Source organism: Sulfitobacter sp. CB2047 (genome assembly GCF_000735125.2).
Taxonomy (GTDB): domain Bacteria; phylum Pseudomonadota; class Alphaproteobacteria; order Rhodobacterales; family Rhodobacteraceae; genus Sulfitobacter; species Sulfitobacter pontiacus.
Window position 1 is genome coordinate 57672 of sequence record NZ_CP072615.1, and the last position, 55889, is coordinate 113560.

At 59.6% G+C, this 55889-nt stretch carries 62 protein-coding genes and 1 pseudogene (1 of these 63 only partly in view); 20 read left to right on the plus strand and 43 right to left on the minus strand.

From position 1 onward, the window contains the following. A protein-coding gene (locus IV89_RS17285) for an ABC transporter substrate-binding protein (protein WP_037941679.1) crosses the window boundary here: on the minus strand, positions 1–861 show its 5' portion. Its footprint begins 300 nt before the window's first position; the window shows 861 of its 1161 coding nt (coding positions 1–861); the start codon lies at positions 859–861; its stop codon lies beyond the left edge, outside the window. A gap of 163 nt (positions 862–1024) precedes the next feature. Here IV89_RS17285 and pedF point away from each other — a divergent pair, with 163 nt between their 5' ends. The 6 genes from pedF (at position 1025) to IV89_RS17315 (ending at position 6983) form a co-directional block, all read left to right on the plus strand. Further along, the gene (pedF, locus tag IV89_RS17290; RefSeq protein ID WP_037941681.1) at positions 1025–1729 is read left to right on the plus strand and encodes a cytochrome c-550 PedF; all 705 of its coding nucleotides are present in this window, start codon (positions 1025–1027) and stop codon (positions 1727–1729) included. A 1-nt stretch (position 1730) separates the two neighbouring features. Next, entirely contained in the window at positions 1731–2633 is a 903-nt protein-coding gene (locus IV89_RS17295; RefSeq protein ID WP_037941683.1) for a transporter substrate-binding domain-containing protein, read from the plus strand. 76 nt (positions 2634–2709) lie between these two features. Next, positions 2710–3228: a carbon monoxide dehydrogenase subunit G gene (locus tag IV89_RS17300; RefSeq protein ID WP_037941685.1), complete on the plus strand. Its 519-nt coding sequence runs from the start codon at positions 2710–2712 to the stop codon at positions 3226–3228. 34 nt (positions 3229–3262) lie between these two features. Further along, on the plus strand, positions 3263–3748 hold the full coding sequence (locus IV89_RS17305) for a (2Fe-2S)-binding protein (RefSeq protein ID WP_037941687.1): 486 nt from the start codon (positions 3263–3265) through the stop codon (positions 3746–3748). Between the two features lie 60 nt (positions 3749–3808). Continuing rightward, the gene (locus IV89_RS17310; RefSeq protein ID WP_037941689.1) at positions 3809–6181 is read left to right on the plus strand and encodes a xanthine dehydrogenase family protein molybdopterin-binding subunit; all 2373 of its coding nucleotides are present in this window, start codon (positions 3809–3811) and stop codon (positions 6179–6181) included. Between the two features lie 13 nt (positions 6182–6194). Next, the gene (locus IV89_RS17315) at positions 6195–6983 is read left to right on the plus strand and encodes a xanthine dehydrogenase family protein subunit M (protein WP_037941691.1); all 789 of its coding nucleotides are present in this window, start codon (positions 6195–6197) and stop codon (positions 6981–6983) included. A gap of 50 nt (positions 6984–7033) precedes the next feature. Here the strand turns inward: IV89_RS17315 and IV89_RS17320 are convergent, their stop codons facing one another. Together IV89_RS17320 and IV89_RS17325 are read right to left on the minus strand one after the other, a co-directional pair. Next, positions 7034–7924, minus strand: coding sequence for an FAD:protein FMN transferase (locus IV89_RS17320; protein WP_037941692.1), 891 nt, complete (start codon positions 7922–7924; stop codon positions 7034–7036). Next, positions 7921–10023 carry a 4Fe-4S binding protein gene (locus tag IV89_RS17325; protein ID WP_037941695.1) on the minus strand — a complete coding sequence of 701 codons (2103 nt, stop codon included), beginning with the start codon at positions 10021–10023 and terminating at the stop codon, positions 7921–7923. Before IV89_RS17325 ends, IV89_RS17320 begins: the two co-directional genes overlap by 4 nt. 102 nt (positions 10024–10125) lie before the next feature. Here IV89_RS17325 and IV89_RS17330 point away from each other — a divergent pair, with 102 nt between their 5' ends. Beyond that, positions 10126–10899, plus strand: coding sequence for an ABC transporter permease (locus tag IV89_RS17330; RefSeq protein ID WP_037941696.1), 774 nt, complete (start codon positions 10126–10128; stop codon positions 10897–10899). A gap of 180 nt (positions 10900–11079) precedes the next feature. On the opposite strand, the pseudogene IV89_RS17335 reads toward IV89_RS17330, so the two are convergent. Continuing rightward, positions 11080–11220, minus strand: a pseudogene (locus IV89_RS17335) (IS3 family transposase); the annotation flags it as partial. A 270-nt stretch (positions 11221–11490) separates the two neighbouring features. On the opposite strand from IV89_RS17335, the gene IV89_RS17340 reads away from it, so the two are divergent. Further along, entirely contained in the window at positions 11491–12510 is a 1020-nt protein-coding gene (locus IV89_RS17340) for an IS110 family transposase (RefSeq protein WP_037941698.1), read from the plus strand. A 476-nt stretch (positions 12511–12986) separates the two neighbouring features. On the opposite strand, the gene IV89_RS17345 is transcribed toward IV89_RS17340, so the two are convergent. From IV89_RS17345 to IV89_RS17420, 16 genes are all read right to left on the minus strand, one after another. Beyond that, the gene (locus IV89_RS17345) at positions 12987–13715 is read right to left on the minus strand and encodes an AraC family transcriptional regulator (protein ID WP_152553134.1); all 729 of its coding nucleotides are present in this window, start codon (positions 13713–13715) and stop codon (positions 12987–12989) included. Positions 13716–13762: 47 nt separating this feature from the next. Further along, a complete protein-coding gene (locus IV89_RS17350) occupies positions 13763–14842 on the minus strand; it encodes a type IV secretion system protein (protein WP_037941701.1) in 1080 nt (359 codons plus the stop codon). A gap of 6 nt (positions 14843–14848) precedes the next feature. Beyond that, a complete protein-coding gene (locus IV89_RS17355; RefSeq protein ID WP_037275539.1) occupies positions 14849–15253 on the minus strand; it encodes a hypothetical protein in 405 nt (134 codons plus the stop codon). Continuing rightward, positions 15250–15438 carry a hypothetical protein gene (locus IV89_RS17360; protein ID WP_037275536.1) on the minus strand — a complete coding sequence of 63 codons (189 nt, stop codon included), beginning with the start codon at positions 15436–15438 and terminating at the stop codon, positions 15250–15252. The genes IV89_RS17355 and IV89_RS17360 overlap by 4 nt, the downstream gene beginning before the upstream one ends. After that, positions 15435–16421, minus strand: coding sequence for an ATPase, T2SS/T4P/T4SS family (locus IV89_RS17365; RefSeq protein ID WP_037941703.1), 987 nt, complete (start codon positions 16419–16421; stop codon positions 15435–15437). Before IV89_RS17365 ends, IV89_RS17360 begins: the two co-directional genes overlap by 4 nt. A 4-nt stretch (positions 16422–16425) precedes the next feature. Then, entirely contained in the window at positions 16426–17805 is a 1380-nt protein-coding gene (locus IV89_RS17370; RefSeq protein ID WP_037941704.1) for a TrbI/VirB10 family protein, read from the minus strand. After that, on the minus strand, positions 17802–18497 hold the full coding sequence (locus IV89_RS17375) for a TrbG/VirB9 family P-type conjugative transfer protein (RefSeq protein WP_037941837.1): 696 nt from the start codon (positions 18495–18497) through the stop codon (positions 17802–17804). The genes IV89_RS17370 and IV89_RS17375 overlap by 4 nt, the downstream gene beginning before the upstream one ends. A gap of 2 nt (positions 18498–18499) precedes the next feature. Then, positions 18500–19153 (minus strand): type IV secretion system protein, encoded by a 654-nt coding sequence (locus tag IV89_RS17380; RefSeq protein WP_037941706.1) that lies wholly within the window; start codon positions 19151–19153, stop codon positions 18500–18502. A gap of 17 nt (positions 19154–19170) precedes the next feature. Next, positions 19171–19980, minus strand: a complete 810-nt coding sequence (locus tag IV89_RS17385; RefSeq protein WP_037941838.1) for a type IV secretion system protein — start codon at positions 19978–19980, stop codon at positions 19171–19173. Then, the gene (locus IV89_RS17390; RefSeq protein WP_184583065.1) at positions 19980–21134 is read right to left on the minus strand and encodes a lytic transglycosylase domain-containing protein; all 1155 of its coding nucleotides are present in this window, start codon (positions 21132–21134) and stop codon (positions 19980–19982) included. The genes IV89_RS17385 and IV89_RS17390 overlap by 1 nt, the downstream gene beginning before the upstream one ends. After that, positions 21124–21291, minus strand: a complete 168-nt coding sequence (locus tag IV89_RS17395; protein WP_162840128.1) for a hypothetical protein — start codon at positions 21289–21291, stop codon at positions 21124–21126. The genes IV89_RS17390 and IV89_RS17395 overlap by 11 nt, the downstream gene beginning before the upstream one ends. After that, positions 21288–23651 carry a type IV secretion system DNA-binding domain-containing protein gene (locus IV89_RS17400; protein ID WP_037941707.1) on the minus strand — a complete coding sequence of 788 codons (2364 nt, stop codon included), beginning with the start codon at positions 23649–23651 and terminating at the stop codon, positions 21288–21290. Before IV89_RS17400 ends, IV89_RS17395 begins: the two co-directional genes overlap by 4 nt. Next, positions 23641–23919, minus strand: coding sequence for a VirB3 family type IV secretion system protein (locus tag IV89_RS17405; RefSeq protein ID WP_008327373.1), 279 nt, complete (start codon positions 23917–23919; stop codon positions 23641–23643). The genes IV89_RS17400 and IV89_RS17405 overlap by 11 nt, the downstream gene beginning before the upstream one ends. After that, positions 23912–24196: a TrbC/VirB2 family protein gene (locus IV89_RS17410; RefSeq protein ID WP_037941840.1), complete on the minus strand. Its 285-nt coding sequence runs from the start codon at positions 24194–24196 to the stop codon at positions 23912–23914. The genes IV89_RS17405 and IV89_RS17410 overlap by 8 nt, the downstream gene beginning before the upstream one ends. 107 nt (positions 24197–24303) lie before the next feature. After that, positions 24304–24918, minus strand: a complete 615-nt coding sequence (locus IV89_RS17415) for a lytic transglycosylase domain-containing protein (protein ID WP_037941841.1) — start codon at positions 24916–24918, stop codon at positions 24304–24306. Between the two features lie 43 nt (positions 24919–24961). Further along, complete coding sequence (locus IV89_RS17420) at positions 24962–25330, minus strand: hypothetical protein (RefSeq protein WP_037941710.1); 369 nt, start codon at positions 25328–25330, stop codon at positions 24962–24964. Positions 25331–25531: 201 nt separating this feature from the next. Between IV89_RS17420 and IV89_RS17425 the strand changes: the two genes are divergently transcribed. The 3 genes from IV89_RS17425 (at position 25532) to IV89_RS17435 (ending at position 26569) form a co-directional block, all read left to right on the plus strand. Beyond that, positions 25532–25792, plus strand: a complete 261-nt coding sequence (locus IV89_RS17425; protein ID WP_037941844.1) for a hypothetical protein — start codon at positions 25532–25534, stop codon at positions 25790–25792. Positions 25793–25916: 124 nt separating this feature from the next. Further along, complete coding sequence (locus tag IV89_RS17430; protein WP_037941711.1) at positions 25917–26174, plus strand: helix-turn-helix transcriptional regulator; 258 nt, start codon at positions 25917–25919, stop codon at positions 26172–26174. 167 nt (positions 26175–26341) lie between these two features. After that, entirely contained in the window at positions 26342–26569 is a 228-nt protein-coding gene (locus tag IV89_RS17435) for a hypothetical protein (protein WP_009503808.1), read from the plus strand. Between the two features lie 119 nt (positions 26570–26688). Here the strand turns inward: IV89_RS17435 and IV89_RS17440 are convergent, their stop codons facing one another. Further along, positions 26689–27435: a hypothetical protein gene (locus IV89_RS17440; RefSeq protein ID WP_235183684.1), complete on the minus strand. Its 747-nt coding sequence runs from the start codon at positions 27433–27435 to the stop codon at positions 26689–26691. A gap of 202 nt (positions 27436–27637) precedes the next feature. Here IV89_RS17440 and IV89_RS17445 point away from each other — a divergent pair, with 202 nt between their 5' ends. The 5 genes from IV89_RS17445 (at position 27638) to IV89_RS17465 (ending at position 35475) form a co-directional block, all read left to right on the plus strand. Then, the gene (locus tag IV89_RS17445) at positions 27638–29965 is read left to right on the plus strand and encodes a heavy metal translocating P-type ATPase (protein WP_037941712.1); all 2328 of its coding nucleotides are present in this window, start codon (positions 27638–27640) and stop codon (positions 29963–29965) included. A gap of 12 nt (positions 29966–29977) precedes the next feature. Further along, positions 29978–30388, plus strand: a complete 411-nt coding sequence (locus IV89_RS17450; protein ID WP_132998294.1) for a hypothetical protein — start codon at positions 29978–29980, stop codon at positions 30386–30388. A gap of 109 nt (positions 30389–30497) precedes the next feature. Further along, a complete protein-coding gene (locus IV89_RS17455; RefSeq protein ID WP_037941715.1) occupies positions 30498–30896 on the plus strand; it encodes a FixH family protein in 399 nt (132 codons plus the stop codon). Then, positions 30893–32329 (plus strand): efflux RND transporter periplasmic adaptor subunit, encoded by a 1437-nt coding sequence (locus tag IV89_RS17460; RefSeq protein ID WP_037941717.1) that lies wholly within the window; start codon positions 30893–30895, stop codon positions 32327–32329. The genes IV89_RS17455 and IV89_RS17460 overlap by 4 nt, the downstream gene beginning before the upstream one ends. Beyond that, entirely contained in the window at positions 32326–35475 is a 3150-nt protein-coding gene (locus IV89_RS17465) for a CusA/CzcA family heavy metal efflux RND transporter (RefSeq protein WP_037941719.1), read from the plus strand. The genes IV89_RS17460 and IV89_RS17465 overlap by 4 nt, the downstream gene beginning before the upstream one ends. Before the next feature lie 49 nt (positions 35476–35524). Here IV89_RS17465 and IV89_RS17470 read toward each other — a convergent pair whose 3' ends face one another. The 10 genes from IV89_RS17470 to IV89_RS17515 all read right to left on the minus strand — a co-directional run bounded on the left by IV89_RS17470 (position 35525) and on the right by IV89_RS17515 (position 43960). Beyond that, on the minus strand, positions 35525–36832 hold the full coding sequence (locus IV89_RS17470; RefSeq protein ID WP_235183685.1) for a sialidase family protein: 1308 nt from the start codon (positions 36830–36832) through the stop codon (positions 35525–35527). A 28-nt stretch (positions 36833–36860) separates the two neighbouring features. Continuing rightward, entirely contained in the window at positions 36861–37319 is a 459-nt protein-coding gene (locus IV89_RS17475; protein ID WP_235183686.1) for a cytochrome c, read from the minus strand. Next, positions 37306–38619, minus strand: a complete 1314-nt coding sequence (locus IV89_RS17480; protein WP_037941722.1) for an ABC transporter transmembrane domain-containing protein — start codon at positions 38617–38619, stop codon at positions 37306–37308. Before IV89_RS17480 ends, IV89_RS17475 begins: the two co-directional genes overlap by 14 nt. Positions 38620–38627: 8 nt before the next feature. Beyond that, on the minus strand, positions 38628–39158 hold the full coding sequence (locus IV89_RS17485; protein WP_235183687.1) for a plastocyanin/azurin family copper-binding protein: 531 nt from the start codon (positions 39156–39158) through the stop codon (positions 38628–38630). 86 nt (positions 39159–39244) lie between these two features. Beyond that, positions 39245–39961 carry a copper-binding protein gene (locus IV89_RS17490; protein WP_037941725.1) on the minus strand — a complete coding sequence of 239 codons (717 nt, stop codon included), beginning with the start codon at positions 39959–39961 and terminating at the stop codon, positions 39245–39247. A 46-nt stretch (positions 39962–40007) separates the two neighbouring features. Beyond that, complete coding sequence (locus IV89_RS17495) at positions 40008–41366, minus strand: copper oxidase (RefSeq protein ID WP_132998290.1); 1359 nt, start codon at positions 41364–41366, stop codon at positions 40008–40010. Between the two features lie 11 nt (positions 41367–41377). Beyond that, the gene (locus IV89_RS17500) at positions 41378–42844 is read right to left on the minus strand and encodes a TolC family protein (RefSeq protein ID WP_037941726.1); all 1467 of its coding nucleotides are present in this window, start codon (positions 42842–42844) and stop codon (positions 41378–41380) included. Next, entirely contained in the window at positions 42844–43065 is a 222-nt protein-coding gene (locus IV89_RS17505) for a hypothetical protein (RefSeq protein WP_221227929.1), read from the minus strand. The genes IV89_RS17500 and IV89_RS17505 overlap by 1 nt, the downstream gene beginning before the upstream one ends. A gap of 73 nt (positions 43066–43138) precedes the next feature. Beyond that, a complete protein-coding gene (locus IV89_RS17510) occupies positions 43139–43561 on the minus strand; it encodes a hypothetical protein (RefSeq protein ID WP_081858737.1) in 423 nt (140 codons plus the stop codon). A 198-nt stretch (positions 43562–43759) separates the two neighbouring features. Beyond that, complete coding sequence (locus tag IV89_RS17515; protein WP_037941729.1) at positions 43760–43960, minus strand: heavy-metal-associated domain-containing protein; 201 nt, start codon at positions 43958–43960, stop codon at positions 43760–43762. 140 nt (positions 43961–44100) lie between these two features. Between IV89_RS17515 and IV89_RS17520 the strand changes: the two genes are divergently transcribed. The 4 genes from IV89_RS17520 (at position 44101) to IV89_RS17535 (ending at position 48838) form a co-directional block, all read left to right on the plus strand. Further along, positions 44101–46608: a heavy metal translocating P-type ATPase gene (locus IV89_RS17520; protein ID WP_037941730.1), complete on the plus strand. Its 2508-nt coding sequence runs from the start codon at positions 44101–44103 to the stop codon at positions 46606–46608. An 18-nt stretch (positions 46609–46626) separates the two neighbouring features. Beyond that, entirely contained in the window at positions 46627–47046 is a 420-nt protein-coding gene (gene cueR, locus IV89_RS17525) for a Cu(I)-responsive transcriptional regulator (RefSeq protein ID WP_037941731.1), read from the plus strand. 132 nt (positions 47047–47178) lie between these two features. Then, on the plus strand, positions 47179–48051 hold the full coding sequence (locus tag IV89_RS17530; RefSeq protein ID WP_037941732.1) for a DUF305 domain-containing protein: 873 nt from the start codon (positions 47179–47181) through the stop codon (positions 48049–48051). 22 nt (positions 48052–48073) lie between these two features. Continuing rightward, positions 48074–48838 (plus strand): glutaredoxin, encoded by a 765-nt coding sequence (locus IV89_RS17535; protein WP_184583059.1) that lies wholly within the window; start codon positions 48074–48076, stop codon positions 48836–48838. Positions 48839–48941: 103 nt separating this feature from the next. On the opposite strand, the gene IV89_RS17540 is transcribed toward IV89_RS17535, so the two are convergent. The 12 genes from IV89_RS17540 to IV89_RS17590 form a co-directional block, all read right to left on the minus strand. Further along, a complete protein-coding gene (locus IV89_RS17540; protein WP_037941734.1) occupies positions 48942–49682 on the minus strand; it encodes a cytochrome c biogenesis protein CcdA in 741 nt (246 codons plus the stop codon). Beyond that, on the minus strand, positions 49679–50170 hold the full coding sequence (locus IV89_RS17545) for a hypothetical protein (RefSeq protein ID WP_051843822.1): 492 nt from the start codon (positions 50168–50170) through the stop codon (positions 49679–49681). The genes IV89_RS17540 and IV89_RS17545 overlap by 4 nt, the downstream gene beginning before the upstream one ends. Beyond that, a complete protein-coding gene (locus IV89_RS17550) occupies positions 50167–50862 on the minus strand; it encodes an SCO family protein (RefSeq protein ID WP_235183688.1) in 696 nt (231 codons plus the stop codon). The genes IV89_RS17545 and IV89_RS17550 overlap by 4 nt, the downstream gene beginning before the upstream one ends. Positions 50863–50949: 87 nt before the next feature. Then, positions 50950–51195 carry a hypothetical protein gene (locus tag IV89_RS17555; RefSeq protein ID WP_235183689.1) on the minus strand — a complete coding sequence of 82 codons (246 nt, stop codon included), beginning with the start codon at positions 51193–51195 and terminating at the stop codon, positions 50950–50952. Positions 51196–51239: 44 nt separating this feature from the next. Next, positions 51240–51521 carry a hypothetical protein gene (locus IV89_RS17560; RefSeq protein WP_037941737.1) on the minus strand — a complete coding sequence of 94 codons (282 nt, stop codon included), beginning with the start codon at positions 51519–51521 and terminating at the stop codon, positions 51240–51242. A gap of 82 nt (positions 51522–51603) precedes the next feature. Continuing rightward, positions 51604–52116 carry a TlpA disulfide reductase family protein gene (locus IV89_RS17565; RefSeq protein WP_037941738.1) on the minus strand — a complete coding sequence of 171 codons (513 nt, stop codon included), beginning with the start codon at positions 52114–52116 and terminating at the stop codon, positions 51604–51606. Next, positions 52113–52709, minus strand: coding sequence for a DsbE family thiol:disulfide interchange protein (locus IV89_RS17570; RefSeq protein WP_037941739.1), 597 nt, complete (start codon positions 52707–52709; stop codon positions 52113–52115). Before IV89_RS17570 ends, IV89_RS17565 begins: the two co-directional genes overlap by 4 nt. Further along, on the minus strand, positions 52706–53083 hold the full coding sequence (locus tag IV89_RS17575) for a cytochrome c (RefSeq protein WP_240558221.1): 378 nt from the start codon (positions 53081–53083) through the stop codon (positions 52706–52708). The genes IV89_RS17570 and IV89_RS17575 overlap by 4 nt, the downstream gene beginning before the upstream one ends. A 202-nt stretch (positions 53084–53285) precedes the next feature. Next, entirely contained in the window at positions 53286–53420 is a 135-nt protein-coding gene (locus IV89_RS18655) for a hypothetical protein (RefSeq protein ID WP_268874242.1), read from the minus strand. Between the two features lie 66 nt (positions 53421–53486). Next, positions 53487–53942: a DUF411 domain-containing protein gene (locus IV89_RS17580; RefSeq protein WP_037941855.1), complete on the minus strand. Its 456-nt coding sequence runs from the start codon at positions 53940–53942 to the stop codon at positions 53487–53489. Positions 53943–53979: 37 nt separating this feature from the next. Then, complete coding sequence (locus IV89_RS17585; RefSeq protein ID WP_235183690.1) at positions 53980–55326, minus strand: multicopper oxidase family protein; 1347 nt, start codon at positions 55324–55326, stop codon at positions 53980–53982. Between the two features lie 183 nt (positions 55327–55509). Further along, complete coding sequence (locus IV89_RS17590) at positions 55510–55863, minus strand: hypothetical protein (RefSeq protein ID WP_037941746.1); 354 nt, start codon at positions 55861–55863, stop codon at positions 55510–55512. Between the last annotated feature and the right edge of the window lie 26 nt (positions 55864–55889).

Genomic DNA, 55889 nt, shown 5'->3' on the forward strand with positions numbered 1-55889 from the left:
GGATGCCATCGGGCGCAAGCTTTCCTCCTCGAAGCGGCTTTGCAGCTGTGCGGCGCCCCATTGCTCGATCACGCGGTCCCATGTCACTGCCGACAGCCCTTCAGAGCCGACAACAGGCCGTGCAGCCCAAGTGTTGTAGAGAACGTAGCGCCCGAAATCATGCAATTCGTCCGCAACGATCAGCGCGTCATAATCGCCCAGTTCTTGCGTAAACAGGGGCACTTCTTGCGCTGCATTGCGCCGCATGTCCGCATCAAAAAGCCATTGCTTTTCGGGCCCGGGCTTTAGCCCGAATTTGACGAGCGAGGCGCGCATTGCCGCGGCATAGGCCTCATCCTGCGGATGCCCGCCGACGATCATCGCAAGGTCCGTCCAGCGTTTTTGCACCAGTACCTGCGCCAGTGCATCGGTGCGCATTGCGACGGACGGGAGGGCATGCAGCAGGTTGGCGCGGCAGGCGTCATCACGCAGCGCCACATTGCCCGATGATATGTTGAACAGCAGCGCATCGCGCGCCTCTGGCAGATCGGCGATCTGGAGGATGATCTCCGGGGCGGCATTCAGGATCAGAAATTTCGTGTCCTGTAGCAAGATCTTTGCAGCGGCCAGCGGATCCTCCCCTTCCGCCACATGCCCGTCGATCAGCGCGTATGTCTGGCCAAGGAACCTGCCGGTCGTCGCATTGTCCGCGATCCCTGTCCGCACGCCCGCAAGGCCAAGATCGTCCGGGAGTGGATCAAGGTTGGACAGGGTAGGGGGCAAGGGCTGCTCGACGTGCAGATAGGCCACTGTCACAGCGACATCGGCCTGCGCCATTCGGGTAAGGCCGAGGGTTACCGCAATCGCAAGTCTCAAGATCATATCCGCCTCCCGCTTTTATCAAACGTACCGCGCGCGCCGGAACTGTCTAATGAGACCTTCGTAGAATACCTGCCGAAGGGTGTACCCAACCAAAGTCTAATATCGCCACCGTTTGGCAATCCTTAGACAGGTGGAAAAACACAACCTGACTTGGGAGAGTGATATGAAACTTCGTCTGTTCGCAAAAACAGCCCTGCCGACAATTATTCTGGCAGGCGCTGTCACCACCGCATTCGCGGCGGGTCCGCCTATCGGAATCTCGCCGGTGGATACGGGCAGCCTGCCGTCAACGGGCGAGGAATGGTTGACCGTCAATCCCTACCGCGCGGACACGGCCGGTGTCGATGTCTGGAAAGAAGCTGTCGAGGTCGGTGCCTCGGGATACAACCAGAACTGTGCGCGCTGTCACGGGATCGAGGGCGTATCGGGGGGCCTTGCACCCGATCTGCGGTATCTCGAAGCCGAAGAATACGGCGACGAATGGTATGCGGAACGGTTCCGCTCGGGCATGACGCAGAACGGCATTACCAAAATGCCCGCTTTCGAAGAGCAGCTGGGACAGGACGCCGCCTGGGCGATCCGAACATACATCGAAACGCGCCCCGACAGCGATGCAATGGATGCGGTGTCAGACGAGCTGAAAGCTTTGCGTGACCAGATGGCAGAATACGCTAACAATGCAGAGGGCGCGGATGCGGAAGCATTACAGGCCCGGCTGACCGAGATCGGCGAGGGGATTGATACGCTGTCCGGCGCGCCAGTTGCAGACTCCATTGCCCTGCGTGCGGCGGCTCAGATCGACGGTACGCCTGCTGCATACAAAACTGCGGCAGAGACGCTTACAATCGGATTGTCGGCGGCGAACTAGCATGCGCGCCCTGACAGTCGCTCTTTCGCTGGCGCTTGCGGGCCTGTCCTTTGCGGGGCAGGCCCACGCTGCCGATCCTTGTGCCGATTATGTGCCGCAACCCAAACCGCAGAATGCCGGCCGCGACGAGGTGGGGCAGGACCTTGATCAGATCGTGGAGCGTGGATTCATGCTGTTTGCGGTCTACGAAAACTACCCACCCTACAGCTGGGAGGAGGCGGGCAAGCCAAGGGGGGTCGATGTCGACATTGCCCGCCTGATTGCCGAAGAAATCGGCGTTAAGGCACAATTCAATTTTGTGTCGTCGGACGAGAACCTCGAAGCGGATCTGCGCAACAACGTCTGGAAGGGTGCTGTCATCGGTGGGCGTGTCTCCAATGTGATGATGCGGGTGCCTTACGATTCAGCGTTCAAGTGCCGGGTCGAGCAGGTGGTGTTCACGGGCCAGTATTCCACCGAATCCATCGCCATCGCCTATGTCAAATCCGAGTATCCGGACGAAAAGCCCGTACCGGCCTATTTCCGGTTCGATACGGTTGCGGTTGAAAACGATTCAATATCGGATTTCTACCTGACGTCATTTGCAGGCGGGCAGTTGGCGGCGAATATTACGAGATATCCCGATATGCAGGCCGCAATGACCGCGCTGAACGGCGGCGAGACGAAGGCGGCCATGGGCCCGCTGGGGCAGTTGGAATACGGGCTGACCGAGGCGACGGACGTACACCAGCCCCCGCTGGCAGGCTTTGCCGTCAGCAAGTGGACTTTGGGTGTCGGGGTCAACTTCCGTTTTCGGCCACTGTCTTATGCCGTGGATGACGCGATCTATGCAGCGCTCGAGGATGGACGGATCGCAGCAATATTCGACAGCTACGGGTTGAGTTTCCAGCCCCCTCTGCGCTGAGATATGCGCCGTTGGTCTAATATGCCGCTGCGTCTCGTTGGACTAGCGTAGAGAAAATCAAAGTGGGGATTATGACGTGAACCTTAGTGATACAAAGACGATCGACGCAGACCGCGCGACGGTCTATGCCGCCTTGCTGAACGCAGAGGTTTTGCAAGCCTGTGTGCCCGGGTGCCAGGAAATGACCGGATCACCCGAAAACGGTTTCGAAGCCGTGGTGGTTCAAAAGGTCGGGCCGGTAAAGGCGACCTTCAAGGGCGCTGTCCAGCTGAGCGAGATGGTCGAGCCTGAAAGCCTGACCATCACCGGCGAGGGCAAAGGCGGTGCCGCCGGCTTTGCGAAGGGCGGTGCGAAAGTCCGTCTGGAAGCCGACGGCGACCAGACGATCCTGCACTACGACGTCGAGGCAAAGGTGGGCGGCAAGCTGGCCCAGCTTGGCAGCCGCATCATCGATGGATTTGCCAAGAAAATGGCAGATCAGTTTTTCAGCAATTTCCAGGATGCCCTCGGCACACCATCGCAAGAGGTTGCCGCAACTGCCGAGGCAGCGCCAGAACAGAAAAAAGGCTGGTTCCGCAAGCTGGTAAAAAGCTGAGCGGGTCACACGAGTACACCAAGGGAGAAACGACATGACGAAAGTAGAAATGACGGTCAACGGGAAGCAGGTGTCCCGCGACGTTGAGGGGCAGACGCTTTTGGTGTCAATGCTGCGTGAGGATCTGCGACTGACGGGCACCCATGTCGGGTGCGATACATCGCAGTGCGGCGCATGCGTGGTTCATGTGAACGGAAAATCTGTGAAAGCCTGCACCATGTTCGCAATCGAAGCCGATGGTGCGGATATCAAGACGATCGAAGGGATGGCAGGCTCGGACGGATCGCTCAGCGTGATCCAGAGCGCGTTTCAGGAGCATCACGGATTGCAGTGCGGATTCTGCACACCGGGCATGGTGATGACGGCGGCCAACCTTCTCAAGGACAATCCGAAACCGACAGAGGCCGAAGTGCGCCACTATCTGCAAGGCAATATCTGCCGTTGCACGGGATACCACAACATCGTCAAGGCGATCATGGCCGCATCCGGTCAGGATGTCAGCGCCATCGCTGCAGAATAGCCCGGGCCGGAATACAAAGGCCGACGCCTACACAAAATAAAAGATTAAGGGAGAAGTTTCATGCCGAAGGACACCGGAATTGGCGCATCGACACGCCGCCGCGAAGACGTTCGTTTCCTCAAGGGAAAAGGACAATACACCGATGATATCCCGCCCGCCCATGATCAGGCGGCGGCGGTCTTCGCCCGCTCGACCGTGGCAAACGGCGTTATCAAATCAATCGACACATCCGTTGCGGAAAGCATGCCCGGCGTGCTGGCGGTTTTTACCGGTGCCGATTTCGCCGATGTTGGCGGCAACCCCGCAGGCTGGCTTATCAACAGCCGCGATGGCGAGCCGATGAAGGAGCCCAAGCGTCCCGTGCTGGCCCACGGCAAGGTCCGTCATGTGGGCGATGCCTATGCCGCGGTCATTGCCGAGACGGAAAAACAGGCGCGTGATGCGGTAGAAGCCATCGAGGCCGACATCGAGGAACTGCCCGCCATCATGGACGTGAAGGCGGCGCTCACATCGGACAATTTCGTACATGACGAGATTGGCACGAACCAGTGTTTCGACTGGGGCTGGATCGAAGACAACCGACGGGCCACTGATGATGCGATCAAAGGTGCGGCGCATGTCACCACGCTCGAGCTGGTCAACAACCGGTTGGTGCCCAACGCGATGGAACCGCGCTGCTCCATGGCAAGCTACAAAGAGAGCAGCGATGAATATACGCTGCACACCACATCGCAAAATCCTCATCTGACCCGGTTGCTGATTTCGGCCTTCGTGATGGGTATTCCCGAAAACAAGCTGACGGTAATCGCGCCTGACGTGGGCGGCGGCTTTGGCTCCAAGATTTACCACTACGGCGAAGAGGCACTGGTGCTGGCGGCGGCGAAACGCGTGGGTCGCACGGTCAAGTGGACGTCCGACAGGACCGAAGCGTTTCTGACCGATGCCCATGGCCGTGACCATGTGACCACAATTGAACTGGCCACAGATGCCGAAGGCAACTTTCTGGCCTTCCGCACCGAGACCTATGCAAACGTCGGTGCCTACCTGTCAAACTTTGCCACTGCCACGCCGACCTTTCTGCACGGCACGTTGATGGCGGGCAACTATACGGTGCCGAATGTCTATGTGAACGTCAAAGCGGTGTTTACAAACACCGCGCCGGTCGACGCCTACCGCGGTGCCGGTCGGCCCGAAGCGACCTATTCTCTGGAGCGGGTCATCGACAAATGCGCACGCGAGTTGGGCATGGACCCGATTGCCCTGCGGCGCAAAAACTTCATCAAGCCGGACCAGTATCCTTTCGCCTCCGCGGCCGGTCTGGAATACGATTCCGGCAATTACGACGCCCTGATGGACAAGATGGAGGAAGTTGCGGACGTTGCGGGTTTCGCTGAGCGCCGCAAGGCGTCCGAGGCCAAAGGCCTGCTGCGCGGATTTGGTGTGAACGCCTATGTCGAGGCTTGCGGCATTGCGCCCTCCAACCTTGTCGGCGTGCTGGGCAGCCGTGTGGGTCTCTATGATGCGGCGACCGTGCGGGTGAACGCCACGGGCAACCTCAGTGTCATGGTCGGCGCGCACAGCCACGGCCAGGGCCATGAAACCGTGTTCCCGCAGATTGTCGCCGATATGCTGGGCATCGACGCCCAAAGCATCGACATCGTGCATGGCGATACGTCCAAGATCCCCTTCGGGATGGGCACCTACGGGTCGCGTAGCCTTGCGGTGTGTGGCTCTGCCGTTGTCCGCGCCACCGAAAAGATCATCGCCAAAGCCAAGAAGATCGCAGGACATATGCTGGAAGCTGCCGAGACCGATATCGAGCTCAAGGACGGTCAATTCTCGGTCGTGGGAACGAACAAGGGCGTTTCCTTTGGCGAGGTAGCCCTCAAGGCCTACATCCCGCATAATTTCCCGATTGAAGACATCGAGCCGGGGCTGGAGGAAACAGCCTTCTATGATCCGGCCAACTTCACGTTTCCGTCAGGCGCTTACTGCTGTGAGGTCGAGGTTGATCCGGATACGGGCAAGGTGCGGGTAGACCGCATGACAGCCGTGGATGATTTCGGCAATGTCATGAACCCGATGATCGTGACCGGCCAAGTGCATGGCGGTCTGGGGCAGGGCATCGGCCAGGCGCTGCTGGAAGCGGCGCGTTATAACGAAGATGGCCAGTTGGAGAGCGCGTCCTACATGGACTATGCCATGCCGCGCGCGGACGATCTGCCCTTCTATATCGTTGATCACAGTCAGGGAACACCCTGCACCCACAACCCGCTGGGGGCCAAAGGCTGCGGTGAAGCCGGTGCCATCGGATCCCCGCCCACAGTTGTGAACGCTGTGATCGACGCCCTTCAATCGGGCGGCAAGAACGTCACACACATCGACATGCCGTTGACTCCACACCGTGTGTGGTCAGCCATGAACAACGCGTAAAGGGACCCAAACCATGTATGCATTTGACATAGAACGTCCAACGACAGTTGCAGAAGCGGTGAACGCGCTGAAAACGGATGAAGCCCAGCCTCTTGGCGGCGGGCAAACCCTGATCCCCACGCTCAAGGCACGGCTCGCTGCCCCCAGCAAGTTGGTCTCCCTCAGCGCGATTGCGGAAATGATCGGAATATCGCGCGAAGGATCAACGATCCGCATCGGCGGTGCGACGACGCACGGGCAGGTCGCGACAGAGTTGGCTGAGAGCTATCCCGCACTCGGCTATCTTGCCTCCAAGATCGGCGATCCTGCGGTGCGCAACCGCGGGACGATAGGCGGATCGGTGGCCAACAACGATCCCGCAGCCTGCTATCCGGCAGCGTGCCTCGCCTCCGGTGCGACCATCACCACCAACACCCGCGACATCGCGGCGGACGACTTCTTTCTGGGCATGTTCGAAACGGCGTTGGAGGAGGACGAGATTGTGACGGCGGTGACGTTCCCCGTGCCGCAAAAAGCGGACTACCAGAAGTTCGAGCAGCCCGCCTCGCGGTTCCCGCTGGTGGGTGTGTTTGTGGCCAAGCACGACGACGGTGTGCGGGTCGCTGTCACCGGCGCTTCCGAGAGCGGCGTTTTCCGGTGGACCGAAGCAGAGGAGGCGCTGTCGGCGGATTTCTCCGCAGGTGCGCTGGACGGGTTGAGTGTGGACGCAGACGGGATGATCACCGACCTGCACGGCGATGGCGCCTACCGCGCCCATCTGATCAAGGTTCTGACCGGACGGGCCGTTACAGCCTCACGCTAAGCTCGCATGCCTGAACAACACGAAGGCCTCCGCATAATGCGGGGGCTTTTTTATGCAGGGGCCTCGACCCTCGAGACATCGCCTTGATCACTAACAAGCGTGATCCGCCGGATCCCGAATGTCCCCACCGCCGCACGGATATCCTCAAGGCGGGCCATTGTCAGCGCTGTGGAAAACCCGTCCGCCATGGTTGCGGTCGCCGCCTCGACCGAGACTGTAGACCAACGCGGTTTTGCGTGCCCATGCAGGATATGCCCTTGACCGCCCAGCGGAACGGCCTTGGGGCTGGAGGTGGCGATGGCCGACGAGGTGAGCGTGCGCGTGCCGATCATCCCGATTTCGGGGTCACTGATGCCCAGCCTCCACGGCCCGCCGGTGCCTCGAAATTCACCGATATTGACCAGCGTGCGCTCGAGCCCCGCATCCCGCAGCGCCTCGGCCACCAGATCTGTCGCGAACCCTTGGGCGATTCCGTTAAAGGTCAACGCCTGTCCTTCGCCCAACGTAACCGACGCAGCACTATGGCGCACACGCGACCAGTCGATGAGCGCGCGCGCGGCCTCAGGTGGTTGCCCTTCGGCTAATGCGCGCCACAGCGGCTGAACGGTGGGGTCAAATAGCCCGCCGGTTGCTGCGTGAACCTGTGTGCAGGCCTGCATCAACCTGCGAAACATCACATCGGGCGCATCAAGGTGCCCGGTCCGGTTCAACCGCGAGACTGTGGAGGCCGGATCGAACAGGTCGAATTGCGCCATAACGGCATCCAGAGACCCACGGGCGCGGTCCAATGCGGGCTCGGCAATCTCTGCCGGGGCATGCAGGGTTATGTCAACCTCCGCCCCCAGGGCACGACCCTGCCAGCGGTGGATCTGCGCCCGCGCGGGCGTCGCCAGCATGCAGGCGGCCGAGATAGACAAGAAACGCCGACGATTCAGTTTCATTGCGCGGCCACCTTATGCAGTCTGCGCCCGTTCCGCGCCGCCACGATCAGCGGCACGCATTGTTTTGGGTCATCGTGGATCGTGACGCAATCAAGGCATTGGAAACATTCGGAATACTGGATTTCGCCGGTTTTCTTGATGGCTCCGTAGGCGCATTTGACGCGGCACAACTGGCAGGGCGATCCGCATTCCGCCCGCCTGTCGATCCATTTGCGGGTGCGTATCAATCCGCCGATCGCCATGACGGCGCCCAGTGGGCAAATGTAGCGGCAGAACCCTTTGAACACCACCATGGACAGCACCAAAAGCCCCACCGCATAAGCCACATAATACCATTCGCGGACAAAGAACGTGGTCACTGCGGTCTTGAACGGCTCGACTTCGATGGCTTTGTCCAATCGCGCAGGGGCGGTGAACATGATCGCCACAAGTGCGAACAAGACGGCGTATTTGATCCATTTCAGGCGGTCGTCCCACGCATCGGGCACGTCAATCTGGCGGATGCGCAACAGTCTTGCGAGGTGGTGGGCGAACTCTTGCATCGCCCCGAAGGGACACAACCAGCCGCAAAACAGACCTCGCCCCCAGAGCACAAACCCGAGGATCGTGACAGCCCAGATGACAAGCGAGAAGGGATCGTAGAGTAAAAACGCCAGTGATCCGCCCTCGGCCACCGTACGGATCACCCCGAGCGGCGTAACGATCGACAATTGCCCTTGCCCCCACCAGCCGACAAACCCGATGACAAAGGCCAGAATCCCGAGGCGGATCGGTGTGAAATATCTATGCCCGGCCAGGCGGTTCAGGCTAAGGCCCAGCAGTGCGATCAATCCGACAAGAAAGACGGCGAGGATAATCAGATCCGCCGCACGGTTGCGCAACGCATCTACCCACGCAGGCGTCGGTTTGACCGCTTCGAGACGTTTGAAAAACCGCGCGTCCGTGCTGTGGGTGATGTCTACCGAGGCTGAACCGATTTCGGGTTTGAACATGCCATGCTCGCGCAGCGCCTTGATCCGCAGTGTCCATTCCGCAGTAGGATCGAACCCCAGCCGCCTGTCCGTGCGCAGGATCAGGGCAGCACCGTCGTGCAGTTCGTCGGGCAGGGCGTCATTCAGCTCAATGTAGATGTCGGCATCTCGCAGGGCTATCGGAAAACCGCCTTGTTCCGCGTTGATCAGATCGGGTGAGGTGTTGCGGATGAATTCATCGGTGACCAACCCGTGCCGTGCCGTCTCGATTACAAGAATGGGTTCGTCGCTGGTGGAGATACCCATAAACCCCTTCAGTTCAGCGAGGCTGCCGGGAGACAGCACCGCGCGGGCGATCGAGGGCGGGCCTATGTCCACAACCCAAAGATCGAGGAAGGTGCCGTCGGGATTGTCTCTTGCTTCCGGATCATCGTCGGCCCAGATCGTCCCTGCAAATTCAGCGTTTATCTCCGCATTCGACACGCGGTGACGGGTGACCAGTCCTTGTCTGACCAGATCCTCCCAGTCCAATGGCTCATCATAGGTAAGGTCCGGATAGGCGGGCGGACCTGTCGAGACGCCGCTCATCTTTTCGCGTGCGACCTTCAGCGTCGCGGCCAGCACGCTTTCATGGGCGATGCGCACGGAGGCGGTCGCTTTGGTGACGCCGTCAAGATAGACCAGCGCGGATCCGTCAGTTCCCGCGCCATAAGGCGTCCCGACCACCAGACTTTCGGTAATCGAATGGCCACGATATTGCTCGAAGAACTTGTGGAACGGTGCCTGTCCCAGCCCTGAGACAAAGATCGGCTCGTTGTGGGAGATCAGTTTGACGTCGAGAAAACGAGCTTCAAGGTCAAGGACCACCAGCACGTTGATAGGCGCACCGGAAAAGCCGGGCAGCGGTGCCATCGGCTCAGTCTCGAACACAAATCCTGCCTCGGCACCGCCCGAGTTCAGAAGCTGCCACACGCCTTCATCGTTGATCCTCTCGCCCAGCGACATCGGCGGAACGATGTAGGGCTCCAACGTCTCTCGATCCAGCGGTTCGGCGGCCAGCGCAATGCACGACACCAGCCATAAAGTGACCGCACCAAGCACGATGTGTAATGTCCACTGGCATTGCATTGATCGAGATTAGAAGCAGGTGGAAAAATGCTCTATGCGACTATGGTAGGGCTTCGCTATTTCGCCTTGGGATTGGCGCGGGATTTGTGCATGGTAATTGCTATGCCTGACCACAACCCTCACCCCTCATTGCCGGTCGTGGTGATATCAGTTTTCGGGCTGTATTTGATCTGGGTCCTTGCGGCATGGGTAACAAGTGATGGTGCGGTCCTTCCCGGCCCTGCCGAGGTCTGGCGCGTAGGCTTGCTCGAGGGCCGATCGGGTGAGTTGCAGCGGCACATCTGGGCAACGCTCAAGCGGGTTGCCATGGCCTTCGCGCTTGCGATGGTTTTTGGCACGGTGGCGGGGCTGTTGTTGGGGTTCTATCCGTATCTCAACCGCTGGTTCGGGCCATGGCTGATCGTGCTTTTGAATATTCCCGCATTGGTTGTTATCGTTTTGTGCTACCTCTGGATCGGTCTGAACGAGGTTGCTGCGGTTACTGCTGTCGCCCTCAATAAAATGGCGATGGTGGCTGTGACCTTGCGCGAAGGGGTGCAGGCCCTGGACCCTAAACTTGGCGAAATGGCACGTGTCTTCCGGATGCGGCCCATACAGCGCCTTCGCCATGTGACACTACCCCAGCTTTGGCCCTATTTTGCTGCCAGCACGCGCAACGGGTTGGCGATTATTTGGAAAATTGTGCTCGTGGTCGAGTTTCTGGGCCGCAGCGATGGCATCGGGTTTCAGATCCACCTCTATTTCCAGCTGTTCGAGACGCGCTATGTTCTCGCCTATGCGCTGAGTTTTGTGTTTCTGATGTTGGCGCTCGAATACGGAGCGCTGCAAACCTTGGAGCGACGCGCAACACGCTGGCGTAGCGCGTCCTGGGTCTGATCTCCCAAAGTTCAGTTGGCGTTAAGTTGCGCCGCGGTAGGGTCCCAGTGAGCTGCCACCGGTTTCTTAATAGCACCTTCGTCGGACGGCTCTTGTGACCCGTGAAGAGTTCTTGGCTATATAAAATGGTGCATCAGTGCGGCTTGAGCATTGGAGGCTCTGGCTCGTTTGCGTGATTGATTATTCGGCTTGTTTTTGATTTTGCCAGCGGCGCTGGCGGATTTTCAGTTTTTTGATCTTCTCCCTTTCCCTGAGAATGGCTTTGTCTCGCCCGAAGTAAACGTCTGCGGGTGTGACGTTGTGCGGGCTCTCGTGATAACGATCACGGTACTTACGGTGAACCTGCTCGGCGGCGTCTTTCGACGTCTGGGGTTTCTTTATCATCTCGATCTCCTAATCGATAAGATGAACCAGAAATCCTCCCTTTTTCAAATCCTCAAATCTGTCCCGTGGGTGCTGACGTCATACAATTTTCCGCTGCGTTGCAGCTCATTTCACCGAAGCGGATGGTGTGGATAGCTCCTGCTCCAACCGGCGTCGCAATGCGCCATACTGCAGTTGTTATTGACTGCTTTTGAGAGGAGCTACCCAATGCAGGTTACAACAGTCGTCCTCGATTTGGCCAAGAATATCTTTCAGGTTCACGGAGTGACTGAGAATGGCGAAGTCGCTTTCAACCAAGCTTTGCGGCGCGCGCAGTTGTTCGCATTCTTTGAGAAACTCCCACCCTGTCTGGTTGGCATGGAGGCTTGCGGTTCCAGTCATTATTGGGCCCGACAGCTAAGTAAGTTGGGCCATGATGTGCGCCCGATCCCAGCGATGTATGTGAAGCCCTATGTGAAACGGGGCAAATCCGACGCGGTTGATGCCGCTGCTATCTGCGAGGCAGTGACCCGTCCAATAATGCGGTTTGTCGCGATTAAGTCAGAAGAGCAACAGGGCGTTCTCTTCCTCCACCGAGCCCGTGATCTGATCGTCCGGCAGAGAACCCAACTAAGTAATATGCTGCGTGGCTTGCTGGGCGAATTTGGTATCGTAATTGTGCAGGGGATCGGCAGCGCGATCAAGTTTGCAAAGGGTGTGCTGGATGGCGACAAGCCAGGCATTCCAGAAGTTGCCATCGATGTGCTCGACAATCTGAGCAACCAACTTGTTGCCCTGCATCTCCGCGTGCGGCGGTATGAAATGCGTATAAGGCTTCAAGCCAAGCAGGACCTCCGCGTGACGTTACTTCGGTCGATCCCCGGCGTTGGTCCAGTGACCGCGTCAGCAATTGTCGCAACAGCAGGAGATGCCAGTCAGTTCAAGAACGGTCGCGAATTTGCCGCCTGGCTGGGGCTGACGCCGCTTAACCGATCAAGTGGTGGCAAAGAAAAACTTGGGCGTATCACAAAGATGGGGGATCGATATATCAGACGCCTGCTGGTCACTGGTATAACTTCTCGGCTGAGGCAGATGAAAACACATCCCGAACGCGTTGATCCGTGGTCCCGAGCATTGCTTGACCGCAAACCTGCCCGCCTTGCCACCGTGGCAATGGCAAACAAGACAGCGCGGATTATCTGGGCCGTTTTGAGCAAGAACGAGTACTACAGACCGCACACGATCTAAACTGAGGAGAACAGAACACACGAGACAGCAAGACCATTGAAATGATGGAGCACAGTCAGCCCGTCAGCCAAGAAACCCCGTCGAATGTCAGTGGCTTCACTTGTCCGCAGACCGGTTTGGGACTTGGTTTGCGGAAACCATCCACTGCCCGGCAGGGCATTGCACAGCAATGTCCCGAGAGGGAGGGCCAGCGGCCGCGTGCGCCGCGCAAACAGGCCGGACACACGTCTGCTTCTGACCAGTGCCAAAATCAGCTTCAAATATGTCTTGCTTTGCAGCAGCTATCCACACAGGACATTGAACTCCGCTGCGCCTTACGGAATTCATACTGCTCTTTCGCTGTACAGCCCGTGAACATCTAAAATGCGCGACCAAAAAGAACATTCGTTATAGTTGCGCCAACTACTGGTTCAAAGGCCAGAAATGGATCATGCAGTAAATCGTAACAGCGTGATAGTTCGCATTGGGGCCCACTCTCAAACCTGACAAGCATCATCCTGGGTCGCTCTAACCCGCGCCGGTGTCTGCCCTGTCCAGGCACGAAACGCGCGATGGAAAGCATTGGTGTCGCGGTAGGCCAGCAGGCTGGCGACCTGTTTGACCGGCATGTCGCTATTGCGCAGGTATCTCAGCGCGAGAGATTTTCGCGTGTCGGTCAGAATGCCCTGAAACGTTACGCCCTCTGCTTGTAGTTCCCGCAGTAGCCCCGTGCGACTTCTTGACAGGCGTTCGCAAATATAGGCGATCGACGGGTCGCCGTCGCCAATGGCCCCGATCAAACAGGCACGGACGCGTTCTTGCATGCTGGTTGCCGTCGTGGCTTGCGCGAGCTGAAGGTTAAGGTCCTGCTCAACCGACGTCCAAAGCGCCGTATTTTCGGACACGAGAGACAGGCGCGCATCGTCAACAGCATAGATAACTTCTGGGTCACCTGTCTCTGGCATGGCACCAAACACGCCTGCCAATTCTTGTCGTTTTTCGATTGATCCTTGGAACTTCACCATTTCGGGCACAAGGCGTCGCGCGGTACACGAACACGCCTTCTCGTGAAGAAAGACGATGATACCTGGTCCGAGGCACGCGGGGAAATCAAAGTTCTGATGCAAGAGCCGGATTGCGATACGCAAGCGACCTTTGTCATTTTTGACCGTTAGTGCAATTGGCCCAAAGATTGTTTTTAAACTTTCCAAACCGTTCAAAACCACTGGCAAAACCTTTGCGGTTGTGGCAGGATTTTTTTTCCGCCTGGCTGTCACCGCCTGCCCAACCTACCAAGTCTTGAAAGCTGTGCCAGCATTCGGGCGCCTGATCCGTTTGCGTCACCCGGACGAGCCGCAGTTGGCCCTCCAGCAGTATTTGGTCGGCTCGGCAAGGCTTGCACGCCAAAGAATTGTCGCGCTCGAAGGGCTGCGTATTCAGCCCCAGTTGCGCCACCGATGGCATAGCGATTGTAAACTTGTTTGCTACCTGCAAGCCCTCTGGCGAAGGCATAGCTTCCCCCGAACCCGGCCGAGAGTGCTGGCATCATGATGTTTCCGGAAATCGCCCGAACCAAGAAAGGTGTTGCTATGATGAAACCCTTTGCCATCAGCACCATCATGAAAAATGGGATAAGGGCCCCTATGTTCGAGGCCCCCTCTGGGTCGCCAAGCTCGGCAAGAAGCGCCCGAGAAACCCCCGTGATCGTCGCGAACACGCCGGCGACTACGATCGGATACATCGCGAATGAAATGAGCGCGGATAACCAGCGCGCGAAATAATCCTTGGTCACCTCGAACAGTGTCAAGAAGATCATCACTGGCGCAATGCCAATTAGCAGAGCGATCATGAGCCGGGACGCCACAACAATGAACGCCGCCAACCCGCCAAGAATCGAGAGTAGCAGAACCCCGAGTGTGTCCAACAAGGCACCGGCCATCCAGTTCAGCTCGGACCCCGCAGCATTCAGATAGTCCCCGAGCGCTGCAATCAATTCGTCAAATTCCTCTGCAAAGGTACCGGACGGGCCAGGTGATCCGCCGCCGACAGAAGCCACAAGGGCCCCGGCAATGCTGTCGATTCCGTTCAGTATTGCTGAGGCAAGCGCATTGAACTGGACCCAGTTGGCCGCGAAGACCCCTATCAGTCCGACCTTCACGGCCAGCCAAAAGGCAGTTCGGCCGTCCATGGCGCGATACTGGTAGATCATGTTGATGAAGACCAGAATGACAACCAGTGTTGTGCCCAGAACCAGCAACGTGCCGACCGTTGCTGCGACCGCACCAAACTGACTTTCGGCAGCGGTATCTAGATACCCTTCGGCCGTTTCCACGAAGTAGGTGACGACACTCATGGATTGCTACCAGTTGCCAGCTGCTTCGCAGATTGGCATGGCGGCGCGGCGCAGTTCATTTGCCTGCCGTCGGTATTCGGACGTCGCTTCGACAACGTCCCAGTATTCAGATGAAGCATAGCGCTCGGTGTAGAAGCGTACGGCGTTCTCCCAAGTTGGATACCGTGTGGGACAGTTGCAGTTTTGCGAGTCTACGACGCGCTCCATGCTTTGAGCCCGATATATCTGTTGGATCAAAAGGCGCTTATAGGATTCGCGCACATTGATGTTCTGCATCCATTCCGGCTCGGGTGGTTGGTCTGGACAAACATTTGGGTGGTTGTCGAGCGTCGGGATCAGGTTCCGCTCTGCTACGCCAGCAGTTGTGCCAAAGATCAAGAGCAGGCCAGCGACTGCAATAATCTGTGTCATTCCGATGCCGCCTTCATTGTACCAGTCTCACGCTTCAAGAAAGTGGTGTAGCCGTAATCGCCGGCTTCGGCGGTGATGACCTCCCATCCTTCCGCGCCGCGCTGATTCAAGACACGTCGCATCTCGTCGTAGTCCTTTTGCTTCTTCACCGGAAAGGACAGGATATCGTATTCAAAGGTCTTCATGGGGAAATTCCAATCTCAGTTGCGCCGGGCAGGTAGAATTCGGTGATGCCGCGTTTGCCGTCATGGCGACCGGCCTGGATGATCACATCGATGGAGTTCTCGATGTACTGGATCATGTCGGCATAGGTCATCGGGATTTCTGTCTTGAGGGCCGCGATCGCGAGACGCTGCACGGCCAGTTGCGGGGTTTCGGCATGGAGCGTGGTCATGGAGCCGCCATGGCCGGTGTTGATGGCTTCCAGAAAGGTCATGGCCTCCTTGCCGCGCACCTCGCCGAGGATAATGCGGTCGGGGCGCATGCGCAGCGTCGCGGTGAGGAGCACATCGGCGGATTGGAATTCTGCGTCGCGATTGGCGATGAGGGTCACGGCATTGGGCTGGGTCGGCAGCAGCTCGGCGGCTTCCTCGATGGTGACGATGCGTTCCTCGGCCGGTACGTGAGAGAGGATCTTGCGCGCAGCCACGGTCTTGCCGGTGGAGGTGCCGCCCGAGACGATCATGTTGAGCTTGTTCTCGACGCAGAAGGCCAGCGCATCGTCGATCACGCCCGCGGCCACCACCGCGCGCAAGGCACGCTTCTTTTCCACGCGCAGGTCTTCGAGCTTGCGTTCTTTGCCATAGAGAAAATCGAGCGCAATGCCCTCGAGTGGCAGGCTTGAGAAGAACCGCAGGCTGATCGACATGGCCGAGAGCACGGCGGGCGGGGTGATGACCTGTGCCCGGATCGGGCGACCCTTGTAGGTGATCGAGACCGAGACGATGGGGCGGTCCTTGCTCATCGTGGTATTGGCCGATGAGGCGATCTGGTTACCGAGGTCCCTGACCTGAACGCCGGTCAGCCTCTGGTCCAGCGCGCGCATGAAGTGATCGCCCTGGAATTCGCCCCAGCAGGTCCCGTCGGGGTTGATGCAGATCTCGATGACATCGTCGCGGGCGGCGGCGTCGATCCGGTCGAGCGAGGTTTCGAGATAGCTCAGCGACATGGGCTCAGAATATCTCCAGATCGCGGTCGACCATGACCGTGACGCGGGCGCCCTGGTCGACATAGATGACGGGGCCGATGGAGAGATAGTCGCCGATGACGCTGTCCGTCGCATCTGCCAGATCATCACCCACGTCTTCGAAAACGTCGGCGGCAGTCTCATCCTGGACCTCGGATGCGGCGGCACTTGGCGCGGCCGAAATCAGCGAGATCAGGGCGGCCGACCCGAAACGCTCGGCAAAGCGCGTGTCTATGAGCCCGGTGACGCCAGAACGGCCCAGTTCATCGCCCCCGAACGAGCTGATCTGGACGGTCTGGTTGTCGGGCAGGATAATCCGATCCCAGGCGATCGTGACGCGGCGCTGCGCGATATCGACGCCGGCGCGGTAGCGCCCGATGAGACGGGATCCGCGGGGGATCAAGAGGCGCGCGCCATCGACGCTGTAGACATCCTCGGACACCACGGCACGGGTCTGGCCGGGCAGCGAACTGTCAAGCGCAGTTTCCATGACGGCCTGGATCATGGTGCCCTGTAGAATCGTGTTGGAGGGATTGGCGATCACCTCGGCCTGCGTCACGGTGGAGGGCAACGCACCATTCAGCACGAAATCCGTCACCTCGCCAAAAGTGCGTTCGGTCAGAGCCGTTTCATTCGCTCCGGACGTGCCGCCAAATGCAATGGTGGGCGAGGCGATGCGCCGCTCCTGGAAGGCGCGTTCCTCCGCGGCGCGGCGCTCCAGCTCGGCCATGCGCCGTGCCTCTTCCTCGCGGCGGAGCCGTTCTTCCTCCCGCGCGCGCAATTCGTCCTCGGTAGGACCGACGGGTGCCGGAAGCGGGCGGTTCGCCTCGAGCTGCGCAAGTTCGAGGTCCATGCGGATTTGCTCCAACTCCCGATCACGGGCAGTGAGTTCGTCTCGGAATTGCTGCTGTGCGGCTTCCGAGGCGGCTTGTAGTGCCGCGATCTGAGCGGTCAGCGCGTCGATCGCCTCTGCGGCGGCGGTGTCTTCCTCGACGACCGGTTCGGGGGCGTTTCGCAATTCCTCGATCTGAGCCTGCAGGGCGGTGATCTGCGCCAGAAGCTCGGCATTGGGCTCAACGGGGTCTGGTCCGACGAACACAACCTCGGGCTCGGGCGGGGGCAAGGTCTCGATAGCGCCAAAGCCGTCCCCCTCGTTTTGGAAGACGTCCGGGGTGGCCGTCGGCAAGGCTTCCTCTTCGTCGGGCTGTGAGAGGAGATAAAGCAGGGCACCACCCGCGCCGATGACGAGGACTACGATCAGCGCGAGAAGGGGCGACCGGCGCTGCGCCGCCGTGGGGGCGCGGGCACTGCCTTTCTCAAGGGCGGCGAGGCGTTTTTCCAGCTCGGTGTTCCCGGTATCGCTCATGAGGTGGCCTCCGCGGGCGGGATCGCCTCGATGCAGACCACCTCTTCGCCAAGTCGCAGGACCCATTGGTGGTTCACGCCGCTGACGCGGATCACGCCGTCTTCAGGAGTTTGCGTGTTGACCGTGCGCTCGCGACCGCCTGCGTAGCGGAAGATCGCGGGCACAGGCGCGTTTCTTGGAAACGCGAAATACGTGAACGTCCCGTCATCCCAGACACGGGTGGGGGTGAACTCGGTCCGCGCGCTGGCACCGTAATTATAGTTCGACGCTTGGGCCGCGATGGCACGTGTGGGCCGCGTATTGTCTTCGGGGTAGCGGAACTGGACCACGTAAAAGGTCGGACTGCGGGTCTCCTGGACGTTAAAGTAATAACTGCGCCTGTTCGTGTAGACGGTCACATTGGTATGCACCCCGCGCGCCACCGGCTTGATCGCGAAGGCCTGACCGCCGGGTACGCCGTCGATCTCGAAGCCTTCCGTGTCACCCGCAATGATCGAGCGGATGCTCTCGCCTTCCCCGAACTCGACCGTGGTCACATGGGTGAGCGACACGCTGAGGCGGTAGACCTGACCTTCTTGATATGTTGCCAGCCGCACCCGATTGTCATTGGGCCCGCCACGCGGGATGGCTTCGGCGAAAGCAAAGCCGGGCAACAGGGCAATCAGCAATATGAAAAGTCGAGCAGGGAACAAATTCAATTCTCCAATCTGTCGGAGCGGATGGAATATTCGAGGACCGTGAAGCCGAAGGGGTTGGTCCAGACCTCATCGATGGAGCGGCGGGTCTCGGGACGGAACTCGAAGAGAAGCGTGGCGGTGAAAAGCCCGGTCTGGGTGCCGTTAATGGACGTCAGGCGCTTGCGCAGGCGGACCGTCGCGCGGTTGGTTCCGATCCGGTTGATGCTGAGAATTTCCACGTCGAGCCGGGCATTGGGGCCATAGACGGTCGGTGGATAGTTTTCATTTGCGCTGTTCCATATCTGGCGCAGCCTGCTCTCGGCGGCCCCGTCCGAGCGGCGCAGGACGCTGCGGATGCGCAGATCGTTGTCGAGCTGGTTATAGACCTCCCGGTCGGTCACATAGCGGAAGACCTCCGCCTCGATGATCGCTTGGTTGGCGGTGACGGATGTGGCCCCAACGGACGCCTCGGGCAGGGCAAAACCAGTGGCGGGATCATACGGGACAACGACGGGGGGTGGGTCGACATCGAGGATCGAGACTGCTGCTGCGCTCAGACAGCCGATGATGCCGAAGACAAGACCTGTCAGACCAAGGCGTTGCCAGAGTCGTTCGCGGCGCAAGGCACCGTAGACCAGTTCTTCCTCGATGATTTCTTGTTCAGTCGCCACCCGTCATGCCCCCACGATCAGTCTGCCTGGAGGTCCGGTAGCGTGAAATCCATGAAGCGCTGTTCCTCGGCGATGGTGGCGGCGTCGATCACGCCGCCGGTGCCGTCACCCACGGTTTGAATCGCTTCCAGTTGCCACATCGCCACGAGGGCGATGGCCAATTCAGCGGTCACGCGCGTGTTGAGATCGATGCTTTCCTTGAGTTCGTCCATGTCGTCGATAAGCCCCACAAGACGGTCGACCCGCTCGAGCGATTGGCCGGCATCTTCATAGCTGTTCTGGGCGGCGGCTGAGACGAGCGCGCCGGTTGTTGCCTGCGTCGCCACGCGGTTGGCCCCGGAATTGCCGCTCGTGGCCATTTCCGAGAGCGTGTCTTCATCGAAGCCGAGATCGGCCAGCACCCGGTCCATCTGGGTTTCGATCTCGCCTGCGCCGGAGCCGGAGAGGCCAGAGAAGTCTCCGGTCTTGATCGCCTCAATCGTGGCGAGGATGTCCCCGAACTCCTGGTCGAGCAGACCGTTCAACTCGTCTTCCATTTCCGTGCGGATGATTTCCGGCAATTCGGCCAGGCGGGTCAGGGCTTCATATGTTCGTTGCAGCTCCGCAAGTTGTTCCGTGAGTGTGGCAAGCTGTTCGCGGAGCTGCGTCAGCTGCTCATTCTGCAGGATCTCGTCTTCGATCATCTGCCGGAGCTGCTGGATGTTTTGCGCGATGTTCTGGGTGTCGACGACCGGTACACCTTGTGCTGCGGCAGGGGGTATGGCGCCGAACTGCAAGCCAACCCCAAGTGTTGTGGCCAAAGCTGTCCTCAAGAGCAGATGTCCCATCATTCAATCTCCCTGATCGTGAAATCCATGAACGCGCCCTCGGCCATGCGGGCGCTGGCCTGTGCCAGCTCTTCGGCAGACAGCACGCGGGTTCGCGCCGCCTGTAGCCGGATGCGTGCGGCGACAAGGCGCACGAGTTCGGCGCGCGCATAGGTGTTGAGCGCGATGCTTTCCTGCACATCCTCGGTTTCAGAGATCCGCTCGACGATGTCCGCGATGCGCAGGGCGCCCTGTCGGATCGCGGTGGGCGAATTGTTGCCATAGAACGCCGCGCCATGCCCGGTGATCGAGAGGTTGGCATTTGCCAGTAACGCGGGGTCGATCGTGCCAAGCGCTTCGATCCCCCCGATACGGGTCAAATAGAGGTTATAGCGTTCGGGGATGACCTGAACGTAGGCTCTAGTCTCGCGGAAGGGTGGCACGCCCCCATATTCGAACACGCGACCGGGGCCGGCGTTGTAGGCCGCGAGGGCGTTGATGATATTGCCGTCAAAGGTGTTGAGCTGGGCCGCCAGATACCGCGCGCCACCATGCACCTGCAGGTAGGGGCTGTCATAATATTCCGGGTTGATACCAAGATCGCTGGCGGTGCCGGGCATGATCTGGGTGAGACCATAGGCGCCGACGGGAGACCGTGCCCCAATCGTAAACCGGCTTTCCTGCCAGATGAGGGCTTGCAGCAACGCGCGCCACTGGACGGGCGAGAGCCCTGCGCGGCCAACTCCCGCAAAGCCGCTGGTCTCTTGGGCGACCCGGATGATGAGCTGCTCGATGTTCTCAGACGCATCCCCGAACATCTGCGCACCGCCGGGATTGGGATCGATTTCTCCCGTGCCATAGACGGCTTCCACGGCGCGGTGGGGATCGCCGCTGCCGCTTTCCAGCCCCGAGACCATGGCGGGCAGGCCCTGACCGCCGAAGCTGGTCTGGGCATCGAGGATGCGTCGGAGGGTTTCCAGCTGCTCCCGTTCGATCTCGGCGATGAGTTCGCGCACGGCAAGCTTGTCGGCCTGAACAGCCAAGTCTGCCTCGCGATCACCCGTTTCTACGATATCGCGTGCAGTCAGCCCGCTGTCATTGGTTGGCACGCCTTGGGACAGGGCGAGACCGGGCAACAGGCAAAGCGCCAGGATATGGGGCAGCCTAGACGTCAACGTCACCCTCCGGTGCGCCGAGGGGCGTGAAGCTGCAATCCGGCGCGACGGGTGCCGTGGACGCAAGGAATGTGAAGCAGTTCGCCTGCGGCTCCCGGTACTGGGTGCAGGAGGCCAGCGCGCCGAGCGCAGCCAAAGCGATAAGAATACGGATCATGAAAGTCTCCAGAAGTCCGGGCGGTTGCGGTAATCGGATCCGACGAGCGCCTCGCCTTTCTCCATGCCGCCGAGGATGGTGAGATTGGGCCCGAGGGCGCTAAGACCTGCATCGACGACGATGGAGCCCTGGTCATCACGGATCAGCGCAAGGCGGCTGTCGCTCCCGGTGTTGAGAAGCACATCGAGTTCCTTCTCATAGAGATTGAGCATCGCGTAATCGGCGGCATGGGCGCGGATGTTTGGGAGCAGGATCTGCGTCGGCACGGCCTCGATGATGGTCTTGCCCGTGCGCGTGCGCTCCAATTGGCTCGCGTATTGCGTCATCATCACCGCGACGGTGTTCTGCTTGCGCGCGGTCACCAGCCAGTTCGAGAGCCGTTCGGCGAAATACGCATTGTCAAGCGCCTTCCAGGCCTCGTCGATCACGATGATGGTGGGGCGGCGGTCCTCGATCTCGCGCTCGACCCGGCGGAAGAGATAGGAGAGGACGGCCATCCGTTCTTTCTCGGCCTCGCTGTCGAGAATGCCGGTGAGATCGAACCCGACGACATCGCCTTCGAGCGAGAACGTGTCTTCCAGCGTCTGCCCGAAGATCCAGCCATAGCGGCCCTCTTCGGTCCACTCGAGCAAACGCTGGTGCAGATCGCCGCCATCGTCGGTGGAGACAAAGAGCGATGCGAAATCCCGCCAGTTCCGTAGGGCCGGGTTTGTGGCCTGCGCGTTCTGGCGCACGACTTCCTGGATGCGGTTGGTCTGCGCAGGGGTCAGAGGCTTGTCGGCGCGGTAGAGCAGTGTGGTGAGCCAGTCCGAGAGCCACGCGGTGCCCCGCGCATCGGTCTCGGTCCAAAGTGGATTGAGACCGGTGGGCTGGCCTGCTTTCAGGGAGGCGTAGCGCCCGCCATTGGCGCGGACCGCCATCTCCATACCGAGACGGTAATCGAAGACGAAGATCCGCGCCCCTGCTCGACGGGCTTGCGTCATGAGAAAAGCGGAAAGCACCGACTTGCCCGATCCGGGCCGTCCCATGATCAAGGTATGCCCGCTGGTGGGTTCTTTCTTGGGGCTGCCTTGCTCGTGATAAGAAAACCGGTAAGCGCTCTGTTCGGGCGTGGGCAGATAGGTGATGACCTTCCCCCAAGGGGTTTTCTGAGCAGGTTTGCCGAGCTGCGTCCGATGAAACGCCGCGAAGTCGGCGAAATTACGGTTGGTGATCGCACTGGCACGCACGCGTTTCGGCTGGTTGCCGGGATGCTGACTGAGGTAGTGGGCTTTGGCCGCGACCCGCTCGCCGATCATCTTCACGCCTTCGGCGGCAGCGGCGTTGACGATCTCGGCGCTGAGCGTTTGCAACTCGTCCAGCGTATCGCAGAAGATCGTCACCACCATGTGGTGCTCGCCGAAGCTCTGGCGTTTGGCCTCCAGATCATCGGCGGCGATGTCGAGCGCTTCCATCAGCGACAGGGCCGCGTCCTGGGAGGCCTGCATCTGGCGCTTTTGCCGCTTGATGCGGCCTGCCATGAGGTTCGAATTGATCGGCGTGAAGGAATGGGTGACGATCATGTCGACCGGCAGGTTCAGCATGTCGAAAACGGTGCAGGAGGTGCCTTCCGAGTATTCCCCGATGGTGAAACTCTTGCCGTAGCGGTGTCCCACGACGCCTTCGGAGAGCTCGAAGTGATCGCCTTGAAACGTCACTCGCGTGTTGGCGACGTTGAAGGACAGGAAGCCATAGGTGTTCGCCGGATAGAGCGGCAGTTCCTGGCCAGTGTTGAGGGCCCCCAGAAAGCCGATCAACTCGCCGGACTTGGCCGAAAGCACACGTGGATTCAGCTCCGTCAGGCCAGACAGGAACACGTTCACGGCCTCGCCCAATCGGCGAAGGCGCTTCTCGGTCGCTTCCTTGAGGCGATCCGGCGCGCTGCGGTTCAGGAATGGCAGGACGCTTTTTGGAGGCGGGCGATGGATGATCGTAAGGGTGAGCGTCTTGTCGCGCAGCCCGCTGGTCTCTAGCTTCTTGCGCCAGAGCCGGTCGACTTCTCCCGCGAAACTGTCCTCGCGCAGCGGCTCGAGGTCCGGCGTGATCGCCTTCGAGACCTTATGGACGTAATAGCTGAACTCCGGCCCCAATTGCGCAATGATCCGGGCAAAGAGCGCGGTCACCTTGTCGAGATAGGCGTCATCGGTCGTGTAGCTATTGACCCCGTCGAGCCGGATGCACTGGAAAAGCTCGTTGACCCGGGTCCGCACGGTCTGGTCATCGACGAGGCTCACATAGGGCAGCATGTGCGCGAGGCGGGTCTCGTGCGCGTACCAGTCCGGCGTCATCGTGCGGAGATCAAGCGCGGCTTCACGGGGCATAGCTGTCCCCGCCGTGGATGGAGCGGTTCCGCGTGGGCGGCGTCTCTTGCAGCGCCGTCATCATCACGTCGATGAAGCGTGGGTCCCAATCCGCAGCCTTCCAGAGCACCGGGTAGAGCAGGGCCGCCACACCCAGCACCGCGATGTGCTGGACCCAGACGAACAAGAGCACCGAGCCGAAAAGCCAGACCATCGCGTACATGATGGGCAGGCCCAGAAGCTTGGGCGGGCGCACGAGGCCGAGAAAGAGAGGCGAGCGCTCAGCCACCGGCGAAAACTGCGGCAACGATAGTGGGAGCGGCGGCAACACCGGCAATGCCGACGAGAACCCAGAGGGCCTGTCGCAGATCGATGATATTGAAGAACCAGCTGAGGAACACGCCCAGAACGGCGAGTGTGGCGATCACGACGCCGAGCGGGCCGGTCAGCGCATCAACGATGCCCTGCAACAGGCTCTGAATCGGGGAAAGATCAATGCTTTGCGCAAGCGCAGGCTCAGCGAATACCAGAAAGAGCGCCAGCGAGGCGACAAAGAGGTGTGAAATCCAACTTGTTTGGAAAAAGCGGTATCGCCAATGCACTGCCGCGCTGCGCGCTCTCGTGACATTGCCGATAAGTGTTTTTAGGAATGATTTCCAAAAAGGCTGGGACATCATGAATTTGATCCTTCCAATCGGGCTACGACGGCCATGACGCGGGCCACGTGGTTCTGGGTTTCTCGGTAAGGGGGAATGCCGTCATACTGGCGGACCGCATCGGGTCCGGCGTTGTAGGCTGCGAGGGCGAGACGCGGATCGCCGAAGGCCCCCAGCATCATCGCGAGGTAGCGGGCGGAGCCGTCGAGGTTCTGCAGCGGATCACGCGGGTCGACGCCCAGATCACTGGCCGTGGCGGGCATTAACTGGCCAAGGCCAATGGCACCTGCACTTGAAATCGCATTCTGCCGATAGGCGCTCTCAACCTCGATATTGGCTCGATAGAGAGCCAGCCAATCCGTCACGGAAAGCCCCGCGCGACGCAGGCCGGGATGGCCGGCATAGCGCAAGGCCGTGGTCTGAATCCCAGAGAGAACATCGGCGCGGGGCAGGGGAGTCAGGCGGGCAAAGGCCGCAACTTGGACGCCCTCTTGCTCGGACTCTACCTCGCCGAGGATCGCGATCCCATCGGAGGCCGAACCCTGACCAATCCCGTCATTGTAGTTTCGAGCAAAGCTGCTTTGGGAGCGCGACGGGGTAAGAGAGCCGTCGCTATCCATGACCAGGACTATTTGCGCGGAGGCTGGCATGGCGACCAGCCAGAGGCAGACGAGGTTAGTTGTCAGCGCCCTTGTCTGATGGGGCTTTGTCTGGCGGGGCGAGTTTATGCGTGCGGCTTGTTCCCGCCTCAAGCGGCAGGTCGACATGCGCAAAACCAAGGCCAATGAAGAAAGACACCACGCCGGAGACCGTCTTGAACTCGCGGATCTTGATATCGTTGTAGGTCGTCCGCGTGCGGGCGGTGACGAGGAGCTTTTCCACCCCGTCATCAGAGACAACACGCATAATCCAGACCCCGTAATAGCTGGGGCCTTTCTTATGTGCCGTCTCCTGGCACAGGATTTCTGCACAATAGCCGCTTTCCACGAGTTCGCGGAACCTGGCTTCCGTAACCACATTTGGTGCTTCGATGTCCCAGTTCATGGCCCGGCTCACGCTTTCTTCAATGGCGCGACCCTAGGCATTTTCACTTGAAGCCCAGAGTTACGATAGTATACTTTCAACCGCAAGATGTAATATCATGCATCAGCTGTAGTTTAGTCACGCGGACACTAGTCACGGCTAGTGTCCGCGATCAAGGAGATAACAGGTTTGACAAACCCAAGGTTGACTGGACTGCTGCCATTGCAATCTGTGGTCCCTCTGATCTGCGTTCCCGGGCTGGTTTTGGCGGAATCCTGCTTCGCCCCAACCCGTCCTTTTCTACCAAGCGATTCGCTGGCGGCGCGGGAATATGCGGACATCATCCGTGGCGATTTCGAAGATTACATCCAGGATATCCAGAACTACTTCCGTTGCCTCGACGGTGAACGGGCCCGTGCCTTCGAGGAAGCGCGCGAAGTCAGCGAGGACTATGGCCGATTTCTGCAATTGGTAGGGGATTGATGGGCGACCTCGGGAGCATCAGACTTGCAGCCCATGGAAACCAGACGCCGATAACGCCCTCATATATCTACTTTTTAGATAACAGATTTCATCCGCTAGCGACGTTACAAAAGGTATGTGACGCGTGGCAAAGACAATCAGAAGCACGGGACAGGTGGCACTCTGCCAAGCGTTGGTCGACGCCCGAATCAAGGCAGGCCTTGGACAGGCTGAATTGGCGACTAAGCTCAGATGCCACCAATCCCTCATTGCCCGCCTTGAAAGCGGCCAGCGCCGGGTCGACGTCGTCGAGCTGGTTGTCCTCGCCCGCGCCATCGGCTTTGACCCCTATGAGGTTCTCGGGATCGTTGAAGCCGCCACGGAGCCCGACCATAGGATTTGAGAGCAATGCAAATTTGGGGCGTACCGCTTTGGATGTCCCTTCGTGAAATCCGCTACCTCAAGGAAGAGCAGTTAGCCAACATCCACCAATTGCGTCATGCTGTGCAGGCGAAGCCTGAGAACACGATGCCACGATTGCAGCGCCAAAGTGCAGGAAGTCAGTAAACAGTGGACGATGATAATGGTGAAGGCGTCGCGATTGCCAATCTGATCGGGACCGACGGGCGCAGCGTTGTTGGTTGGGTTTATAGCTGGACTACAGGCGCGCACGCGGTGATGTGGGACGTCCATGGACCCCAGCCGGTATCAAAAATCCGGCCGGATATAAGTGACGAACAGAAGCAAGAAATCGACTTCGAGGCGCTCATGCGGATCGGAAGAGACGAGGGCGGGTGAGGAGGGCTACCCTGCGGCGTTTGCCGAAATGCCGAACCGTACTGCGACGACTAACGCGCGAGGTGGCATTGCACATGTCCGCGAAACCAATCTTACAGTCCGAGCCATTTCGCGTAAGTTCAGTAGTTCACCTGTTCAAAGCCGTAGTTGCCCTCGTAGTCACGCCAGTCGACGAAAACGGATTGATGATAGATACTGGGGCAATTCTGGCCCCATCGTTCGAGACCGGCATGGGCGGCTGGTAGGGCGGTTATGGAGGACCTCTGCCAGGCGAAGTCACCTTGCGTTCCATATGTGCCGAGGACCACGGTGGCACTACGGTTGCAATCGCCGTCGCGTCCGGATTCGTGCTGTCGCGCATACCGGACATCAAAGACGCGAATGGACTGCACGAAGTTGAACTCAGGTCCGCTGATATCGATGTCCGCGCGATCTTGAACGAGCCGGAGGGCCTGCTCGGCGGGAACAAGGTAGTCCGGGGCTTCTGAGGTGCGCCAAGCGGCCGCAATTGGGTCAGCGGTATCGCGCGCTGGATAGGATTGTCGCAGACCAGTGCTGTTGTACTGGAAGAACGCTTCAAAGATGCGGTCTGAACTGTTTGGTGCTGGAGCGGTCTCAAAGGAAGCGCCCATAGGGCAGCGCCAGATTTGAAGCGGAGGTTCCACCGGCCAAGGCGTAATTCGTCGGATGAATTCGGCGCGTGCTCGGGCGCAAGGAACGGAAGCAGGCCAGCCGCCAGACAAGCACAAGAGGATCGCGCAATCGATCGGGTATGTCTGCGCGCGAGCGGGCATCGGCAGCAAAGAACTTGTCACAGTCAAAGCGACTGCGACCGACGGGAGGAGCTTCTTAAATAGATGACGCATGCTGAGGGCCCTCTGTGACTAGGCTCAGCATATCTACGATAATATACTATCGCAACACTAAGATTTTGGACCGGTAAGAGTTATTATGTAATATATTGGCAGTATCAATCAGCTTTCCTTCGCTAATCAGCAATCCAAGCTTGACCTTCCCGTTGCTGGAAGCCCCATCTTAGGAGTTGGCATCATTTTGGAGGGCTAGAGCATGATACAGGTAACAGAACCGCACCCGCAAGAGCGGTCATCCGATCAGGCCAAGGATCCAGTTTGCGGCATGTCCGTCACTATGTCTCCGGAGGCCCGTCAGGCAAATTATGACGGTGAAACCTTCTACTTCTGCTCCGATAAGTGCCAGACCAGGTTCGAGGCCGATCCGATCTACTATGCCTCAGGTACGGCATCGGATCACAGCATGACCCCGAAAGCCGGGACTCAGTACACCTGCCCAATGCACCCCGAGATAGTTCGTGACGAGCCCGGCGCCTGTCCGATCTGCGGCATGGCGCTTGAACCGATGGTGCCGTCGGATGAACCCAGCGAAGAACTGACCGACTTTACCCGCCGAATGTGGATCAGTGCCGCCGCGGCCGTTCCTCTGGTTATCTTGACTATGGGAGAGCTGGTCGGTCTGCCGGTCCGGGACTGGATCGGGCATCAACTGGCGACATACCTCGAGTTCCTGTTGGCGACGCCGATCGTGCTGTGGGCGGCGAAGCCGTTTTTCGTGCGGGGTTGTGCGTCGATCGTGAACCGCTCACCCAACATGTGGACGCTGATCGCGATTGGTGTCGGCGCGGCATATCTCTATTCGCTGGTCGCCACGTTCCTTCCTGGTGTGTTTCCGGACGAGTACCGAATGGGCGCGGGTGTCGGCACCTATTTTGAAGCTGCCGTCGTCATCATCACTCTGATTTTCGTCGGGCAAGTACTGGAATTGCGGGCGCGGGAACGGACCGGCGATGCCATCCGGGCGCTGCTCGATCTGGCCCCGAAAACCGCGCGACGCATTCTGCCCGACGGTACGGAATACGACGCACCGCTGGAAAACATCGTTGAGGGAGATCGCCTGAGGGTTCGCCCAGGTGATGCGGTCCCCGTTGACGCCAAGGTTGTTGACGGAACGTCATCCATCGACGAGAGCATGATAACCGGCGAGCCGTTGCCGGTCGAAAAAGGTCCGGGCGATACGGTCACCGGCGGCACAATCAATAAGATCGGCTCCCTTGTCATAGAAGCCGCCCGTGTAGGTGCCGACACGATGCTGAGCCAGATCGTCGAGATGGTCTCGAACGCGCGGCGATCCCGTGCACCGATCCAGGGGCTCGCGGACCAGGTTTCTTCCTATTTCGTGCCGACCGTTGTCGTGGTCGCCATCCTTTCCTTCGCCGCTTGGCTCGGCTTCGGGCCCGAACCGGCACTCGTCTTTGCTATCGCCTCGGCGGTGTCAGTGCTGATCATCGCCTGCCCCTGTGCTCTGGGTCTGGCGACCCCGATTTCGATCACGACGGCCGCAGGTCGCGGTGCGCAGGCGGGTGTCCTGATCAAGGACGCCGAAGCGCTGGAACGCATGGCCAAGGTCGATACGCTGATCGTCGATAAGACCGGCACCCTGACCGAAGGCAAGCCGACGCTAACCGATGTGAACGCTTTGGACGACGAGTCCGAAGAAACCATTCTGACCCTCGCGGCTGCCTTGGAAAAAGGCTCCGAGCACCCGCTGGCGGAGGCCATCGTCGAAGGTGCGAAAGAGAGAGGTATCAAAGTCGGCAATGCCGAGAACTTCGAAGCCGTGACCGGCAAGGGTGTGAGCGGAACCGTCTCGGGCCGCGCCGTCGCGCTTGGTAACACCGCGATGATGCGCGACATGTCCCTCGACACCTCCGCAGCAGAGGAGGCAGCAGATGTTCTGCGAAGCGAAGGCAAGACGGCCATGTTCGTGGCCATAGAAGGAAAACTGTCCGGCATCGTCGCCGTCGCCGACCCGATCAAGGAAACGACGGCCGAGGCCATCAAGCAATTGCACGAGGCGGGCCTGCGGATAATCATGGCTACGGGTGATAACGAACGCACAGCAAGGGCCGTGGCGCAGCGTCTTGGCATCGACGAAGTACGAGCCGGCGTTCTCCCGGAAGACAAAAAGGCACTGGTGGACGAGCTCCACGCGAATGGCAAAAAGGTCGCCATGGCCGGCGATGGTGTCAACGACGCGCCTGCCCTCGCTGCAGCGGATGTCGGCCTTGCAATGGGTACGGGTGCGGACGTGGCGGTTGAAAGCGCGGGCATCACTCTCTTGCGCGGCGATTTGAACGGTATCGTCAAGGCACGGACGCTGGCCGTGGCGACGATCCGTAACATACGCCAGAACCTGTTCTGGGCCTTTGCCTACAACACGCTCGGTGTGCCCTTAGCTGCGGGCGTGCTCTACCCGGTATTCGGGCTGTTGATGTCGCCCATGTTCGCCGCCGCCGCAATGAGCCTCTCGTCGGTCTCGGTCATCGCGAACGCGCTCAGACTACGGCGATTGAGGCTTTAGACGATCCGCGTATTGAGCGTGAAGCTGGACGACACTTCTATTTCAGCAAAACGTGTATTGCTGATCTATGAGAACTTCAGCATAGTATGTTGCATGTTATTCAAAACGCGCCTTTTTCTGGTTGCTCTGTTGGTTGGCGCTGTTCTGGTGCAAATCAATCTTGCGTCCATTTCAAGCGTGGACCCAGCGCCTGAAATGGCCATGCAGAGCGATTGCTGCCCGAGTGATTGTCCGGATATGCCGGAATGCGATGCTGCCTGCATTTCCACGACGCAATGTCGTGTGGTCCCGATCGTGGCCGGGCTCGAACGGGTGATCCTGGCGAACCTGCCTCGCTCCGGACGTGCCGGGTTCTTGCGGACCGAGGCGACGGCGATCCTGCAACACGCGGACGGCGGATTGCAAAGACCGCCCAAGGCATAGCGGTTCTGGTGCTTGTCGCACCAAAAGCCGCGCGCCGATGTAACGTTTAGACCAGTTCCAGGTCGATACGATGGTCGGCGTTCCCGTTGCCCGTCAATACAGGCGTATCATGCCCCGTTATATTCACAGCGCCCTTGCTGCCCTCGTGGTCGCAGCCCAGCTTTCCGTGCCGGTGGCACAGGCCGCTGCATCTGATTACATTCTCGTTCTTGTCGAGACGACTTATGCCTTCGGAGACGATGCGGTTCTAGAAGTTCGTCTGATTGATACCCGCACCAATGCGCCCGTGGAGGGCGCCGTCATCTTTGCCACAAGGTTGGATATGGCGCCGGACGGGATGGAGACGATGACTTCACCGGTCTTGGCGTTACCCGGCGAAGAGCCGGGTCTCTATCGCTTCTCTGCCGATCTGACGATGGACGGAAACTGGCGCTTTTCCGTTGCGGCCAAGGTGCAGGGCGAGATGGAAACCGTTCAGGCACAGATCGTGATCGAGGTACAGCCATGAGCGCCTTTGGCAAACTGGTGCTGATCGCCGTCGTTGGCAGCGCGGCTGGATGGGTTGGCCTTGCGGCGGGCGGCAAAGGCTGGACGCCTGCGATGCTGACGGATGTGGCGCAGACGCAGCTCACAGCACTTTTGGGACGTAGAGCTGATGCGATGCCGGCCGAAATCCGATCGGCGATGGGCCCGATTATCTACTATCGACACCCTGACGGTCTTGCCGAGTGGTCCGCGGTGCCGACCGACACCGTCGATGGCAAGGCGTTTCTGCCGGTGCTGGCAAGCGAAGATGTGTCGTTTGACCCAGAGGCGCCCAACCCCCTAGAGGCGAAAATTGGCGAACGAACCGTTCTCTACTACCGGCATCCGATGGGCCTGCCCGATACGTCGCCGGTGCCTAAGCAGGATTCCATGGGCATGGACTACCTTCCCGTTTTTGCCGATGAGGCAAAAGATGCCGGATCGGTGACGGTATCGCCCGGCAAACTACAGCGCACCGGCGTACGTACGTCAGTTGCGGTGCTCAAGCCCATGGCAATGACGGTGCGAGCGCCGGGGATCGTCGCGCTGGATGAGCGTCGGGTAAGCGTCATTTCATTGCGTGCAGATGCTTTCATCGAAGAAGTTGAGGATGTAACGACCGGATCAATCGTTGAAGCGGGCGAACCGCTGGCGATGCTCTATTCTCCGGATATCGTCTCGGCGGCCGCACAGTATGTTTCGGACCTGCGAAGTGGTGAAGGGCGCGTGGAAGGCAGCCGTCAAAGGCTGGCAAACCTGGGAGTTCCCGTGTCAGTGATCGACAAGATCGCGGCGGACAGGCGTGCGCCGGTGCAAATCAGCCTGATGGCACCGCGGTCGGGCGTGGTTCTGGAACGAATGGCCGTCGAAGGCATGATGTCCGAGGCTGGCGAAACGCTGTTTCGTATTGCCGATACCTCGGTTGTCTGGGTCTTTGCGGACGTGCCGGAATCCGCTCTGATCGGCCTTGCGGACGGAAACGCGGCCACGATCACCTTTCCCGGCCTGCCGGGCGAAACCTTCAGCGGCTTGATCGACAAGATATACCCTGAGGTCGATATGCAGACCCGAACTGCACGCGTCCGCATCGATCTGCCCAATACTGAGGGACGCCTGCTGGTCAACATGTTTGCTGATGTGGCTTTGGCGACGGGCGACGGCGCGCCCGTGGTGCAAGTGCCGGAAACGTCAGTGATCGACACCGGCGATCGCCAGGTGGTGATCCGGGACATGGGAGAGGGTAAATTCGCGCCGCAGGATGTGGTCGTGGGGCGACAGGCCTCCGGAATGGTGGAAATCCGCGAAGGTATTGCCGAGGGCGACCGGGTCGTCACCACCTCGACCTTTCTGATCGACGCGGAAAGCAACCTGAACGCCGCCCTGGCTGCGCTGGCCTCCCCGGAGGCAAGCGAATGATCGCGCGTGTCATCGAATGGTCCGCCCGGAACCTTGTTCTGGTGTTCTTTGCCACGGCCCTGATCATCGCCGCCGGGGTCTGGTCACTGCGCAACTTGCCGATCGACGCTATTCCCGATCTGTCGGACGTGCAGGTGATCGTGCTGACCGACTACCCGGGCCAGGCCCCTCAGGTGGTGGAGGACCAGGTCACTTATCCGCTGACCTCGGCCATGCTGACGGTGCCGCGATCCCGCGTCGTGCGCGGGTTTTCGTTCTTCGGCATTTCCTTTGTCTACATCATCTTCGAGGACGGCGTTGACCCGTACTGGGCGCGGTCGCGCGTGCTGGAATACCTCAACGCCGCAGCGGCTCGCCTGCCGGACGGGGTGACACCAGCCCTTGGTCCGGATGCGACGGGGGTGGGCTGGGTCTACCAATATGCGATCACCGGCGAGAACCTGAGCCTTGCTGAATTGCGGTCGTTGCAGGATTGGGTAGTGCGTTTCGGGGCCAGCCGTGCAGAGGGCGTGTCCGAAGTGGCCAGTGTCGGTGGCTTCGTTAAGCAATACTCGGTCACAGTTGACCCGGTCCGGATGCGCGCGCAGGGGATCACGCTGTCTGATATCGGCAAGGCCATCTCCGAGAGCAACATGGACACCGGCGGGCGCACGGTGGAGCTGTCCGAGTTCGAATTCATGGTGCGCGGACGCGGCTATCTGGCGGGGACCGAGGATATCGGCAACATCACCCTGCGCAGCATTGGCGGGGTGCCGATCAACCTGAAAGACGTCGCACGGATCGAAATCGTCCCCAGCGAACGCCGCGGCATCGCCGAGTTGAACGGTGAGGGCGAGGTCGCCAGTGGTATCGTGCTTCAGCGGGTGGGTGCCAATGCGCTGGATGTGATTGAAAACGCCAAGGCAGAACTGGACGTGGTGGCCCAAAGCCTGCCGGAAGGAGTCGACATCGTGCCGGTCTATGACAGGTCCGACCTGATCCTGTCGGCAATCGAGACGTTGAAAACAACGCTGCTCGAAGAAAGCCTTGTCGTGGCGGGGGTAACGATCATTTTTCTGTTGCACGTCCGCTCCGCCCTCGTGGCGATCATCATGCTGCCTGTCGGATTGCTCATGGCCTTCACGGCAATGAAATTTCTCGGGATCGGGGCCAATATCATGAGCCTCGGCGGCATTGCCATCGCGATCGGCGCGATGATCGACGCGGCCATCGTGATGATCGAAAATGCGCACAAACACCTCGAACGGGCCGCCCCTGACAAGCCACGCATCCAGGTGCTGATCGAAGCGGCAAGCGAGGTCGGCCCCGCGCTGTTCTTCAGCTTGCTGATCATCACTGTCTCGTTTCTGCCAATCTTTTCGCTTGAAGGACAGGAGGGACGCATGTTCGGCCCGCTCGCCTACACCAAAACCTTCTCGATGGCGGCAGCAGCGTTCCTGTCGGTGACGCTGGTGCCTGCGTTGATGGTGGTTTTCGTGCGGGGTCGGATCATCCCTGAACACAGGAATCCGGTAAACCGCGTGCTAATCGCGGTCTACCGCCCGATTATCAGCGCCGTGTTGAAGGCCAAGAGCCTTACGATCATCGTGGCCATTGCGGCACTGGTAATCACCATCTGGCCCGCGCGCCAGCTGGGGTCTGAATTCATGCCTGTCCTGAACGAGGGCACGCTTATGTACATGCCGACCACGCTGCCCGGGCTTTCGGTCACCAAGGCCGCCGAGCTGATGCAGACCCAGGACCGCATCATCAAGACCTTCCCCGAAGTGTTGTCGGTTTTCGGCAAGGCAGGCCGCGCGCTGACTGCGACCGATCCAGCACCGACGGAGATGTTCGAGACGATCATCCAGCTCCGCCCGGAAGACGAATGGCGTCCCGGTGTCACCATCGAAAGCCTGCGGCAGGAAATGGATGCCGCGCTGCAATTTCCCGGCGTGTCGAACGCCTGGACGATGCCGATCCGGGCGCGAATCGACATGTTGTCCACCGGCATCCGCACACCAGTGGGGATCAAGGTCTTCGGTACCAGCCTGACCGAGATGGAAAAGGTAGCCCGTGAGGTCGAAGCCGTCGTGCGCACGGTGCCAGGAACGACCAGCGCCTATGCCGAACGGGTGATTGGCGGCTATTATCTGGACATCACGCCCGACCGCGCTGCCCTTGGCCGCTACGGTCTGTCGGTGCAGGATGTGCAGGAGGTGATCGGCATGGCATTGGGGGCCAAGGCCATCACGCAGACCGTCGAGGGCCGCGAGCGCTACGACGTCGCAGTGCGCTATCCGGCGACACTGAGGTCCGATCCGGAGGCCATCGGACGCGAGGTTCAAGTGGCGCTGCCGGGCGGTGGCACAATTCCACTCGGGGACGTAGCCACCATCGAACGCACTCGCGGAGCCACGTCGATCCGCACCGAAAACGGACAGCTTGCCGTCTATATCTTCGTCGATATCGTCGGACGCGATCTTGGTGGCTACGTGGCCGAAGCGCAGGCGGCGGTCGCGGCTTCCGTCACCCTGCCACCCGGCTATTCATTGGGCTGGAGCGGGCAGTTCGAGTACCTTGAACGTGCGAAACAGCGGCTGGCCACAGTTGTGCCGTTAACGCTGGCGCTGATCTTTCTGCTGCTTTACCTGAACTTCCGCCGTCTGACGGAAACGCTGATCGTGATGCTGTCGCTGCCCTTCGCGCTGGTGGGCGGCATTTGGCTCATGTGGTTCATGGGCTTCAACATGTCGGTTGCGGTGGCCGTCGGGTTTATCGCGCTGGCCGGGGTGGCGGCTGAAACCGGTGTGATCATGTTGATCTATTTCGATCAGGCGTTGAATGAAGCGCGTGACCGCGCGGGCGGCCGCGACCTGACCCGCGACGAACTCTACGCCGCGATCATGGTGGGTGCAGTAGATCGCGTTCGCCCCAAGATGATGACAGTTGTCGCAATCATGGCCGGCCTAATGCCGATCCTCTGGGCGCATGGAACCGGGTCCGAGATCATGCAGCGCATCGCAGTGCCGATGATCGGAGGTATGGTGTCGTCAACCTTGCTAACCCTGATCGTCATTCCGGCGGTTTATGCCATCATCAAAGGCTGGAGCTTCAAGAAGGCCGGTACAGCGCCTGATTTGGCCCTCGGGCAGGCCGCAGAATAAGGGCAACAGCATTAAGGAGGCATTGGGAATCGAGATGAATGCTTGAAACCTATGGCGTCAGAGCGACTTCAACGACGCGAATGGTGGTACTGCCGTCCGCGCCGCTGATTGGTTGCGTCCAGGCCACAAACGCCCCGGTTCCGCCAAGCGCCATCCTCGGAAAACCGACCGAACCGCCGCCTCGATTGATGTGGAGCGCCTGAGGCGCGACACATCCGGCATCTGGCGTTACGTGGCACATGACGATCGCTTCACCGCCTCCCACATATTCGATCCAGAGCGCCAATGCGCTGCCATCTGCAAATTGCAGGACGTCCACCCGACCTGCGGCTGCGCCGAGGTCAATGCGGAGCGGTTCGTCGAACTGCGCACCGCCATCGTCCGAAAAGGCGATACGAACCTTCGGCTCGTTCTCGGCTGCCGTGAACCAGATAACGGAAATCCTGTCGCCCATGGTATCAATGGCCGGGCCATTGACGGGGCATCCGGCGATTTCCCATCCGTCGTTATGGATCGTGGCGGGCTCCGTCCACTCCCCGTCGGCCTGCCGGACAGCCGATATATCGCGAATTTCATCGGCGGTTCTGTCACGATAGACCGCCACGATGTCGCCTGATGCAGTCCGCGTTGCAGAAGTCTGGCAACAGGTACAGGTGCGCACATCCAACAGGCTTTCTGGCTGCATCGTTCCGTCAAAGTTGATCTGCCGCGCGCGCAACTGCATCGTATTTTCGAAGCTGTCGCCTTCTGTCTGACTGCCATACTCCCGGCCATCCAGCCACAGCGCCGTCAATCCACCAAATTGGTCGGGTACCAACGAAACAAAACCATGCTCACGTTGAGACCTGTCATCGTGAGGGACAATCGAGTCAGTCCAGCTTCTGCCTTCATCTTTGGAAAAAGCGATTTTGACGTCGTATTGGTAATCGCCCGGTCCATTCAGCTCTAACCATTGTGCCGCCAAACCGCCACCAGCAAGCGCCACTACCGAAGGGAAGTCGGCCCAGTTGATGTAAATCTTTGACGATACATTAATTGTGCGGACGTCCGACCACTCACTGCCGTTGAGGATGGCCATGCGAACTTCCGCTTCGGTTCCGCTTTCTTCGGTCCAGCTCAGTAAAACCCTGCCATCCGACAAGGGTGCGAGTGATGGTTCGCGCGCATTGATGCCAACCGGTGATCCGCGGTCGGTCAATCTGAATAATCCGGTTTCCTCCGCGTATGATGCGGTGGACGAAGCGAGCAATGCACCAAGGATCAGAGTCGATGCAGCAGAACATTTACTCATGAACAGAATTTTCCCACCGTTATTGTTTTTCTGTGGCAAACCAAATGCTGATTGACCGTGCGCCAACTCCCCTTCTTTTGACCGACGAAAGTGCCTAGTCAATTCCGTTGGCCCGCTGCAAAGCTCGAATGTACGCCACGATAGCAAGGATGTCTGAGCGCGTCACGCCTTCAACCGCTGGCATGTTGCCAAATTCCCAGTGGTGCGCCCGAACTCCATTCTGCGCTGCAAGGACAAACGCCATGTCGCCGTGGTGGCTGGGTTCATAAATCTTGTGAACAAGCGGAGGAGCGACGCCATCTTGGCCCTGCGCGTTTCGACCGTGGCAAGCGGAACAGACCGCATCATAAGCGCTTGCGCCGATTTGCTCCTGCTCTGTGAAACTGTTTGGTAGCTTGACAGTAGCGAGAGCACCCGCGGAAAGCGCGATGCCCTCCTCCCTCTGGACGCCCGTCCGAGAGTGGCTCGGTTGCACAATGAACCATACTGCTGCAACGACGGCGACCAGAGCGAAAAATATCGCTGCCCATTTCATACTATCAAACTCTTTCATGATGTTGCGATGGCCCCTGCCTTTTTAGAGACGAAGCCGGGTATCTCAGTTGGGCTTGCTCGAATTGACTGACGTCCTGCGGCATGGTGTTGTCTGCTTGAACAATTGCGGATTGCTGGATCGATTTGTTGAAAAAGGTCGTGATTTCGTGGTACCGGATCCGCGTGTCTTCCAGCGTCTGATAGTAATTGAAGAGTTCTTTCAGCGGTGCCGAGAAGTCTTTGTGTGCGGCTAGGACGGCCACCAGGGCACCGAATGTGATACGCCCTTCGATGACGAAATATCCTCCCAATGAGTAGAACAGGAATGGGGTCAGCGCGGTTAGAAAATTGTTGAGGGCCTTGATGAAGAACTTCAGGCGGAAAATCTTCCTGCGGACGTGCTCAAGCTCTCTAAAACTCGCTCCGGCCGGTAGCAGTCCGGTCGGATTGACCTGCCGTTCATGCAACTGTTCGCTAAGCTGTCTGCCGAGCTGTCGGACTTCCTTGATTCTTGTACGTGAAAGGGCGTTGACACGCCGCTGTAGCTTGGGTAGCAGCACGAGCTGGATTGGCAGCACCGTCAGTGCGGCGGCACCCAACACAGGGTCCTGAACGAACATGAAAAACAGGATCGTCAACAGTGTACCACCTTGTAGGATTGGCAGCGTGAGGACATCTGCCGCGAAGCCACCTATGGGCTCAACTTCCTGTGCGAGAATAGGGACGATTTCGCTCTGGTTTCGGGAGTCGGGATCGCTGCGCCATTGCCGATAGACCAGCAGCCGGAAGCGCCGCAGAAAACGCTCAGCTACATATCCCTTGAACACGTTAAGGCCATATTTGTTTAGCCCATTCAGGATGATCGCCAAAAGGTAGAGACCACAGAGAAGCATTAGGAAAACGACCTGATCGACGTCTCGCCCCAAAACGGCAACGGGGAAACGATCAGAATCCAAAGCGTTGTTGACGATCTGCTTTGGCAGTTCGAGGGTCAAATATAGAATAGGCATCGCGATGAGGCTGACGACAATCATCAATGCCTGCTGCCTTCTGGAGTAGCGCAGGACCGTGCTGAAAAGACTGCCTTCAAGCCCCCGTATGGGTTCGGGGTGGAACGTAGGGGTGTGACGGCGCTTCCAAAGCTTGAGAATGCCGCGAATAGCAAGATGTGAGCCGACAGTGATCAGCAGCGCGGGCGCCAAGACCAGTATCAGATGAATGAACGGGTGAACCCAGTCTGGCGTCGCATCGCTGTAGTCGTACCCAAACGCGGCAGATACGTTGTGTACAAGCACGTGATACCTGTCCAGGAGTGACATCAAAAATTCTAACCCTTTGATTTCGGCGCAAGGTGATCGTGCACCATGATGACGCCCCACATGCCCGCTTCCCGGTGGCCGGGTATCAAGCACACGAACTCCAGGTTTGTCATATCGGAGAACTCCCAGATCAGGTCGGCATTTTGTCCACTTGGGATCAAAACCGAGTTGGCGCGATCATGTTGCATATCGGGGTGTTCGCGCATCCATTGCTGATGTTTCGCAATTTCGTCACAGGAGCCGAGAAAGAACTCGTGATCCAGAGCGCCCGTATTGCCGATCAAAAACCGAACGACCGATCCCTTTTCAATCTGGATCGCGTCCGGCTCGAAAAGCATGTATCCGCTTTCTGTCTCCCTGATGGATATTTCGATCGTCCGGTCGAATGAGGAACCGACACCGGGCTTCCCGATCGCATCATGGCCAGGCAATTCAAAGGCCCGCGCATGAGGTTGCTGGCCTTTGCCACTAGAAGCGTTCACTGAGAAAGCCGGAAAGACGAGCACAAGGGCGGTGGTGCAGATTATCAGGAAATTCATAATGCTCGGCTATTTCCGTAGCGCTTGATTTTATTGCCTCAAAACGTTGGGGCCGGGCGTGTTCGCCTCGGCCCCATTGTCTATCTTCACTTCATCTGCGTGACAGTAAGCTTGCCCTTGACCCGGTCGGCAACGAACTCGATGTCCTGACCTTCCGCCATCTTGGCCATCATCGCTTCGTCCGCGCGGAACACCATCGTCATCGCGGGCATATCGAGGTTGACCAGAGGGCCGTGGATGATTGTGACCTTGCCGGCCTTGGCGTCGATCTTCTTGATGGTCCCGCTCGTATATTCCACGTCAGCCTGAGCCATCTGGTCCCCCACTGAGACCGCACGGTGCATTCCGGATTCGTAGTGACCCGGAATCAGGCACGCCGCTTCGAACGTACCAGCATTCGCGAACGTCCAGACGACCTCACCCGAAGCGCCTGCATCGAGACGGATTCGGTTCGGGTCGTCGTGTTCCATATCCATCTTGGCCATTTCGATCTTGTGCTCGGCGTTACGCTCGACTGTATCAAGGACGAATTCATGCTCCAGCTCACCCTTGTTCGTGATGTTGAAGCGGATGGTTTCACCCTCCTTGATGGTCATCTCTTCGCTCTCGATCAGCATTTCGCCTTCGTCGTTTTCGAGCAGAGTGACATCAATTGTGCGGTCCACATTGGCGGCTTCACCCGGCATACCGATCATCATTGCGGCCGGCTTGGTCTCACCGTGCCCGCCATCATGTGTGCCTGCGGCAAATGCTGGTGCCGAAAGCACCAACGCGAAGCTTGTCGTCAAAAGAAGATTTCTCATTTCATTGTCCTGTAGGTTGGTTTGGTTGGAGTTGACGAAGGGCCGTTCAGCCCTTCGAGTTTGGTTTTGGTGTGAGAATGGTCTTGGGACTGTTGTTCGAGGCGAACTCGGGCAATTCGCCGGTCCATTCGTAGGCCATCTCGCCCGGAGGATTTTCGTACCAGCCGGGATCGGAGTAATCGTCCGCGTCGATGCCGTCCCGCACCTTTACGACCGAAAACATGCCGCCCATCTCGATGGGGCCGTAGGGCCCCCAACCCGTCATCATCGGGATCGTGTTGTCAGGCAGCGGCATTTCCATTTTCGCCATGTCCCCCATGCCGGACATCCCCATGGGCATGTATTCCGGCTGGAACTGACGGATCTTCTGGGTCAGCGGCTTCTTGTTGACCCCGATGAACGTCGGCACATCGTGACCCATGGCATTCATCGTGTGGTGCGACTTGTGGCAGTGAATCGCCCAGTCACCCAGATGCTCTGCGACGAACTCATAGGCGCGCATCGCGCCCACGGGGATGTCGATGCTGACCTCCGGCCATTGCGCTTCTGGCGGTACCCAGCCACCATCCGTGCAGGTGACCTTGAAATCATAGCCGTGCATGTGGATCGGGTGGTTTGTCATCGTGAGGTTGCCGACGCGTACTCGCACCTTGTCGCCCTTGTTCACGACCAGCGGATCGATGTCGGGGAAGATCCGACTGTTCCATGTCCACAGGTTGAAGTCCGTCATCGTCATGATGCGGGGCACGTATGTGCCGGGATCGATGTCAAAGGCATTCAGCATGATCAGAAAATCGCGATCCACCGGCATGAAGGTGGGATCCTTGGGATGGACCACGAACATGCCCATCATCCCCATCGCCATCTGGGTCATTTCGTCGCCATGGGGGTGGTACATGAACGTGCCGGACTTCACCAAGTCGAATTCGTAGACAAACGTTTTTCCTGGCGGGATGCTGGGATGACTCAACCCGGAGACCCCATCCATGCCCGAGGGCAGGATGAGCCCGTGCCAATGCACCGTGGTGCCTTCCGGCAGCTTGTTGGTGACGTAGATGCGGACCCGGTCGCCTTCGACTGCTTCGATCGTTGGACCGGTGGACTGGCCGTTGTAACCCCACAAATGCGCAATCATGCCGTCTGCAAGTTCGCGCTCTACCGGTTCGGCGACGAGGTGAAATTCCTTGACCCCGTTGTTCATCCGGTGCGGCAGGGTCCACCCGTTCAGCGTGACCACTGGTGTGTAGTCCGGCCCTGACGACGGACGCGCCGTAATCGCCGTTGCCGCACTGTCCATCTGCGCGGCTTCGGGGAGGCCCATGTTCAGGGTTTGACCCCAGGCTTTTGAAGAGACCAGCGTTGCACCTGCGGCGCCGGCTCCGAGTAATTGACGTCTGTTCAACATGTCAGTTCCTTTCAGTGTCCTGCGCCGCCACCGGCGGCAAGTGATGCGCCTTCTCCACCAGCACCAGCACCGCCTTCGCCGCCGCCATAGATCGCGGCGGTCAGATCGGCCTGTGCCATATAGAATTCGCGTTTTGCATTTGCCGCTTCCAGGGATGCGGCAAGTTTCTCGCGCACATCAGTCAGCAGCTCGAAAGTGTTGGTGATCATGCCGTTGTAGGACAGCAAACCCTCTTCTTCGACGGTCGTGCGTAGCGGCACCAGAACGTCGCGGTAGTGGCGAGCGATTTTGTATGCGGCATGATAAGAGGCTTCAGCACCGCGCGCTTCAGACCGGACGTTCACGGCCTTCTCTGCGAGCACGTTGGCCGCTTGAAGATAAGACAATTCCGCCTTGCGCATCCGGGCCTTGCCGGTGTCGTAGATCGGGATCGCGAACTCCACTTCCACCTGAGGCAAAGTCTTGGTTTCAATGTCGCCACTGCCTTCAACTTCACGCTCAAATTCGGCTCCCGCAACGATCTCCAGATCGCTGACAATGCGGGTCTGGTCGGTCAGACCAAACGCCTTGGCCTGCGCTTCCAGGCCAACTTTGGCAACACGCAGATCCACCCGATTTCTTAGCGCCTTGGCCTCGATGTCGGTCACACGGCCGACAGAACGCGGCAGTGAAGGAAGGGCATCTGGCACATAGTAATCGACTCCGGTGCCCCAGAGGCCCATCAACCTGGTCAAAGCCTCCTTGGACCGAGTGGCGTTCAATCGTGCCTGTGCAAGTTGCCCCGCCAGTTCGGCATTGAATGCCTGTTCGCGGGCCTGCCCAGCTTTGTTAAGTGCGCCGGTCTCGCCCAACCTCATCGCCAGTTCAGAGCCGGCGTCAGAGGTCGCTTTCGCGCGCCGCAGATAGCTCACTGCCTCGAAGGCGGCGACTGCATCGACCCATGCCTTTCGCGTCTGATTGGCCAGTGCAAGTGTGTCGTTCACGGCATTGAGCTGAGCCTGCCGGAAGCTTGCATCAGCAATGGCCATGCGCTGTTTGCGCGTGGTGGCATCGAGGACGTTCGACCGGATCAGCCCTTCGATCGCCCTGTAGGCACCGAGCTCAGGCGCACCGATTCCCAGGACGCCAATTGAGACGATCGGGTTTTCCGGCGTCGATTGCTGCCAAGCCTCAGCGGCCGAGAGGCCAACATTGACGTAAGACGCTTGCAGACCCTTATTGTTCAGCAACGCAACCTGAACCGCCGTATCGGCCGAGATCGTCTTCTGATGCACCATGCTGTGCACCTGTTTCTTGAGAGCTTCGTTTTCGGCCTGCGTTTCCGCAAACACGGTCCGTTTGCCGATCGCTGGCGTGATCTGGCTGGCCACATTGGCAAAACCGGCCTTCGGTTCGGTGTAGCTTCCCGGTACTGCGGTTGCGCAGGCACCCAAGAAAAGTGGCAAGCCAAGAACCAGCGGAATCTTAGATACCCGCATCAGTTGCCCTCCGTCTGCTCTTGATTGACAGACCGCCAATCACGGGGGCCGGTCGGACCACGATAGGTGTAGCCAGCCAATGGATCTTGATAGCTGATCGGAGACGAAACGGTCGCGTTGACGACAGCCTGTTGTGTCGCAACGGAGGGCAAAGGGGTAGGCTCATAGGCGCATGCGCCAAGCCCGAGGGCCGAAGCCCCCATAAGTAGATGAATTTTCATGAAGGTATCCTGATTGATGAACGATGTCTCACGCAGAGTCTGCGCAAGGCTCACACCCGGATTGGGCGCCGTTTCAGATCAGGAATCGAGGGGGCCGCAGAAACCCTGATGTTTCGACGGAATGCGTCTGACCGCTCAGGATCATATATTCTTTCGCAGCAATAGGATCCGGGAATACCAAGTCTGCGTCTGGAATGACGACAGAAATGCATATTCCGTTACAACACTGAGTTGATTGATGCTCTGTTTCACCAATGTCGGAGGATATGTCATCCACGTCAACTGTCGCCGGGTGTTTCATGTGGTCGGCGTGGATATCAGTTCCCTGACCAACAGTCGGTTCGCTGAGAAGGGCGCTGATCGATCCAGAATGCTGACCATCATGCATTCCCGAGGCCGCGTGTGCCGCAGAAGGTGGAGAAAGAACCAGAGCCAACGCAAAAGCGAAGCAAGTGAGGAATTTCACCCATACCGAAGTGGCGACACGCATTCTCATGAACGGAAACTTGGACGTTTTGACAAATTAGTCAACGCTTACAGCGCGGGAAGGTTTGGCACATTCTAGCGAGGCAGGCGAATTCTCGCTGCAAGCGCTCAAAACTGTTGCGCAATAGGTACATAGCAACGTTCACCATTCAGACAGAAGAAGCGAAAATGGCAGGGAGTATGTCTTTAATGACTGGAATTGACGGGACTAAGTCAGTCTTTCCGATCCGTAGCCCGCATCGTGAATCGCTGCCTTCAGAGCGCTTTCATCCAATGCGCTATCTACCTCGACGGAACGCGCAGTCAGGTCACAGGTGACAGTCGCGTGTGGGTCTATCGTCACAATGGCCTTCTTTATCGACGCGGTGCAATGTCCGCAGTTCATGTCCGGCACGCTGAACCTGATCATCACGATCTCCTTCTTGCTGCTGCTACCTAGGGCGTTCCCCTATGGGAAGGTCAATGCCCGAAAAAATTTCTCGATGCACCTGTTGACCTTCCAGCGAATGGAACCCTTATCTCTCGGAGGATCAGAATCAGGAGATTTCCATGTCCGGTCCACACAACGTCCGAATTTCCCTTCAAAACATGTCCTGCGCCTCTTGCGTTGGGCGGGTGGAGCGTGGGCTTTCCGGCCTGCCGGGTGTCAGCGACGTTCGCGTCAACCTCGCCAGCGAGACGGCCCAGGCGCAGATCGACGGGCCGGAGCGCATCTCGGACATCGTCGAGAAGTTGGAAGAGATCGGCTATCCCGTCCGGACTCAGAGCGTTCGTCTGAACGTGGCCTCCATGTCCTGCGCGTCCTGCGTCGGGCGGGTGGACAAGGCGCTGGCGGCGATGCCGGGCGTGCTGGACGTGAACGTCAATCTGGCCTCGGAAACCGCCACGGTGACTTATCTCGAAGGCGCGGTCGTGGTCGCCGACCTGCTCAAGGCGGCGGTTGACGCAGGCTATCCCGCGACCCTGCCGCAGGACAGCGCGCGGGAAGACACGAGTGCCCGCAAGGATGAAGAGGCGCGCAGGCTGGCCCGCAGGACCGCTATGGCGGCGGCCCTCGCCCTGCCGGTGTTCCTGCTGGAAATGGGCGCGCACCTGATCCCCGGGATGCATGGCCTGATCGGCGAAACCATTGGCCACCGGGCCAGCTGGCTGATCCAGTTCGGTCTGACCACCGTGGTCCTGTTCTGGCCGGGGCGCAGCTTCTACACGCTCGGGTTTCCCGCGCTGCTCAAGGGCGCACCGGACATGAACAGCCTTGTCGCTGTCGGCACCTCGGCGGCCTATCTCTATTCCCTCGTGGCGCTCTTCGCGCCCGCGCTGCTGCCCGAAGGGTCGCGCGCGGTCTATTTCGAGGCGGCGGCGGTCATTGTCGTGCTGATCCTGCTGGGCCGCTGGCTGGAAGCCCGCGCAAAGGGCCGGGCCGGGGCCGCGATCCATAAGCTGCTAGGCCTTCAGGCCAAGACCGCACGAGTGGTGGTGGGCGGAGAGCCGCAGGACGTGGCTATCGAACGTATCACTGCGGGCGACATCCTGTTGGTGCGTCCCGGAGAGCGGATCGCGGTGGACGGCGAGGTGACCGAAGGCAGCGCGCGTGTCGATGAGAGCATGATCACCGGCGAACCGGTGCCGGTTGCCAAGTCGGTGGGCGACCCCGTCACAGGCGGGACGGTCAACGGCTCCGGTGCCTTTCGGTTCCGCGCGACGCGCGTGGGGGCGGATACGACGCTGGCCCGGATCATCCGCATGGTCGAAGAGGCGCAGGGGGCGAAGTTGCCGATCCAGGGGCTGGTCGACCGGATCACTCTGTGGTTTGTGCCCGCGGTCATGGCTTTTGCCGCCCTGACCGTCTTGGTCTGGCTGCTGGCCGGGCCGTCACCCGCCCTGTCCTTTGCGATGGTCGCCGGTGTTTCGGTCCTGATCATCGCCTGCCCCTGCGCGATGGGGCTCGCTACACCGACCTCGATCATGGTGGGCACAGGGCGTGCCGCCGAAATGGGCGTGCTGTTCCGCAAGGGCGATGCGCTGCAACAGCTTTCGACAGTGGATGTGGTGGCGCTGGACAAGACCGGCACGGTGACCGAAGGCCGCCCCGAGCTGACCGATCTGGTGCTGGCCGACGGCTTTGACCGCGCCGAGGTGCTGGCGCTGATCGCGGCGGTCGAGGCGCAGTCGGAACATCCCATCGCCGAGGCCATCCTGCGGGCGGCGGAGGCCGAGGGCGTTGCCCGTCACGACGCGCAGAAATTCACCTCCATCACCGGCTACGGTGTCCGGGCAGAGGTTTCGGGCCATGACGTGCTGGTGGGGGCCGACCGTTTGATGACGCACGAAGGGCTGGACATCGGTGCGTTGGCCGACGAAGAGCGCCGCCTGGCCGAACGGGGCCGCACCGCGCTTTACGCCGCCATCGACGGACGCGTTGCCGCCGTCATCGCCGTGGCCGATCCGGTGAAGCGGTCCAGCGCGGCAGCCATCCGGGCGCTGCACGATCTGGGCCTGAAGGTTGCCATGATCACCGGCGACAAGCGCGAGACGGCAGAAGCCATCGCGCGCGAGACCGGCATCGACCATGTGATCGCGGGTGTGCTGCCGGATGGCAAGGTCGCGGCATTGGACGATCTGCGCGGCACGGGCCAGCACATCGCCTTTGTCGGCGACGGCATCAACGATGCGCCCGCGCTTGCCCATGCGGACGTGGGCATCGCCATCGGCACCGGCACCGACGTCGCCATCGAATCCGCCGATGTGGTGCTGATGTCGGGCGATTTGCGCGGCGTGGTCAACGCGCTGGAAGTGTCGCGGCGTACGATGCGCAACATCCGCCAGAACCTGTTCTGGGCCTTCGGCTATAACGTGGCCCTCATTCCGGTGGCGGCGGGGCTGCTCTACCCGGTGTCGGGCCTGCTGCTGTCGCCGGTGCTGGCGGCTGGGGCAATGGCGCTCAGCTCGGTCTTCGTACTGACGAACGCGCTGCGCCTGCGCCGTGTCCGCCCGGCGATGGACGACGCGGCGAAGGCCGCGACTGCCCCCCGCATGTCCCCCCTCCCGGCAGAATGAAACAAGGAGAAAACGATCATGAATATCGGAGACGTGGCCGACCTGTCCGGCCTTCCTGCGAAGACCATCCGCTACTACGAGGACATCGGGCTGGTCGAGCCGCTGCGCAGCGCGAACGGTTATCGCAGCTTTCGGCAGAGCGACGTCCACAAGCTGGCGTTTCTCGGGCGAGCGCGTGCGCTTGGCTTCACAATCGAGGACTGCCGGAGCCTGCTGAAACTCTATGCCGATACCGACCGCGCCAGCGCGGAGGTCAAGCAGATCGCCGAGGAACACCTCGACCGGATCGACCGGAAAATCGCAGAACTGACCGAGATGCGCGCGACGTTGTCGCACCTTGTCGATGCCTGCGCTGGCGATCACAGGCCTAATTGTCCGATTCTCGCAGATCTGGCTATGGAAGAGGATAAGACCCGGACCGCCAGGGCAGCGGATTAAGCGGGCTTAGATACGTCCCGCAGCGGGCAGCGCCACCCACAAGGTGCGACTGGCTGCAGCTATTTCGGAACATTCCAGCGCGGGAAAGTTGTTCCACCTCTAGACTTCACGATTTCGAGAGAGGACAACTTCATGTCATATGGCCGCTTTTTCGCGATGATCGCCACATCTACCGTCGTCATGTTCGGTCTGATGTATCTCAATACCTACCTCTGGACGCATGTGTTCTGGTCGGAAACGCGGGCCTACATGGCTCTCCTGATGGGTGCCACCATGGCGATCATCATGCTGGGCTTCATGCTGTCGATGTATTCCAGCAAGATGGCTAACGCCGCCTTCTTCATCGGTGCCGCCGTGGTCTTTGCCGCCTCGCTTTGGCTGGTCCGCAGCCAGGTGACGGTGGGCGACACCAGCTACATGCGGGCAATGATTCCGCACCACTCGATCGCGATCATGACCTCCAGCCGCGCCGATATCTCGGACCCGCGCGTGCGCAAGCTGGCGGATGAGATCATCTATGCGCAGGACAAGGAAATCGCCGAGATGCGTTATCTGGTGAACGATATCGACGCCAACGGTGACAGTCTGGCACAGTCAGAAAGCGGACCGACGCAGATCATGAGCCTTGACGAGGCGCTATCAACCCCGGAAATCGCCATTCTCGACCTCGAATTTCTTACTACGGAGGACATTGCGCAGATGTTTCCCGGCGGCGCGGCGTGCACGTTCACCTACACCACCACAAGCAGGCCTGCGCTGGCGGTGGGCCGCATCGACGGTGGGAGTGTAGCTCTCGCCAAGATCAGCGGCGATCTGGTGCGGCTGGAGGCTGGCGACGCCGGAAGCACTTGGGGCACGGAAGGCATGACAGTGGCGTTGAGCGCGCCGAGCGGAACCGGCACATTGGACGCAAATAGTGGCGAAATGCAGGACGCCGATCTCGTTCTCGAACTTGGGTCCGGTCTGCGTGCAGGGTATCGCGGATATTACGGTTGCGGTGCCTGAACCAGAAACTGGAGGAAACACTATGCCGAATGACGCATCGAAATCAGCCCAACTCTACCGGATGGTCATGCCGGATCATCTTTGCCCCTATGGCCTGAAGTCCAAGGACCTGCTCGAACGCGAAGGGTACGAGGTTGAGGATCATCACCTGACGACACGCGAGGAAACCGATGCCTTCATGGAAAAGCACGGGGTCGAGACCACGCCGCAGACCTGGATCGGCGACAAGCGGATTGGCGGCTACGACGATCTGCGGGTCCATTTCGGCCTCGACGCGCCGGAAAGCGAGCGCTCGGACACCTCCTATCGGCCGGTGATCGCGATCTTTGCCGTCGCGTTTCTGATGGCGCTCGGCCTGTCATGGTACAGCTTTGGAACCATCCTCAGCCTGCGCGCGCTGGAATGGTTCGTCTCGATCTCGATGTGCTTGCTTGCAGTGCAGAAGCTTCAGGATGTCGAGAGCTTTTCGACCATGTTCCTGAATTACGACCTGCTGGCGCGCCGCTGGGTGCGCTACGGCTATCTCTATCCCTTCGGAGAGGCCTTCGCCGGTATCCTCATGGTCGCCGGGGCGCTCACCTGGCTGTCGGCACCCGTGGCCTTGTTCATCGGCACCGTCGGCGCGGTTTCGGTCTTCAAGGCCGTGTACATCGACAAGCGCGAGTTGAAATGCGCCTGCGTCGGGGGCGACAGCAACGTGCCACTAGGGTTCGTCTCGCTCACCGAGAACCTGATGATGATGGTCATGGGTATCTGGATGCCGATCCGGGTCTACCTGATCGGCTGACGGCCCCGCGACCTCTACAGAGGCGCGGCGTGTACGACCTTGCTGAGTGGTGGAGATGATCCTCACCTACCAGCCATCGCGCCAAGAGCTGGTTCGAGGTTCGTCAGCCGATCGTCGCGAGAAAGGGAAACGTCCCCAGCAACCAATAGGCAAACCGTGACAATTGCCCGGTCATGATGGCAATGCCCATGATGATCATGGCAACACCCGCGCCCTTGTAGAGCCAGCGACCGGCCTTGCCGATCTGCCTGACCCGCGCGGCGATGGCGTCGGTGAACAGCGCCGCCAACAGGAACGGCACCCCCAGCCCCGCGGAATAGATCGACAGCAGCCAGATGCCGTCCGACATGCCGCCGGACGTCGAACTGAGTGTCAGGATCGCGCCGAGGATCGGTCCTATACAGGGTGTCCAGCCAAAGGCGAAGGCCAGTCCCAGCACGTAGGCCCCAAACGGGCGACCGCCGGGAATGTCGAGATTGAAACGGGTATCGCGCGAGAACGTCTCCAGACGAAAGACACCCAGCATGACCAGTCCGAACAGAATGATGATCGCGCCGCCGAGAAAGTTGAGCTCGGAGCGCCATGTCAGCAGCAGGGATCCGAGCGCGCTGGCCCCGGCCCCGAGGGCGACGAAGACCGTCGAAAAGCCCAGGACAAAGCAGGCACTCAACCCGAGCGCCCCGGCGCGCGCCCGCAAGCCGACCGACCGCGTCGTGCGCAAATCCGGCTGACCCGCGATATAGGATACGTAGCCCGGCACCAGCGGCAGGACGCAGGGTGATAGGAAAGAGATGGCTCCCGCCAGGAATGCCGCGAAAATGCCGATGCCGGAAATATCCATCATACATCACGCTCGGTGCTGAAGGGCCACACGGCCCACCAGAACGCGACCAGCGGGACCACCATCCATTGCAAAACAGGTGACAGGCCCGCATCGAGGATCGGAATGATCGGCATCAGGTCCGAATAGGCCCATGCCTCACGGATCACGATGTTGAGCCATTCACTGAACAGCGTGTATCCCAGCCCGAACACCACCGTCAGGACGGTCACAGACCGCCGCGTGGAGGCGACCAGAGGCCAGCCCTGGCCCGTCAGCATAAGGGCAAGCATCAGCGCGCTCATGGCGATCAGGATATCACCACCCGTGCAATGGACGGCTGCGAAAACGATCTCACCCCAAGTGCCCTCGTTCCAGATCGTGTAGAGCGGCATATGCGCGAACTCCCAGAACAAGTTGGCCGGGATGATCACCGCAAAATACCGACGCAGAGCTGTCAGGGAAATTCCGTCTGTTAAGGACAGCCTGACGCCAGTCGCGACGACACTCATTGAAACACACCTGTCAGCCGGTCCCACCAGCTGAGCTCCCGGCGTCGATGCTGGGCATTGTTGATCAACTCGCTGACATAGAGGATCAGGTTCACGTTCTTGAACTCCATGCCATGGAATTTTGCGGCGAACCGCCCACCGATATCCAAGACATGAGTGACTGCCCCGTGCATCATCATGTCGCTGTCGGCGGTCATCGTGAACTCAAGCCCAAAGTCCCGCGCCAGAAGGCGCGTGGTGTCTTCAGCCTGATCGGGCTGCTTGGTCAAAATGACCCAGTTGCTTTGATCGAACCCATGCCGATCCGCGTAATCGCGCAGCACGTCCGGCGTGTCGTTCACCGGATCGGTCGTGATCGAGATGAACTGCACTAAATCCTTCATCGGCCCGTCGTTGATCGAGGCCTGTATGGCCGCGATCTTTTGGGAGTGGAGCGGGCAGACATCCGGGCAGTTGGCGTAGATGAAGTGCAGGATGACCACCTTGTCGCTAAAATCCGACAAGCGCACGGGATTCCCCTCGGAATCCTGCAGCTCGAAACCCGGAGCCTGCGCTGCATCGATGGCTTGGAAGTAGGGCTCCATCTCGAACATGCGCGCATCCAGGTTTTCACCCGGATGATCGGCGAAGGCCGGAGACGAAATCGTGGTCACAAGTATCGCCAAAGCGGCGCGTCGTGTTAGTGCTGTCAATTCTTGAATCCTTCAAAACTTTTGCCTGCCGATCCGTAGACCGACAGGCACTTTCGGCAATTTAGCCGTCAGAATTTGGCGAAGGCATCATGCCGCCTCCATATTCTCGGTCATGGACGCCATCATCTCGGTGCAGGCTTCCATCATGGGTTTCATTTCGGTCATCATCTTCATCATGTCCATCATGTCGCCGTCCATCATGCCGCCTTGCATGGCCCCCTCATTCTGCATCATTTCGCCCGTTTCCGACGTGGTCTGTTCTTGGGCGCTGACGGCAAATGCACTTGCGGTAAGGGCTGTTGCGACGACGAAGGTTTTAAATGCTTTTCTCATGGTTTTCTCCTTGGGTTGGTTGGTCGTGTGGTTATTGAAAGAGCTCAGTCGGGAGACGCCCCCTCCGGCGATTTGGAGCAGCCCTTTCCAGACCCGCCCTTCATGCACAGACCCAAGCCGCACATCGCGGCACAGGGGGCCAGCGAGACCAGAACAGGCGCGAGCCCGATCGCGGTGAGCCATCCCCAGTTCAAGGCCATGCCGCCCCCCATCACAGTTGCCGCACCGACGAACAGCAATCGTCTGCGCGTCAACCACCGGGGCCAATTTCCTGCGCTTTCGATGTTGGCGGCACCCGCAATGTTGGAAGGTGATATTTCGGTCATCCGGAAAGTCCTTTCGATGATTAAAAGCTAGTCATTCCAGTAACTGGAAGGTCAAGGGTGAGCAGTGGACTTTTGCTGGAATTCATTCAATAAAGCTTCGCAAAAAGGACACCATCTCGGGATCATCCCATTCGGCCGGGCCGACCAGTCGCCCGAGCTCCCGCCCCTGCGCGTCGATCAGGATCGTCGTCGGCAGGCCAACGGTGCGCAGCGCGGTCATCGAAAGCATGGTCTGGTCGACATACATATTGAGATTGGTGACACCGATCTCGTCGTAGAAACGCCGAACGATTTGTGATCCGGCCCGGTCGATGGAAAGGGCAACCACTTCGAAGTCGTCGCCGCCAAGTTCCGCCTGAAGCGCATCGAGCGTCGGCATCTCTTCGCGGCAGGGGACGCACCAGGTTGCCCAGACATTCACGAGGATCACCTTGCCGCGAAAATCTTCCATGTCTCCGCGGCTGCCGTCATCTTTATCGTAGCGCACATTGGCGACAGGCTGCGGGGTGTCGTGAAGTGCAAACCCTTGCGGTGTCGCGAAAGCCGCGCCGACGGACAGTGCCCAGGCGATCAGCGCCGGTTTCAGATTTTTCATGGCGTTTTCTCCTTGGCGGATTGGGTTTTGTGGTCACGGACGATCGGCAGCAGCGTTTCCTGCAGGATTGCTCGTGTGATCGGACCAACATGGCGGTAGGCTATGGTGCCGTCAGGCGCGATGACGTAGGTTTCGGGCACGCCATAGACGCCCCATTCGATACCGGCGCGTCCGTTGATGTCGGCCCCGATGCGCGCGTAGGGATCACCCAACTCGTCGAGCCAGGCGCGCGCCTGATCGGGCGGGTCCTTGTAGTTGATTCCGTAGAGCGGCACCTCACCGGTTGCGCTCAACTCCATGAACAGCGGATGTTCGGCACGGCAGGGCACACACCACGAGGCAAAGACGTTCACCAGCGAGACATGGCCGATCAGGTCCTGCGTCGAAAGACCTTCTTCGCGGCCGAGCACCGGGGGCAGCGCGAAGTCGGGCACGGGTTTACCGAGAAGTGCCGACGGCAAGTCGTCGCCACCCCAAAAAAGCCCCCAACTGAACAGGACCATGAGGGCAAAAGCTATCAGCGGCACCAGCACGAACCCGGAGATTCTGCGTCGCGACACAGGGTCGGCATTTCTCTCGACCTCTTCCGTCATGGCTGCGCCTGCTCATCGGCAAGGGATCGGCTTTCCTGCGACGCGCGGATCCGGTTGGGCCATGTGCTCTTGATGTAGTCGATGATCGCCGTGATCTCATCGTCTGTCAGCACATCCTCATATCCGGGCATGTCGCTTTCGTACCCGTTCCCGACAATCGCCGCCGGTCCGCGTTTCACGATGTCGAACAATACGCGGTCGGGGTGATGCCAGGTATGGCCGGAGGCGTCGTGCGGTGGGGCAGGCAACCTTCCGTTCGGCAATCTGGAGCGCCAATCTAGCTGCCCCTCTAGGTTCGCCCCATGGCAACTGGCGCAATTCTCTTGATAGAGGCGCTCACCCATGCGCACGTCGCTCTGCGCCGCAACCGGCAAAACCGTTGTGGCGAGCAGGACAGCCGAGAGCCTAATCGTGTTTTTCACTAAGTTTCCGCCTTCTTGTTACGAGCCACCTACAGAGGACGATGAGTGCCGCGAGCGACGACAGGACAAGCAGGACGCAAAGCGCCCAGACCAACCCCATCGACAACAGGCTGTCGCCGCTGCTGGCACCCTCAATCCGCATTCTGGCACATTTCTATTTTCCGCTGTCCGAACGGATGTATTTGACCAAGGCGATCGCCGCGAGCACCAGCACACCCACGATCAGCAACCAGACGACGCCCATCGCAATCATCATGCCGCCGCCCATCATTCCACCGTCCATCATCATGCATTCCATCCTTTGTTTTCCCTTGAAACCGGTCTGGCACGGATTCGCACCAGACCGCGCGATTGATCATTCGACCGAATATACGGTCGGGCTCAGACCTTCCTCGACGGTGTAAATCTTGAAGGGCTCCTGTTTCGCGCCGCCCATACCCGGCGACCCCAATGGCATGCCGGGAAGAGTCACACCGGCAATTTCCGGGCGCTCTTCCAGCAGCCTGTTGACGACATCAATCGGCACGTGGCCGCTGATGACGTAATCGTCCAAAAAGCCTGTATGGCAGCCTTGGAAGTCATCCGGGATGCCCGCATCGCGGCTGATCTGCGCCAGATCGTGGGTCGGCTTCACCTCCACCGTGAAACCGTTCTCGCGCAGATAGTCCGCGTAACTCTCGCAACATCCGCATTGTGGGTTCTTGTAGAGCGTGACCTCCTGCGCCGCGGCAGGCGCGGCATTCAGGCTCATCGCAAGGACGGCGACGGCACCTGCCGTGCCGAGGCTGGCAAATCCAAGTATCTTCTTTATCGGTTCATTCATTTTCATGGTCCTAAGTGTGTGAGTTTCAGGTTTTGGTCGTGCCAGGTTCGACACGGATGACGCCCATCATGCCCGCCGCCTGGTGTTCCAGAATGTGGCAATGGAACATCCAGTCACCGGGATTGTCCGCGGCGAACGCGATCTCGACCCGTTCTTCGGGTGCCATCAGGACGGTGTCCTGCCATTCGCGATACCGAGTCGGTTGTCCGTTGCGGGCGATCACACGGAACGAATGCCCGTGAAAATGGATCGGATGGTGCCAGGCGGTGCGATTATCCATCTCGAACACGTGCGACGTGCCCTGCGGCAGGACCAGCAAGGGGTCCATCATATGACCCGTCGCGGCTTCTCCGTTGATGAACCACATGTTGCCCTCGCGCATCTGGTCCATCATCGACCCCATACCGCTGCCCATCATCATCTGCCCCATCATTCCGCCGTTGAAGACGATCTGGTGCCGCGCGGCCGACGCCATGTCCGGTTCGACCAGCGGGTTGGGCGGCAGGTCCATCGACCAGTCCGGTACCGCGTCCCGCAACCTGTCCGGTCCGTAGGCAAGATCGACCAGCCGGTATTCGAGCCCCTCGTAGAAGGTATCGATGACGGTCACGGCGTCTCCAGGCTTGCCGGTCATGTCGATCACCAGATCGACACGCATGGCCGGGCCGATCACAACGATGTTGCTATCAGGGACATGAGGCGTCACGGGCTGACCGTCCAAAGCGACTACGACAGGCTCAAGAGCCCCGAAATCCAGCCCAAAAATCCGCGCGTTCGCTGTGTTGATCAATCGCAGCCGGATACGTTCGCCGGACCGCACCGCAATGCGCTCCGGCATCTGACCGTTGATCGTCACGGAATTCCCGATACGACCGCCATGCATGGCGTCGTGGCGGCTGCCGAAGTCACCCGCAATCTGTCCGTCGCGGGTCATGCGCCAGTCGTCCAGCATCCAGGTCAGGTCCCGATCCACGCGGATCGGGTCCGCTTCCTCGACAATCAGCGGCCCGTAAAGGCCGCGTCCGACCTGTTCGGAACTGCGCTGGTGCGGATGGTACCAGAACGTGCCCGCATCCAGCGCATCGAATTCGTAAAGGAATTCGCCCGCGACGGGGATCGGGTCCTGCGTGAGGAACGGCACCCCGTCCATCGCATTGGGCGTGCGGATGCCATGCCAGTGGATTGTGGTCCCTTCATCCAACCCATTCTGAGCCAGAACCCGGATACGGTCGCCTTGCCGGACCCTGATTTCAGGACCGGGGACGGATCCGCTATAGCTCCAGACATTAGTCGGGCCGTATGGCAACGGTCGCAGGGCGGCCTGTCCGGATGCCGCGCGTAGGACGAATGGGTCCCCAGTTGGATCGGCCATCGCCATTCGTGCAGGTGACAGAGCGGATAGGGCTGTTAATGCGGCACCTGTGCGAAGCACGTGCCTTCGTGAAATCGGTCTGTGGAGGATCATCGCATTTGCCTTGATCTGAAAGGGCCGCACTCAGCCAGCTTCGGCCAAGGCAACAATCAGGCCTCGCAGCAGGCGAGGCCGGTATCAGGTTCAAACAGGCAGTTTGGGAGGGAACGGATCAAGCGACGGATTTGCGCCGACTGGGATCAAAGGTTCGGCACCCCGGATGGCAGTACCAAAGGGCATCGCGAGCCGCTCTGACGGCATCTTGGCAAGGAGGTCAGAAGTACCGCTGGAGCCGCAAGGAACAGGACACCCACCTTCACAGGCAGTACCGTCAGCAAATCCAGCGGGATCGCAACCATTGCAGAGGCCATCGGCGCTTTCGGCAGTTTCCATCTGCGCCATCGCCGTGTCCGACATACTTGCCGACGACGCATCCGGCGCAGTCACGGCGCCGAAAGTCAGCATGAGAATCAAAACAAGGCGAAAAACGCGGATCATGTGGCGCTTATGCCACCTTCCAGTAA

Bases quoted from the DNA above. Each gene is read 5' to 3' on its own strand.
- pedF (WP_037941681.1), top strand. From the start codon at position 1,025: ATGAAACTTCGTCTGTTCGCAAAAACAGCCCTGCCGACAATTATTCTG.
- IV89_RS17295 (WP_037941683.1), top strand. From the start codon at position 1,731: ATGCGCGCCCTGACAGTCGCTCTTTCGCTGGCGCTTGCGGGCCTGTCC.
- IV89_RS17305 (WP_037941687.1), top strand. From the start codon at position 3,263: ATGACGAAAGTAGAAATGACGGTCAACGGGAAGCAGGTGTCCCGCGAC.
- IV89_RS17310 (WP_037941689.1), top strand. From the start codon at position 3,809: ATGCCGAAGGACACCGGAATTGGCGCATCGACACGCCGCCGCGAAGAC.
- IV89_RS17315 (WP_037941691.1), top strand. From the start codon at position 6,195: ATGTATGCATTTGACATAGAACGTCCAACGACAGTTGCAGAAGCGGTG.
- IV89_RS17320 (WP_037941692.1), bottom strand. From the start codon at position 7,924: ATGAAACTGAATCGTCGGCGTTTCTTGTCTATCTCGGCCGCCTGCATG.
- IV89_RS17325 (WP_037941695.1), bottom strand. From the start codon at position 10,023: ATGCAATGCCAGTGGACATTACACATCGTGCTTGGTGCGGTCACTTTA.
- IV89_RS17330 (WP_037941696.1), top strand. From the start codon at position 10,126: ATGCCTGACCACAACCCTCACCCCTCATTGCCGGTCGTGGTGATATCA.
- IV89_RS17340 (WP_037941698.1), top strand. From the start codon at position 11,491: ATGCAGGTTACAACAGTCGTCCTCGATTTGGCCAAGAATATCTTTCAG.
- IV89_RS17350 (WP_037941701.1), bottom strand. From the start codon at position 14,842: ATGAGTGTCGTCACCTACTTCGTGGAAACGGCCGAAGGGTATCTAGAT.
- IV89_RS17355 (WP_037275539.1), bottom strand. From the start codon at position 15,253: ATGACACAGATTATTGCAGTCGCTGGCCTGCTCTTGATCTTTGGCACA.
- IV89_RS17360 (WP_037275536.1), bottom strand. From the start codon at position 15,438: ATGAAGACCTTTGAATACGATATCCTGTCCTTTCCGGTGAAGAAGCAA.
- IV89_RS17365 (WP_037941703.1), bottom strand. From the start codon at position 16,421: ATGTCGCTGAGCTATCTCGAAACCTCGCTCGACCGGATCGACGCCGCC.
- IV89_RS17370 (WP_037941704.1), bottom strand. From the start codon at position 17,805: ATGAGCGATACCGGGAACACCGAGCTGGAAAAACGCCTCGCCGCCCTT.
- IV89_RS17385 (WP_037941838.1), bottom strand. From the start codon at position 19,980: ATGGGACATCTGCTCTTGAGGACAGCTTTGGCCACAACACTTGGGGTT.
- IV89_RS17395 (WP_162840128.1), bottom strand. From the start codon at position 21,291: ATGATCCGTATTCTTATCGCTTTGGCTGCGCTCGGCGCGCTGGCCTCC.
- IV89_RS17400 (WP_037941707.1), bottom strand. From the start codon at position 23,651: ATGCCCCGTGAAGCCGCGCTTGATCTCCGCACGATGACGCCGGACTGG.
- IV89_RS17420 (WP_037941710.1), bottom strand. From the start codon at position 25,330: ATGAACTGGGACATCGAAGCACCAAATGTGGTTACGGAAGCCAGGTTC.
- IV89_RS17440 (WP_235183684.1), bottom strand. From the start codon at position 27,435: ATGCGTCATCTATTTAAGAAGCTCCTCCCGTCGGTCGCAGTCGCTTTG.
- IV89_RS17445 (WP_037941712.1), top strand. From the start codon at position 27,638: ATGATACAGGTAACAGAACCGCACCCGCAAGAGCGGTCATCCGATCAG.
- IV89_RS17455 (WP_037941715.1), top strand. From the start codon at position 30,498: ATGCCCCGTTATATTCACAGCGCCCTTGCTGCCCTCGTGGTCGCAGCC.
- IV89_RS17460 (WP_037941717.1), top strand. From the start codon at position 30,893: ATGAGCGCCTTTGGCAAACTGGTGCTGATCGCCGTCGTTGGCAGCGCG.
- IV89_RS17465 (WP_037941719.1), top strand. From the start codon at position 32,326: ATGATCGCGCGTGTCATCGAATGGTCCGCCCGGAACCTTGTTCTGGTG.
- IV89_RS17475 (WP_235183686.1), bottom strand. From the start codon at position 37,319: ATGAAAGAGTTTGATAGTATGAAATGGGCAGCGATATTTTTCGCTCTG.
- IV89_RS17480 (WP_037941722.1), bottom strand. From the start codon at position 38,619: ATGTCACTCCTGGACAGGTATCACGTGCTTGTACACAACGTATCTGCC.
- IV89_RS17485 (WP_235183687.1), bottom strand. From the start codon at position 39,158: ATGAATTTCCTGATAATCTGCACCACCGCCCTTGTGCTCGTCTTTCCG.
- IV89_RS17490 (WP_037941725.1), bottom strand. From the start codon at position 39,961: ATGAGAAATCTTCTTTTGACGACAAGCTTCGCGTTGGTGCTTTCGGCA.
- IV89_RS17495 (WP_132998290.1), bottom strand. From the start codon at position 41,366: ATGTTGAACAGACGTCAATTACTCGGAGCCGGCGCCGCAGGTGCAACG.
- IV89_RS17500 (WP_037941726.1), bottom strand. From the start codon at position 42,844: ATGCGGGTATCTAAGATTCCGCTGGTTCTTGGCTTGCCACTTTTCTTG.
- IV89_RS17505 (WP_221227929.1), bottom strand. From the start codon at position 43,065: ATGAAAATTCATCTACTTATGGGGGCTTCGGCCCTCGGGCTTGGCGCA.
- IV89_RS17510 (WP_081858737.1), bottom strand. From the start codon at position 43,561: ATGAGAATGCGTGTCGCCACTTCGGTATGGGTGAAATTCCTCACTTGC.
- IV89_RS17515 (WP_037941729.1), bottom strand. From the start codon at position 43,960: ATGATCAGGTTCAGCGTGCCGGACATGAACTGCGGACATTGCACCGCG.
- IV89_RS17520 (WP_037941730.1), top strand. From the start codon at position 44,101: ATGTCCGGTCCACACAACGTCCGAATTTCCCTTCAAAACATGTCCTGC.
- cueR (WP_037941731.1), top strand. From the start codon at position 46,627: ATGAATATCGGAGACGTGGCCGACCTGTCCGGCCTTCCTGCGAAGACC.
- IV89_RS17530 (WP_037941732.1), top strand. From the start codon at position 47,179: ATGTCATATGGCCGCTTTTTCGCGATGATCGCCACATCTACCGTCGTC.
- IV89_RS17535 (WP_184583059.1), top strand. From the start codon at position 48,074: ATGCCGAATGACGCATCGAAATCAGCCCAACTCTACCGGATGGTCATG.
- IV89_RS17540 (WP_037941734.1), bottom strand. From the start codon at position 49,682: ATGATGGATATTTCCGGCATCGGCATTTTCGCGGCATTCCTGGCGGGA.
- IV89_RS17545 (WP_051843822.1), bottom strand. From the start codon at position 50,170: ATGAGTGTCGTCGCGACTGGCGTCAGGCTGTCCTTAACAGACGGAATT.
- IV89_RS17555 (WP_235183689.1), bottom strand. From the start codon at position 51,195: ATGAGAAAAGCATTTAAAACCTTCGTCGTCGCAACAGCCCTTACCGCA.
- IV89_RS17560 (WP_037941737.1), bottom strand. From the start codon at position 51,521: ATGACCGAAATATCACCTTCCAACATTGCGGGTGCCGCCAACATCGAA.
- IV89_RS17565 (WP_037941738.1), bottom strand. From the start codon at position 52,116: ATGAAAAATCTGAAACCGGCGCTGATCGCCTGGGCACTGTCCGTCGGC.
- IV89_RS17570 (WP_037941739.1), bottom strand. From the start codon at position 52,709: ATGACGGAAGAGGTCGAGAGAAATGCCGACCCTGTGTCGCGACGCAGA.
- IV89_RS18655 (WP_268874242.1), bottom strand. From the start codon at position 53,420: ATGATGATGGACGGTGGAATGATGGGCGGCGGCATGATGATTGCGATG.
- IV89_RS17585 (WP_235183690.1), bottom strand. From the start codon at position 55,326: ATGGCCGATCCAACTGGGGACCCATTCGTCCTACGCGCGGCATCCGGA.
- IV89_RS17590 (WP_037941746.1), bottom strand. From the start codon at position 55,863: ATGATCCGCGTTTTTCGCCTTGTTTTGATTCTCATGCTGACTTTCGGC.